The organism is Pseudescherichia vulneris NBRC 102420, assembly GCF_000759795.1.
Lineage (GTDB): Bacteria > Pseudomonadota > Gammaproteobacteria > Enterobacterales > Enterobacteriaceae > Pseudescherichia > Pseudescherichia vulneris.
Genome location: NZ_BBMZ01000011.1, coordinates 1 through 54,124 on the forward strand (window position 1 = coordinate 1; position 54,124 = coordinate 54,124).

General features: G+C 54.5%; 64 protein-coding genes and 3 tRNA genes. 13 read left to right on the forward strand and 54 right to left on the reverse strand.

Annotated elements, in window-relative coordinates:
- The 32 genes from EV102420_RS10240 to EV102420_RS10390 all read right to left on the reverse strand — a co-directional run.
- Positions 1-954: hypothetical protein (locus tag EV102420_RS10240; RefSeq protein ID WP_042391473.1), on the reverse strand; the 954-nt coding region annotated here is incomplete at its 3' end.
- Positions 954-4,760 carry a TipJ family phage tail tip protein gene (locus EV102420_RS10245; RefSeq protein WP_042391474.1) on the reverse strand — a complete coding sequence of 1,269 codons (3,807 nt, stop codon included), beginning with the start codon at positions 4,758-4,760 and terminating at the stop codon, positions 954-956. The genes EV102420_RS10240 and EV102420_RS10245, both read right to left, overlap by 1 nt.
- Positions 4,761-4,811: 51 nt before the next feature.
- Entirely contained in the window at positions 4,812-5,399 is a 588-nt protein-coding gene (locus tag EV102420_RS10250; protein WP_042391475.1) for a tail assembly protein, read from the reverse strand.
- Positions 5,399-6,109, reverse strand: a complete 711-nt coding sequence (locus EV102420_RS10255; RefSeq protein WP_042391476.1) for a C40 family peptidase — start codon at positions 6,107-6,109, stop codon at positions 5,399-5,401. Before EV102420_RS10255 ends, EV102420_RS10250 begins: the two co-directional genes overlap by 1 nt.
- Positions 6,110-6,111: 2 nt before the next feature.
- Entirely contained in the window at positions 6,112-6,870 is a 759-nt protein-coding gene (locus EV102420_RS10260) for a phage minor tail protein L (RefSeq protein ID WP_042391477.1), read from the reverse strand.
- Positions 6,867-7,205: a phage tail protein gene (locus tag EV102420_RS10265; RefSeq protein WP_042391478.1), complete on the reverse strand. Its 339-nt coding sequence runs from the start codon at positions 7,203-7,205 to the stop codon at positions 6,867-6,869. The genes EV102420_RS10260 and EV102420_RS10265 overlap by 4 nt, the downstream gene beginning before the upstream one ends.
- Before the next feature lie 2 nt (positions 7,206-7,207).
- Positions 7,208-9,664, reverse strand: coding sequence for a phage tail tape measure protein (locus EV102420_RS10270; RefSeq protein ID WP_255211676.1), 2,457 nt, complete (start codon positions 9,662-9,664; stop codon positions 7,208-7,210).
- Positions 9,665-9,701: 37 nt separating this feature from the next.
- Complete coding sequence (locus EV102420_RS10275) at positions 9,702-10,166, reverse strand: hypothetical protein (protein WP_042391479.1); 465 nt, start codon at positions 10,164-10,166, stop codon at positions 9,702-9,704.
- Between the two features lie 51 nt (positions 10,167-10,217).
- A complete protein-coding gene (locus EV102420_RS22655; RefSeq protein WP_502685195.1) occupies positions 10,218-10,382 on the reverse strand; it encodes a phage tail assembly protein T in 165 nt (54 codons plus the stop codon).
- Entirely contained in the window at positions 10,379-10,864 is a 486-nt protein-coding gene (locus EV102420_RS10285; protein WP_042391481.1) for a phage tail assembly chaperone family protein, TAC, read from the reverse strand. The genes EV102420_RS22655 and EV102420_RS10285 overlap by 4 nt, the downstream gene beginning before the upstream one ends.
- Before the next feature lie 3 nt (positions 10,865-10,867).
- Positions 10,868-11,365: a phage tail tube protein gene (locus EV102420_RS10290; protein ID WP_042391482.1), complete on the reverse strand. Its 498-nt coding sequence runs from the start codon at positions 11,363-11,365 to the stop codon at positions 10,868-10,870.
- A 47-nt stretch (positions 11,366-11,412) separates the two neighbouring features.
- Entirely contained in the window at positions 11,413-11,778 is a 366-nt protein-coding gene (gene gp17 / locus EV102420_RS10295; protein WP_042391484.1) for a tail completion protein gp17, read from the reverse strand.
- Positions 11,775-12,260, reverse strand: a complete 486-nt coding sequence (locus EV102420_RS10300) for an HK97-gp10 family putative phage morphogenesis protein (protein WP_042391485.1) — start codon at positions 12,258-12,260, stop codon at positions 11,775-11,777. Before EV102420_RS10300 ends, gp17 begins: the two co-directional genes overlap by 4 nt.
- A complete protein-coding gene (locus EV102420_RS10305; RefSeq protein ID WP_042391486.1) occupies positions 12,253-12,585 on the reverse strand; it encodes a phage head closure protein in 333 nt (110 codons plus the stop codon). The genes EV102420_RS10300 and EV102420_RS10305 overlap by 8 nt, the downstream gene beginning before the upstream one ends.
- A gap of 2 nt (positions 12,586-12,587) precedes the next feature.
- Positions 12,588-12,794: a hypothetical protein gene (locus EV102420_RS22055; protein ID WP_042391488.1), complete on the reverse strand. Its 207-nt coding sequence runs from the start codon at positions 12,792-12,794 to the stop codon at positions 12,588-12,590.
- 60 nt (positions 12,795-12,854) lie between these two features.
- Positions 12,855-13,160, reverse strand: coding sequence for a head-tail connector protein (locus tag EV102420_RS10315; RefSeq protein ID WP_042391489.1), 306 nt, complete (start codon positions 13,158-13,160; stop codon positions 12,855-12,857).
- Positions 13,129-13,362, reverse strand: coding sequence for a hypothetical protein (locus EV102420_RS10320; RefSeq protein WP_042391490.1), 234 nt, complete (start codon positions 13,360-13,362; stop codon positions 13,129-13,131). The genes EV102420_RS10315 and EV102420_RS10320 overlap by 32 nt, the downstream gene beginning before the upstream one ends.
- A gap of 36 nt (positions 13,363-13,398) precedes the next feature.
- On the reverse strand, positions 13,399-14,562 hold the full coding sequence (locus EV102420_RS10325) for a phage major capsid protein (protein WP_042391491.1): 1,164 nt from the start codon (positions 14,560-14,562) through the stop codon (positions 13,399-13,401).
- A gap of 11 nt (positions 14,563-14,573) precedes the next feature.
- Entirely contained in the window at positions 14,574-15,242 is a 669-nt protein-coding gene (locus EV102420_RS10330; RefSeq protein ID WP_042391492.1) for an HK97 family phage prohead protease, read from the reverse strand.
- Between the two features lie 17 nt (positions 15,243-15,259).
- Positions 15,260-16,531, reverse strand: a complete 1,272-nt coding sequence (locus EV102420_RS10335) for a phage portal protein (protein ID WP_042391493.1) — start codon at positions 16,529-16,531, stop codon at positions 15,260-15,262.
- A 1-nt stretch (position 16,532) separates the two neighbouring features.
- On the reverse strand, positions 16,533-18,065 hold the full coding sequence (locus tag EV102420_RS10340; protein ID WP_042391494.1) for a terminase large subunit: 1,533 nt from the start codon (positions 18,063-18,065) through the stop codon (positions 16,533-16,535).
- A 9-nt stretch (positions 18,066-18,074) separates the two neighbouring features.
- The gene (locus tag EV102420_RS10345; protein ID WP_042391495.1) at positions 18,075-18,509 is read right to left on the reverse strand and encodes a hypothetical protein; all 435 of its coding nucleotides are present in this window, start codon (positions 18,507-18,509) and stop codon (positions 18,075-18,077) included.
- A gap of 120 nt (positions 18,510-18,629) precedes the next feature.
- A complete protein-coding gene (locus tag EV102420_RS10350) occupies positions 18,630-18,839 on the reverse strand; it encodes a hypothetical protein (RefSeq protein ID WP_042391496.1) in 210 nt (69 codons plus the stop codon).
- Between the two features lie 12 nt (positions 18,840-18,851).
- Positions 18,852-19,142 carry an HNH endonuclease gene (locus tag EV102420_RS10355; protein WP_042391497.1) on the reverse strand — a complete coding sequence of 97 codons (291 nt, stop codon included), beginning with the start codon at positions 19,140-19,142 and terminating at the stop codon, positions 18,852-18,854.
- 11 nt (positions 19,143-19,153) lie between these two features.
- Entirely contained in the window at positions 19,154-19,921 is a 768-nt protein-coding gene (locus EV102420_RS10360) for a hypothetical protein (RefSeq protein ID WP_052512351.1), read from the reverse strand.
- A gap of 175 nt (positions 19,922-20,096) precedes the next feature.
- Positions 20,097-20,375: a hypothetical protein gene (locus EV102420_RS10365; protein WP_042391498.1), complete on the reverse strand. Its 279-nt coding sequence runs from the start codon at positions 20,373-20,375 to the stop codon at positions 20,097-20,099.
- Positions 20,376-20,553: 178 nt separating this feature from the next.
- Positions 20,554-20,766 carry a hypothetical protein gene (locus EV102420_RS22340; protein ID WP_131406010.1) on the reverse strand — a complete coding sequence of 71 codons (213 nt, stop codon included), beginning with the start codon at positions 20,764-20,766 and terminating at the stop codon, positions 20,554-20,556.
- Positions 20,767-20,778: 12 nt separating this feature from the next.
- Positions 20,779-21,234, reverse strand: coding sequence for a lysis protein (locus EV102420_RS22060; RefSeq protein WP_042391499.1), 456 nt, complete (start codon positions 21,232-21,234; stop codon positions 20,779-20,781).
- Positions 21,224-21,727: a lysozyme gene (locus EV102420_RS10375; protein ID WP_077776521.1), complete on the reverse strand. Its 504-nt coding sequence runs from the start codon at positions 21,725-21,727 to the stop codon at positions 21,224-21,226. Before EV102420_RS10375 ends, EV102420_RS22060 begins: the two co-directional genes overlap by 11 nt.
- Positions 21,727-21,969 carry a class II holin family protein gene (locus EV102420_RS10380; RefSeq protein ID WP_042391500.1) on the reverse strand — a complete coding sequence of 81 codons (243 nt, stop codon included), beginning with the start codon at positions 21,967-21,969 and terminating at the stop codon, positions 21,727-21,729. Before EV102420_RS10380 ends, EV102420_RS10375 begins: the two co-directional genes overlap by 1 nt.
- 142 nt (positions 21,970-22,111) lie before the next feature.
- Entirely contained in the window at positions 22,112-22,519 is a 408-nt protein-coding gene (locus tag EV102420_RS10385) for a type II toxin-antitoxin system HicB family antitoxin (RefSeq protein WP_042391501.1), read from the reverse strand.
- 50 nt (positions 22,520-22,569) lie between these two features.
- Entirely contained in the window at positions 22,570-22,746 is a 177-nt protein-coding gene (locus EV102420_RS10390) for a type II toxin-antitoxin system HicA family toxin (protein WP_042391502.1), read from the reverse strand.
- A gap of 281 nt (positions 22,747-23,027) precedes the next feature.
- On the opposite strand from EV102420_RS10390, the gene EV102420_RS10395 reads away from it, so the two are divergent.
- On the forward strand, positions 23,028-24,203 hold the full coding sequence (locus tag EV102420_RS10395; RefSeq protein ID WP_042391503.1) for a nucleoid-associated anti-phage protein: 1,176 nt from the start codon (positions 23,028-23,030) through the stop codon (positions 24,201-24,203).
- Positions 24,193-25,455 (forward strand): anti-phage protein, encoded by a 1,263-nt coding sequence (locus tag EV102420_RS10400; protein WP_052512352.1) that lies wholly within the window; start codon positions 24,193-24,195, stop codon positions 25,453-25,455. Before EV102420_RS10395 ends, EV102420_RS10400 begins: the two co-directional genes overlap by 11 nt.
- Before the next feature lie 20 nt (positions 25,456-25,475).
- Here EV102420_RS10400 and EV102420_RS10405 read toward each other — a convergent pair whose 3' ends face one another.
- From EV102420_RS10405 to EV102420_RS10455, 11 genes are all read right to left on the reverse strand, one after another.
- Positions 25,476-25,823 (reverse strand): antiterminator Q family protein, encoded by a 348-nt coding sequence (locus EV102420_RS10405; RefSeq protein ID WP_042391504.1) that lies wholly within the window; start codon positions 25,821-25,823, stop codon positions 25,476-25,478.
- A 16-nt stretch (positions 25,824-25,839) separates the two neighbouring features.
- A complete protein-coding gene (locus EV102420_RS10410; protein WP_042391505.1) occupies positions 25,840-26,829 on the reverse strand; it encodes a DUF968 domain-containing protein in 990 nt (329 codons plus the stop codon).
- The gene (locus tag EV102420_RS10415) at positions 26,826-27,515 is read right to left on the reverse strand and encodes a phage antirepressor KilAC domain-containing protein (RefSeq protein WP_042391507.1); all 690 of its coding nucleotides are present in this window, start codon (positions 27,513-27,515) and stop codon (positions 26,826-26,828) included. Before EV102420_RS10415 ends, EV102420_RS10410 begins: the two co-directional genes overlap by 4 nt.
- A 16-nt stretch (positions 27,516-27,531) precedes the next feature.
- Positions 27,532-27,918 (reverse strand): RusA family crossover junction endodeoxyribonuclease, encoded by a 387-nt coding sequence (locus tag EV102420_RS10420; RefSeq protein ID WP_042391508.1) that lies wholly within the window; start codon positions 27,916-27,918, stop codon positions 27,532-27,534.
- Complete coding sequence (locus EV102420_RS10425) at positions 27,915-28,157, reverse strand: LexA family protein (protein WP_072015234.1); 243 nt, start codon at positions 28,155-28,157, stop codon at positions 27,915-27,917. Before EV102420_RS10425 ends, EV102420_RS10420 begins: the two co-directional genes overlap by 4 nt.
- The gene (locus tag EV102420_RS10430) at positions 28,154-30,025 is read right to left on the reverse strand and encodes a DNA cytosine methyltransferase (RefSeq protein ID WP_042391510.1); all 1,872 of its coding nucleotides are present in this window, start codon (positions 30,023-30,025) and stop codon (positions 28,154-28,156) included. Before EV102420_RS10430 ends, EV102420_RS10425 begins: the two co-directional genes overlap by 4 nt.
- The gene (locus tag EV102420_RS10435) at positions 30,022-30,912 is read right to left on the reverse strand and encodes a phage N-6-adenine-methyltransferase (protein WP_042391511.1); all 891 of its coding nucleotides are present in this window, start codon (positions 30,910-30,912) and stop codon (positions 30,022-30,024) included. The genes EV102420_RS10430 and EV102420_RS10435 overlap by 4 nt, the downstream gene beginning before the upstream one ends.
- Positions 30,909-31,775 carry a conserved phage C-terminal domain-containing protein gene (locus EV102420_RS10440; protein WP_042391512.1) on the reverse strand — a complete coding sequence of 289 codons (867 nt, stop codon included), beginning with the start codon at positions 31,773-31,775 and terminating at the stop codon, positions 30,909-30,911. The genes EV102420_RS10435 and EV102420_RS10440 overlap by 4 nt, the downstream gene beginning before the upstream one ends.
- A complete protein-coding gene (locus EV102420_RS10445) occupies positions 31,765-31,944 on the reverse strand; it encodes a DUF4222 domain-containing protein (RefSeq protein WP_042391513.1) in 180 nt (59 codons plus the stop codon). The genes EV102420_RS10440 and EV102420_RS10445 overlap by 11 nt, the downstream gene beginning before the upstream one ends.
- A gap of 163 nt (positions 31,945-32,107) precedes the next feature.
- Positions 32,108-32,659 carry a YmfL family putative regulatory protein gene (locus EV102420_RS10450; RefSeq protein WP_042391514.1) on the reverse strand — a complete coding sequence of 184 codons (552 nt, stop codon included), beginning with the start codon at positions 32,657-32,659 and terminating at the stop codon, positions 32,108-32,110.
- Positions 32,660-32,687: 28 nt separating this feature from the next.
- Positions 32,688-32,885 (reverse strand): Cro/CI family transcriptional regulator, encoded by a 198-nt coding sequence (locus EV102420_RS10455; RefSeq protein WP_042391515.1) that lies wholly within the window; start codon positions 32,883-32,885, stop codon positions 32,688-32,690.
- A gap of 92 nt (positions 32,886-32,977) precedes the next feature.
- Here EV102420_RS10455 and EV102420_RS10460 point away from each other — a divergent pair, with 92 nt between their 5' ends.
- From EV102420_RS10460 to EV102420_RS10495, 8 genes are all read left to right on the forward strand, one after another.
- Positions 32,978-33,637 (forward strand): LexA family protein, encoded by a 660-nt coding sequence (locus EV102420_RS10460; RefSeq protein WP_172462263.1) that lies wholly within the window; start codon positions 32,978-32,980, stop codon positions 33,635-33,637.
- A gap of 985 nt (positions 33,638-34,622) precedes the next feature.
- On the forward strand, positions 34,623-35,090 hold the full coding sequence (locus EV102420_RS22730) for a hypothetical protein (protein WP_255211677.1): 468 nt from the start codon (positions 34,623-34,625) through the stop codon (positions 35,088-35,090).
- On the forward strand, positions 35,087-35,755 hold the full coding sequence (locus tag EV102420_RS10470) for an ASCH domain-containing protein (RefSeq protein ID WP_042391516.1): 669 nt from the start codon (positions 35,087-35,089) through the stop codon (positions 35,753-35,755). Before EV102420_RS22730 ends, EV102420_RS10470 begins: the two co-directional genes overlap by 4 nt.
- Positions 35,752-36,240, forward strand: coding sequence for a hypothetical protein (locus EV102420_RS10475; RefSeq protein WP_217996438.1), 489 nt, complete (start codon positions 35,752-35,754; stop codon positions 36,238-36,240). Before EV102420_RS10470 ends, EV102420_RS10475 begins: the two co-directional genes overlap by 4 nt.
- Before the next feature lie 2 nt (positions 36,241-36,242).
- Positions 36,243-36,605, forward strand: coding sequence for a hypothetical protein (locus tag EV102420_RS10480; RefSeq protein WP_042391517.1), 363 nt, complete (start codon positions 36,243-36,245; stop codon positions 36,603-36,605).
- 3 nt (positions 36,606-36,608) lie between these two features.
- Positions 36,609-37,466, forward strand: a complete 858-nt coding sequence (locus EV102420_RS22735; RefSeq protein WP_052512353.1) for a hypothetical protein — start codon at positions 36,609-36,611, stop codon at positions 37,464-37,466.
- 36 nt (positions 37,467-37,502) lie between these two features.
- Positions 37,503-37,730, forward strand: a complete 228-nt coding sequence (locus EV102420_RS10490) for a DUF4224 domain-containing protein (protein ID WP_042391518.1) — start codon at positions 37,503-37,505, stop codon at positions 37,728-37,730.
- 3 nt (positions 37,731-37,733) lie between these two features.
- On the forward strand, positions 37,734-38,723 hold the full coding sequence (locus EV102420_RS10495) for a tyrosine-type recombinase/integrase (protein ID WP_042391519.1): 990 nt from the start codon (positions 37,734-37,736) through the stop codon (positions 38,721-38,723).
- A gap of 93 nt (positions 38,724-38,816) precedes the next feature.
- Here EV102420_RS10495 and EV102420_RS10500 read toward each other — a convergent pair.
- A tRNA-Ser gene (locus EV102420_RS10500) sits at positions 38,817-38,906 on the reverse strand.
- A gap of 93 nt (positions 38,907-38,999) precedes the next feature.
- On the opposite strand from EV102420_RS10500, the gene mtfA reads away from it, so the two are divergent.
- Positions 39,000-39,797 (forward strand): DgsA anti-repressor MtfA, encoded by a 798-nt coding sequence (gene mtfA / locus EV102420_RS10505; RefSeq protein ID WP_042391520.1) that lies wholly within the window; start codon positions 39,000-39,002, stop codon positions 39,795-39,797.
- Between the two features lie 100 nt (positions 39,798-39,897).
- Positions 39,898-39,973 (forward strand) — tRNA-Asn (locus tag EV102420_RS10510).
- A 20-nt stretch (positions 39,974-39,993) separates the two neighbouring features.
- Here the strand turns inward: EV102420_RS10510 and EV102420_RS10515 are convergent.
- The 8 genes from EV102420_RS10515 to nac form a co-directional block, all read right to left on the reverse strand.
- The gene (locus EV102420_RS10515) at positions 39,994-41,142 is read right to left on the reverse strand and encodes a hypothetical protein (protein WP_042391521.1); all 1,149 of its coding nucleotides are present in this window, start codon (positions 41,140-41,142) and stop codon (positions 39,994-39,996) included.
- A complete protein-coding gene (locus tag EV102420_RS10520) occupies positions 41,129-41,368 on the reverse strand; it encodes a hypothetical protein (protein WP_042391522.1) in 240 nt (79 codons plus the stop codon). The genes EV102420_RS10515 and EV102420_RS10520 overlap by 14 nt, the downstream gene beginning before the upstream one ends.
- A gap of 11 nt (positions 41,369-41,379) precedes the next feature.
- Positions 41,380-42,402, reverse strand: a complete 1,023-nt coding sequence (locus EV102420_RS20890) for a fimbrial protein (RefSeq protein WP_052512354.1) — start codon at positions 42,400-42,402, stop codon at positions 41,380-41,382.
- Positions 42,403-42,438: 36 nt separating this feature from the next.
- Positions 42,439-43,125 carry a fimbrial biogenesis chaperone gene (locus EV102420_RS20895; RefSeq protein WP_052512355.1) on the reverse strand — a complete coding sequence of 229 codons (687 nt, stop codon included), beginning with the start codon at positions 43,123-43,125 and terminating at the stop codon, positions 42,439-42,441.
- A gap of 51 nt (positions 43,126-43,176) precedes the next feature.
- Entirely contained in the window at positions 43,177-45,834 is a 2,658-nt protein-coding gene (locus EV102420_RS10535) for an RCC1 domain-containing protein (protein WP_042391523.1), read from the reverse strand.
- A 32-nt stretch (positions 45,835-45,866) separates the two neighbouring features.
- Positions 45,867-46,445, reverse strand: coding sequence for a hypothetical protein (locus tag EV102420_RS10540; RefSeq protein WP_042391524.1), 579 nt, complete (start codon positions 46,443-46,445; stop codon positions 45,867-45,869).
- A gap of 247 nt (positions 46,446-46,692) precedes the next feature.
- Positions 46,693-47,643 carry an HTH-type transcriptional regulator Cbl gene (gene cbl / locus EV102420_RS10545; protein ID WP_042391525.1) on the reverse strand — a complete coding sequence of 317 codons (951 nt, stop codon included), beginning with the start codon at positions 47,641-47,643 and terminating at the stop codon, positions 46,693-46,695.
- A gap of 100 nt (positions 47,644-47,743) precedes the next feature.
- Complete coding sequence (gene nac / locus EV102420_RS10550) at positions 47,744-48,661, reverse strand: nitrogen assimilation transcriptional regulator NAC (protein WP_042391526.1); 918 nt, start codon at positions 48,659-48,661, stop codon at positions 47,744-47,746.
- A gap of 330 nt (positions 48,662-48,991) precedes the next feature.
- Here nac and EV102420_RS10555 point away from each other — a divergent pair.
- Positions 48,992-49,067, forward strand: a tRNA-Asn gene (locus EV102420_RS10555).
- Between the two features lie 38 nt (positions 49,068-49,105).
- Here the strand turns inward: EV102420_RS10555 and EV102420_RS22805 are convergent.
- Together EV102420_RS22805 and EV102420_RS10565 are read right to left on the reverse strand one after the other, a co-directional pair.
- Entirely contained in the window at positions 49,106-53,506 is a 4,401-nt protein-coding gene (locus EV102420_RS22805; RefSeq protein WP_042391527.1) for a SpvB/TcaC N-terminal domain-containing protein, read from the reverse strand.
- A 48-nt stretch (positions 53,507-53,554) separates the two neighbouring features.
- Positions 53,555-54,124: Tc toxin subunit A-related protein (locus EV102420_RS10565; RefSeq protein ID WP_042391528.1), on the reverse strand; the 570-nt coding region annotated here is incomplete at its 5' end.

A 54,124-nucleotide genomic window follows, 5' to 3' on the forward strand; every position in this document is an offset into this window, starting at 1 on the left:
CGCATAGGGGTAATACTGGTCGTAGATACTGCTGTCGATAAGGCCCACCCTGCCGCTGATAGCCCACGGCTTAAACGCAGATGCCTCGCTGGAAGAAATAATCCGGCTCGAATAGACCACCGCGGAGGACGCCTTCCAGACGCCACCAGAAATACCCGCGCTGGAACAGTTCATGTTCAGGTAGCCGCCGTATTGTGGGTTCGATGGATCCTGTGGAATATAAATCCCGGAGGTGATACCGGGAGTAACCGCCACTGGGGATCCCGACGTTGCATCCCCCTCCAAAAGTCGCATGTTCAAAGGCAGACAATTGCTGTGCCACACCATAGCTCCGTCCCGGTACAGGAAAAAGCCATGCGTAGGTATGTTAACGAGGTAGTTTGAGAAGATGTACATCCGGCAGCCCGTTTGCGTCATGCCGCCCGTCTGCACGAACGAGAATCCGTAATTACCCCCCGCATTGTACTGCTGGTAAAAGGACGTCGGCATCCGCGCATCGCCGTCGCGCGCCCGGATAAATGTCACGATTTTCTGACCCAGCGGGATTGATGAGGCGATATTCTGGCTACCCGGCGGAACATCAATCACGCTGACCAGGCAAAACGGGGTGAAGTCAGGCGCCAGTTTAATTGTCCGGTTACCGTTGCCGTCGTAGGAGTAGAGCGAGAATCCGTAATAATCCGACTCCCGCCCCGTATTGGGTGAGGCGAATACTACCAGTCGGATCGGCGTCGCCACATTCCATGAGACGACATTCCCGGAAACAGTTACCTGATACGGGTTATTAGTCGGCATCGCCTGGATCACCGACTCGATAAGTAGCGACGCCTGGTAGGTACATCCGGCGGGGTAGGATTTGCTACCCGAACCGGAAATATCCAGCACATCCATCACGTAGTTAACCGCCATCGAGTTTATGGCGTCAAACGAGGTTCCCTGGATAAATGTCTGCATTACAACCTCTGCCCCATAACTGCCGCCGGGCGTCCGTACTGGTCATACGAAACGAGCCGGTTATTGTCGAGCGTAAACCGGCCCTGGCCTGCGTTAGCGCCATTGATCTGTACAGCCCCTGTCCTGAAGTTGATAGACATACCCGTCTGCGCTGGCACGAAATTAACTGAATCGATCGTCTCAGCCAGTTTGGCGCGCGTAATGGTGGCGTCTCCAATGACGGTATCACGGATGATTACCTGCCCGTTCTGAATGACAAACGGCAGCGTCACCGTACTGCCAGCTGTAGTGGTAACGGCGAAGCGGTCAGCCAGGAAGACGATCTGTGACTGCATGCCACCTGGTGTGTTCTCTACGCCAATCCCCATCCCTGCTGCATAGTATTGTCCATTACTGGCAAGACCTACCTTGATGCTGTACATCGCGTTCAGCTTGCCGTTGACGTCAGCCAGCGCCTGGGCGTTTGTTGTCACTGACGAACTGACGCCACCGATCGTGGCCGTCAGCGAGGTGATCTGCGATGCCGTGGACTGCCGGTAATCAGCAAACGTCTGGTTGATGCTGTTGATCGAGGCGACAGCACTGTCCACCCGGGAGGACATCTGCAGCATGGACTGTGCAGTAGCTTCCCGGTCGCTGACCGCTACCGTATCAATGCGGTCAATCTGGGCGCTGTTGGCAGCATTCACCGCCGTCAGGGTCCGCCGGGCACTGACCTGCGCCAGCGTGTTCTCAATCAGGGCTACCGCCGTATTCTGCACACTGCCGCTGGCCTCCGATGTCTGGCCCGCCAGCTCATCGAACCGGGAGGCCGTGGCGCTGTCCAGCGTGGTGACCACCTGATCGAGTTCGGTGATCGCCGCGGTGTTTTGCGCCACCTGCTCAGTAGCTGCATCAGCTGCATCACTTGCCGCATCGGCTTTATCAGCGGCGGTTTTAGTTGCTGCCGTCAGTTGACTAACCGCCGTCGCCCGCGCTTCTTCCTCGGTGGCGATCGCCTCGCGCACCTCAGTGATGCCCGCTGCGTTTGCTGCCGTCGATGCATCCAGCCGGGTGACGTCGGTAACCCGCGCCTCGGTCTCTGTGGCAATCACCTGCCGCAGTTGCTCGAACTGCGCCGAGTTCTCACCGTTCTGGGCCGACTGCCGGAACGTCACTTCTGCGATGGCCAGAGCGTTTTTAATGACGCCCTCGGCAGTTTCCCGGTTTGCGCCGACGGCCGCCGCCAGCTGATCGGCATTTTCGGCTATTGAGGCAGCCATGTCCGCAACTGTCTGGCTTGTCTCGACAGCGTTCTTGATAAGGTCCTTGAAGAGTTCGGTGTCTTTGATCTGCTCCAGAATGGCGTCGGTGATGTCGCTGACATCGATACTCGCCTGCCCGCGCACCCAGTCGGTATAGCCCGACTCGTTACCGGTTTTGTCCACCAGCTGCGCGCGGTACCAGAAAATCTGCCCGGCCCGCAGGCCCATCTGCTGATACTTTCGCGCCGGGTACGGCACGTCGGCCAGCAGCATGGCGTCATCATCGGATCCAGTAACGCTGTACTGAATTTCCGTCTTCAGCGTGTCGCCGGTGTTCTCTGAAAACCCCCAGTTAAGCTCGATGCCAAACACCACGTTATCCGACGCGGTGAGGCCGACAGGTTTAGGCGGATTGCCCACTTTGCCGGTTAACGCCACCTCATCCGAAAAACTCCAGACACTTGATGCGTCCATCGCATTAACGGCGCGCACGCGCACCAGGTAGCGGCCAGCATAAATACCCGTCACCTCAAAGCCCTGAGTTGAGGTACGCGGCACACTGACCCAGTTGCCGGAGTCTTTTCGCCACTGGGCCTCATAAGCTATGGCGCCGGGAACGGAATCCCAGGCCACACGCATAGTGGTGACAGCAATCCCCTGGTTGACCTGCGAGTAACTGTCGATTGAGACATTATCCGGGGGCGCCTGCACACCTGGCGGAATGACGCTGATTGGACGCTCATCGAGGCGGGCACCATGATCCACAGCGAAGTAAAGATCGGGGTTGTACGTTGTGCCGGTGACCGCATAGGTGCCGTCGTTGTTGTCGGTGACGGCCGTTACGCGAAATAGCGCCATATACAGATCGTCAGCCTCGACCGCCCAGTTGCTTTCCGCTTCCGGCGTCTCGCTCCAGGGGGTGGTGACGGTAACCATGTCACCATTAACAGCCTGGACAGTGCGCGCCTGCGCAGATCCGGAAGGCAGGTTAACGAAAAGGCGATCCCCTGGCTTGACGTCGGCTGCACGGTCAAGCTTAACGGTGCGCCCGTTCACTGCACTGATGCGCCCGCCGATAATACGCCCGGCCAGTTCATTCGCGGCCACACCAATAACTTTCCCTACCGACGGTACATCCAGGCCGGTATCGAACGTCACTACCTCGCCCGCCCCATTCGTCAACAGGATCCAGCGCCCGTGGCGGTTTGCCTCTGACTGGCGATCACACCCGATAGCCGTCAGCTCAATCTGGCGGTAGTCGTAGCGCATTGCCAGCTCGTTGTCGTAAACGGGTTCAGGTGTATCTTTGTAATGATTTTTTGGATCTGACCAGTTGACCAGCGCCGTGGTGTAGCGCGTCGTCTCGCTGGGGTCGGAGAAGGTAAATTTGCCGTTGACCACGTTGGCATGATTGTAGATGTGCGAGGTGTCGTCCGGCATATCCGCCAGGACATACATGCGGTTGTCGCCCCAGTAGGTCATACCCCGGAACCGCGCCGCCAGGTCACGCAGCACCGTCCATGCGTCCGCCCGGTCCTGAATGTACACGTTGCAGCGGTGGCGTGGCTCCATGCCGCCTCTGCCATCCGGGATCAGCTGATCGCAATACTGCGCGATGCGGTACAGCTCCCAGCGGTCAAGCTGCTCAGAGCCAATACGCTGGCCGAGGCCAAAGCGCTCGCTCAGGACGATATCGTAGAAAATCCAGGCCGGGTTATCGGTCCAGGCCCATTTAAAAGTGCCCGTCCAGGTCCCGCTGTAGGTCCGGGTCTCCGGATCATAGGTATCGGGCACCCGGATGATCCGCCCTTTCGGGCTGCACACCACCTGCGGAATGCCGTTCGGGAACTGCCGGGCATCAAATTCAACGTACAGCAGCGCGGTATGCGGATAGCGAAGCTTGGCATCGATGATCTCGGTAACCGCCTGCACCTTCATCGTATCGACGACGTTGATGCTTGTGGCGTCCGGAGAGACGCGGCGCACGCGCAGCTGCCAGCCGGTGGTGGCCTTCGGCAGGTTTATACGGTGGCTTCGCTCGTAGAGAGTCGTCGCCTTGTCGTCCACAACACCGTTAATCACCGTCTCGTATGTGCCGCCATCAACAGACAGATCGATGGCGTATTCCACACGGGTACCAACCTTGTCGCCGTTATCCTTCTGCCAGAGCAGGGTCGCCCAGCCTACGCGGACCCGTACCGCTGACAACTGCGTGTTCGAAATTGCGCGGATGTACGGCACAGCGAACTTCAGCTCATAGCCAACAGTCAGCTCGTTTTCAACGCCGGGGAAGCCCTGAATGTAAGACTGGTCCTGCACACCGGATCGGAACTCCCAGACCACACCGGGGAAGTTTTCCGAGCCGTCAGTGTTCTGCAGCGGTGTATAAGAAGTTCCGTCACCGAAAAAAATTGTCTGCCCTGTCAGCCCGCCGGCAAACTCCCCTTCGCCCAGGGCGATCAGCATCTTGGCCCGGGCGATCGACTGGGCGCTGTCCGGAGACTCAACCGGAGTGTGCCCCTTTTTGCTGCCACTCTTGCGGCCTTTTATTTTCGTGGTCATATTTCGCCCATAAAAAAAGCCGCCATAAGGCGGCCCGGGATGAAAAGAGAATTACTGCTGGTCTTCGGTGTAGATGCCCGCCGAAATGATGGCCCCGCCAATTTCACGCTGCCCGTACAGCAGCGGTACCGGGTTACCGGCGGCAGTGGTATTCACCGGACCGCCGAACGCATAGGAGGGTTTATTGTCCGGATCCTCCCGCGAACGCAGCCCGGCCACCTGCGGAGAAAGCATCTGAACCACGCCGCCGACGGCCATAGATCCGGCAGCAGCATACAGCGCACCCTGCGTGGCAGCGGTCCAGCCGATCGGGTTCCACCAGGCAAAGGCGGCGATGGCGGCGGCGGCCACGATCTGGAACACGCCCGCGCGCTTACTGCCGCGAATGACAGGAATAATGCGCAGCTCATTACCGGCGCTGCACATCCCGAACTCGTCCTCCCCGATGTTGCGACGGTTGCGGAAGATAACGAAATCAAGGCCCAGCGCCCGCGCCTGCCGCATCCAGGCCTCAAAGCCGTCAATAGTCGCCGAGAGCGCCCGGAAAACCTCCTTCGACGTATCGAGCACGCGGTAATGGGTTCGCCCGAAGCGCTGCGCCATTGAGCCGCTCAGTTTGATCACGGTGCAGTTCTGCATTACATCAACTCCTGATGTCGGACAATTTTGATGGTCCGGTCGAGGTAATAGCCCCCGTACGGCACCCGCTGGCTCAGCTGTCCGTACATGTGATGCAACAGCATGTTGCCCTCCAGCAGCACACCGGCATGGTTTGCCACAGGCGACTGGACCTGCATGATGACCACATCGCCCGGGCGCGGCGGCCCGCTGAATTCACGGAAACCACATTCGTACCAGTTATCCATATACAGGTTTTCGCCCTGCTCCCACCAGTGGCGCTCCACGCTGTAATTGGGCAGCGTGATGCCATGTTCTGTGCGGAAGTAATCCATCAGCAGCGTCCAGCAGTCGGCGTGCCCCAGTACGAACTGGCGGCCAGTCAGCGGACGATCGCCGCGGGGCGTGATAGTGCGGATATCGCCCTCAGGCCATGAGGCGATCACCCAGGGCACCTCGGTGGCATCACACATCAGCATGTCAAGCTCGCTGGGCTGTGTGGTTGCTCCGTCGCCCGGATGGCTGTGAACCACGGCCACCACCGTGCCCTGGTCCTCCGCTGCGGCATAATCCTCGGGGGCGATCTCGAACTGCTCACCGGGGGCGGCGGCGCGGTTCTCGCAGGGAATGTATTTTTCTACCCGGCCCTTCTGGATAACCAGCCCGCAGCACTCTGAGGGGAAAGCTGATTCAGCGTGCGCCAGAATGGCACTGATCGTTTTACTGCGCATGGTTAACTCCTGAGAAGGGAAGCGCCTGGCATACCGCCAAAATCCAGCTCCTCGTTTTCGCCGAATCGCGGTTTACAGCCGGTCGAAAGCAGGCCGGAACAGACATCCAGCGCCGGGTCATCCACCTGATTACCGTCTTTATCGAACCAGCCGTTTTGCCCGGCGTAGGTGCAGCCGTTACCGGTTTTATACCAGCCCCGCATGCACCAGGTACACAGCGGCTGGATCTGGCGCGTCGGGATCTGTTGGCCGCGCAGGTCGGCGGGACTGGACAGCTCAAACTCCACCGTTTCGTCATCGCCGCCGGATTTACGATCCACATAAAAGACCTGCTTGCGCTCCTCCAGCGGGTCGGCATCCGGATTGCCCTGCGAAAAATTGCGGGCATCCAGATAGTGGGCAAAGGTTTCATGGATAGTGACCTTCGCCCGGGCCATGCCCTGGAACCGGCGACACAGCGCGCCGATGGTTCCCTTGATATTTGCCACGGTCAGTTTTGGCCTGGCGCTCTGGCCGTCGCTGCTGAAGGACAGCCCTTCCAGCTGGAAAGGCCAGGCGCTGTACTCCACTCCCTGCCACCATAGCGACTTCGGATCGAGAAGAGTTTCGTCTCCTCCTGCTGCGGCAAGCTCGGCCTCGGTGTGTGCGATCGTCTCGTTGTGAAATCGCAGGATGCCGGCGCCGAACGCCGAGCCGTCCACCTCCAGCAGTTTGACCTTTTCGCCGGGCTCCAGCTTCTGTACGTCAGATGAAATGCTCATGGATGAAATGCCTGTGTGAAGGTGGTGCTGAGGGTGTAGAGACCGGCACCGTGGGTAACAATATTGACGGATTCGGATCGGTAAAGACCTGCGGGTTCGAGAGGCGGCTTCCACTGAAAAGATTTCCAGCCCGCGTGCCGCTCAAGAAAGGCTTTTATCTCCAGAATATAGGTCTCCTTTCCGGTAAAGCTGACGGTCCATTGCGGCGTCCTGGGGTTGATACCGTCGCCCGACACCTGGGCATATCCGTCCCCGAACTGCGCCTTACGCGTCCGGAAACTGGTGTCACTTTGTGCGCCGACACGCGGGCACCAGGTAAAAGTTTCTACGGCCAAGGTTAAACTCCTTTGATTGCCCGCCAGAGAGGTGTGCCGGGGCGGCTGACTTCATCGTTGACCGTGCGCAGGATCGCATCCGTAAGCTGGCGGCCAGCGGCGCTGGCAATACCCTGGCTGGCCGGCTGCTGCGTCTGGGAGTTGAAATTGATATCGCCGATACTGACGGACAGGCCGCCGCCCTGCCCCTGACCGGAATCCAGTGCCCGGACACCCAGCGAGCCGTCGGCGGCACGCGTCAGCGGCATGATCGCCTCCGGCCCGGCTTCACCCATCAGGCCAGCGCCTTTAGCGAACGCGAACATGGTCGGGCTGTTGACGATGCTGTTGCTGAACTTGCTCAGATCGGCGGATTCGTACACTCCGCCTTTGGCATTTAGCTTTACGCCTGCCGCCGCGCTGGCATATGAACCTGAAGGCGTGCTGCCGCCCGCTGCCGCGCCAAAGCTGAAAAGCGAGCCGATACTGCTGACAGCGTTGGCGATTGCCATATTAACCAGCACGGTCTGGATCGACTTCAGGACGCTGACGCTCCAGTCCTTCCAGGAAGCCTCGTTATCGTTGAGCATATCGACAATATTGCTGGTAATGCCGGACATCGCGCTCTGCATTGCGCTGGCAGCCTGAGAGGAGTAGTTCGTGGCGTCATCAACCCAGTTAGCCAGGCCGTCGCGCGCACCGGTCACCCAGTCGGCGTCGAGCTGGTCTATCTGCTGGTAGTAGGATTCGTAGTTGCCGAGGCGCTCGGCCTGGGCCTTTTCGAGCTCACCTGTATAGCGGTCGTACTCGCCCTGGTTCTTGATTTCACCAGTCAGGTAACGAAGCTGCAGATCAGCGCGCTTTTCGTTAAATTCCCGCTCGACGGCCAGCCGCTCGCGCATACGATCCCGCGCCTTGTCACCCATGCCAGCACCTACGATATCGGCATTGAGGGTGGCGGCGCTGTTCGCGTTCTCGCGCTGCAGGTTCGCCACGTATTCGGCCACTTTAAGATTGTCTTCATTGGCCTTTTTAACAGCATTAAGCCGATCTACCTCTGTGGCCAGTTGCTCAAGGTGCTGGCGCTGCGTCGCGTTAAGCCCCTCCAGTTTGCCGTCAGCGATATCAAACTGCAGCTTCTGCTGCTCTGTAACCTCAGCTGATTTTTTACCCGTCGTGTCGATCAGGGCTATCTGGCGAAGGTAGCTTTGCTCTGTAGCTTTGAAGGCACCCTCAAGCTTTTTAGCTCCGGCGTCAACCGTTGGCTTGCCGTTTACCTCATTAACTCCAAGCGCAAATGAACCCGCTGGCGCCGTGGTAGCTTGAGTCGTGGGAGGGAGATTCACAGCATTTTTTTGTTCTGACAGCTTTTCACGCTGTTCGATTAATCCCTTTAGCTCTTGACTCAAGGTTTTTACGCTGTCATCCCCGCCTGTTAGCCAGCCAAAGAAAGACTCACCTTGGGAATAGAAACCGTCTCGCCCCGAAAGGTTTCCCTGAAGATATTCAATACGCTCATTTATCTGATCGATATTTGACATATCGACATTCCCGCCTAAGGCGGCCATTCTATTTCCCGACGCTACTGCAAGCTTACCAGCCTCAGATGCCGCCTTTGCCATCCATCCCGCCAGCCCAGCTATCTGGCTCACAAGAGAAGCCAGGCCTTGCAAAACAGAAGGATCGGTTAAGATGTTTTTTACATCGCTGAGAGACTTATTTAATTGAGACAAGTCTACTTTTGCGAGTCCACTAGCGATTTCAATTTTCAGCCCTTTAACTTGAGCATCTATATCTTGAAAAAGCTCGTTAACTTTCAACAGGTCATTAATAGACTTGGCGTCAGGAGCAACACCATAATCTTTAGCTTGTTGAATAAATGACTTTAATTTTTCATTATTATTATCAAAAAGCGGGAGTAGTTTTGATAAGTCATTACCAAGACTTTCAAGAATGGTTATCTTCCCGGCGTTAGTAGAGACTTTACTTAAAGCCTCACCAATAGCCAAAAGTTGTTTATCTGGAGTGGTTTTGGATAACTTATCTGCTGATAAACCCAACGCATTTAGCGCATCAACAGCCTCACCTGACTTATTAAGTACAGCATCACCAATTTTATCGCCAATATCTTTGAAAATATCAGCCATCTGGTCACCAGATACCCCGGCTTTTTCTGCTGCAAACTGCCACGCAAGAAGCTCTTGGGTCGAGACGCGCAGAGATTTTGCCCAGCGATCGGTTTCTGTGATTTGCTCAGAAGTGGACTTCAGCAAAACAATGCCAGCAGCGCTTGCGGTTACCGCCGCACCTGCCGCAGCGACCCCTACTGACGAAATAGCTGAACCGACAGCTTTAGCGTCTTCCTCTATTTGCTTGCGCCATTTCCCTGATGAGCGCTCGGCCTTATCCATTCCCGCAACAAAACCGCCCACCTTGGCTATTAGATCTATCGTGAGGGTGCCAAGAGATTTACTAGCCATTTTTTCTCCAAAAAAAACCCCGCTAAGCGGGGCTCATTTAGCTGTTCTCTTTTAGCCTAATTTCTAACTGCCTCCTAAAATCCTTTTGCAGTTCAACAGGCAAAGAAGTTAACCATTTATCAATAAGAGGTCTGTTCATCAGCATGATATCTGAAACACTACTCTTGCTATATTTCCCTAAAAGCATGAGTGTTACCCTATCAATGGCTAAAATATCAAGGCGTTCACCGCCATCAGCTTGGATAACAAAATATTTTGCATCAATGCGTTCTAGCTCAGTGAAATCTACTACAGGAACATTCCTCTTCCTTCTTAATGCTGAGACTATCAGGCCACCTAAGAACAAAAAACCTGCAATTATCACTAGATTCTGCCTTAGAGAAAGCAGCCCGAAATTAACAACATTCGTGCCATCTCCCACAGGGACAGTCACATCCATTAATAGGGCATATATACCAAGTAACACGCCAATTAAAGAAAGAAGCCAACCAAAATTTTTCATTACGAGATCTCCATCTATGAAGATCTAAATGTATCACAAATATTAACCTGATTAGCTCCAAGCCTTCATTGCATCTTCCAGAGAGAGGGGCGCTTCGGGTATATGTGGAGCAAAATCACTGATACGGAATGTCGGAGCATCCTTGCCTTTGTTGACGTTTGCCAGAACGGAGGAGATCAGCGCAGCGCCCCACTCCGTTCGCATAATCGGGTTCAGGCTGCCGTATTGTTCCCGGTATTTCGCCCAGAGCTGCGACTCTTTGAAGCTGATCGCTTCCCGCGCTTCGGCGATGGTTCTTCCGCCGATGCCGTTGAGGACGAGCTCGCACCAGAACTCGTCTTCGGCGCTGAGCTGGTACTCTTTCCCAGATCGTTAACCTCCTGGATGGCAACCAGCAGAGCGATAGTCAACTGACCATCCAGCGCGCCGCGTTCCGGATCCGCTTCGCCGGTAATGTCCGCCGGGGAAAACACCGGATGTCCAGCTTCGTCGCAGATTGAGGCAGCAATACGCCCGGCCACGCCATCCACCCGGCCATTTGCCGCCATAACGTCGGTCATCGCCGAGTGGTAGCCCATAGGGCGGATATAGACGGTTGCGGTGATCTCCTGCTCACCCTGCTTCCAGGTGATTTCTTTCTCTACCGGGCGGCCGGTGAATGCTCCGGCCTGTTTCAGTGCATCTAATGTCAGCTTCATGCTTTAGGCGCTCGCTTTTGGTACCCAGACGGCAGAGCCGGAACGCTGGATAGAGGCGGAAGTGGAAACAACCGTGTTGGCTGCAAAATCAAACGGGAAGTCGCTGACGTAACCCTTGAAAACAAACCAGGTGCGGCTGTCGGGCAGCGCCAGTCCGTCTACCGCACCGCTCGTGCCGCTGGCGGCTGCCGTCGGTCCGGCTTCACCATCAGACCAGCCAATTGCAAAGGTCAGGTCCTGATCGGCTTCATCATCGGAAATCGACAGGTTATAAAGCATGATATGGCTGGCATTTTTAGGATCAGCATTCAGCGTGAGGGATGCTGCGCCCGGGGTACGAAGCCCGCGTTTGTAAGTACGATCGTTCTTTTCAGCGAGGCAGGTATCCTCAATCTGGTCAGCAGGGTTACTGCCTGGTGAAAACGCTGTAATACATTCCACTTCACTCACTGCGCCATTGGCGAGCAGATAGAGCTGCGTGCCTTGAGTTAATACAGACATGGTTTATCTCCGGTCATAAAAAAACCGGCTCAGGGCCGGTGAGAGGGTTATCGCTTCACTATCCAGTCCACGTCGAACGAATAGCGGTAGCGTCTGGTTTCGGGGTCTTTTTCCTGCCCACCCCAGCGCGTGATATATGCGTGTGGCTCGATAGCGTCGCGTAGCGCGGCGGCAACAGCGATCACGTCGTCCACGGTGTCGGCATATGCATCAACCTGCAGGGTGAACGAATCGACATCGGGCCGTTGCGCGAGATAGTTCTCCGGTGAGCCGGTGACGTTCTGCCACACCACGTAGGGATAGACCACGTTGTCGTCCTGCTGGCCGAACGGATAGAGGCGCAGCGTGTCGCCGCCCAGCAGTGCAACCACCGACGGGCTGGCGGCGCAGACGCTAAAGATCGGCGCAATCATGGAGGCACTCCTTTTTTCGCCGCGCGCTTGATGGCACGGTCAATGGCCTTTTCGTATTCAGTAGCAAAGACGTTCACCACCTCACCGACACTGCTTTCAGCCGCAGGGCGCATAAACGGCTGCGCCCGCACATTCTCGGTACCGAACTCAATCAGTCGCCAGTGTGGCGTGGGCGCATTCTCACCAAGGTCAGGATCTTTTTTCAGGACGGCACCGTGAAGAACGCCGATCCGAAAACCCAGATTGCCGGTGGTTTTAAAAACCCGCCCGTTCCAGCGCATTGCCACGTTTGCGGCAATGCTGCGGCCAGTATGCGGATCATCGATTCGGCTGGCGTTCGCTTTCGCTTTTTCGACAATCACGTTACCGGCGCGCCTGAGAGCAGCCCGCCCGCCGCGACTGCGCAGATCGTCACTGACGGAGGATAGTTTCCCCAGCAACGCCTCAACACCGATTATGCTGAAATCAACGCCGTCAGCCATCGTTAACCCCCCGCGAGCATGGCAGCGTCAGGTATTCCCGGCCGCTTTTATCGTCTTCCAGCACGCCCTGAATATCGTAAACGCGGCCACGGTAAAGAATGCGGTGCTTATCCGTGACATCATCACGCCAGCGGATAGTGATCCGAGTGGTTACCTCGCTCTGTCCCGCCTGCGCGGCCACAAAATCGCGCGCAGACAAATCGGTAACGTTAGCCCACAGCTCAGCCACATCAGCCCAGCCATTAACGATCGCGCCAGTGGCCGGGCTCTGCGTTTTAACAGGCTTTTGCAGCGTGATTCGTTTATTAAGTTTCCCGGCCTGCATGGCTACCCCCTGGGCCTGGTGCTGAGGTAGGTGGGGTGCGGGGAATCAATCGTTGTGGTTTCTATGTCGCCAGCGAGATCCCGCAATATAAGCGAGGACAGTTCCTCATTTGATACCGCCAGGCGGGTTATCGCGGCGGTCTGTTCGTTCAGTGCCTTTGTCTGTGCTGCCAGTGCTGCCAGCAGCTGATTTACCTGTTGATCGTTCATAGGCGATTTTCATCCACTTTTTAAGCCATTCACGCCGGGCGGCGCATCCGGAGCAGGCCATCAGTGCCACCGCCGGTGCTGTAAAAGCAACGCCTCGACGCCAAGCGGCGTTTCCGCCAGATTCTGCGACGCGGCTTCACGGTTCGCATACCAGTGGCCAATCAGCAAAAGCATTGCCGCCCAGATGCCGGAAGTAAAAAGAACCTCTCGGGGAGGCTCTTTTTCTTCTGCTGGCGGCGTCAGTACCTCCACCAGCGCACCGTCACAGAAATGCTCAACATAATCAACGGCGGCCGATGCGTATGCGCCGATAAGCGTATCTTCGGCGTCGCTATCAACCCTGAGATGCGCCTTTATCTGCGCCATCTGCTCCGCGCTTATTTCCACCTTTACCCCCGGTTTTCGGTTTTTCGGGATCTGGCGTTTCTGCCTTTTCAGGCTCAACCTCTTCTGCCAGATGCAGTTTCACCAGCGCCTCGCCGATCTCCTTTTTCACGATGCGGGTTTCGCCCTGAGAAACGGTGCCGAGGTGGTAGTGCGAGAACATACGGAGAGCTTTAATTTTCATAGCGTTTACGCGGCCATTGCTGACCGCGCCCTTCTGTTATGCGCCGGTACCGACGGTAATATCACCGGTAACGATGGCCGCAGGACGATAGTGCGCCAGCGCCAGACGCTCTTCGCACAGGATGGTCAGCATGTTTTTAACGAAGTTATCGCGATCCTGATTACTAATCTCGATAGTGGCATCCATGCGATCCCACACCTGAGATGCCAGCCCAAACGCGCCAACGGTGAATTTCCCTGCCGTCTGCGCCGTGGTCGACACCACCGGCAGACCCCAGAGCACTTTGGAGGCAAACGCCTGCGGGCCGCCAAGAATGTAGTTGCCGTTAGCGTCTTTCAGCAGCGCGATGCGGTGCCAGTCCGCCGGGTTAAGAATGATGCCGTCGGCTTCGAACTCGCTCAGCGACACCTGATAGATGGCATGTGCCAGAACATCAGCACCGGTATCCCCGGTCGCGTTCAGTGCGGTTTCGTAGTCGTTCGCCACCACGTTCAGCCCCTGGAGGTTGTCGCCGGTGCCATCCCCGTTCAGCATCTGGTTCTCTTCCACCAGCGCCAGGCCATACATCATGCGGGAGTTGATGTAAGACTCGAGGGCAGGCGCATCGTCCATAATCTGGCGCGATGCCTGGATCCAGTGGGCGATAGTCTTCACGTTCGCCGTTTCTTTGGTGAAGGTGATGTTACTTTCAGGCTTGAGCGTACCTTCTGCCACTGGCGCGGCTGCGTTGGTAAACACGTTCTCACGAACGTATTCCAGCGCGTTGCTGGTAATGCGCCCCTGCGCCAGCAGATCACGTACGGTCAGGCGACGGAGACCCGGCATCAGGATGCCCGGCTGCTGCTGCGGCAGAACCAGAGCGCCGGCAGAGTTCGCTCCTGACCCGATCACCTTGTCGAAGCTGGTCACTTTCGCTTTGGTGCGGGAGCCATCCCAGCCCTTCATCAGGTCTTCGGACACGCGCTCTGCAAAGGACTTCTTGGCGGTCTGTTCAGGCGAGTTGCCAGCCAGTTTCTGCTCAAGATCGAACAGGCGGTTGCCGGTGCTTTTCAGTTCATCCTGGGCTTTAGCCAGGTCGGTCTGCAGCTGTTTGTTGATCTCACCATTTTGGTTGATGGACTTACGCTGCTCCTCGATGAGCTCCTTCACTTCTTTCTGGGAGTTCTCGATCGCTTTTTCCAGTACAGATAATTCAGACATGTGGTGCTCCGTTACTTGTTCCGCAGGTTAGCGGCAAAGGAAGTTATGCGCTGTGCAAGCGCGTCAATGTCGCCGCCGCCGAACTCGCTTCGGCCTGCGGTCTTCACGCGGGCGATAAACGCCTGCGCTTCAGCGCGCGTAAGACCGACTGAATCCCTCAGCCAGGCCTCCGCGTCACGAATGGTTTTGATGCCGTCGATACTTTTCATGGCGGTCACGCCCGCCAGCTCGTTAGCCGGGAATGTGCAGACGCTGATCTCCCGGAGATACGAGATGTTTTTGAAAATTAGGCCGGTAGTGCCGACGCTGTAATCGTCCGGTCCGACAGAAAACCCGACCGACATCCCCTCGACAGTGCCATGCTGCATGGCTGCCTTCAGGTCTTCGGCCAGACTTAGCCCGGGGGTGAGCTGCCCGCGCACAAACAGACCCTTCTCGTCCTCATGCATGGCATCCCACTTGCCGACCGGGATGGCGCGCGTCTGGTGGTTAAAGAACATCGCCACCTGGCGGCTCTGGTTAGCGACCACGCCAGCGAACGCGCCGGGTAAAATAATGTCGCCATCCGAGTCGGTGTTGTTGAATACCGAGGCGTAACCTTCAAACGTTCCCTTGCTGCCGTCACCGGTAAACTTAATTTCGGTCTGGTCGAACGCCAGCGTCTTGTGAATATCAGGCATCATGGCCCCCATAAAAATTAAGCCCCGTCAGTGCGGGGCTCTTTGTTTGTTCCGAGATCGGTAATGGGTACGTTCTGCGACTGGCGCGTTGCCACATCACCGCCAGGCAATGGCGGAAGGTTATCCAGTCGCCGCACCTCGTTAACGGTCCGGATCCCGGTATTGACCATCGTTTGCATGAATGCGGCGCGGCTCGCTGAATCACCGCGAAGCAGTCCATCCAGGTTATGCTCGGCGTGGAGCCTGCCCTGATCGGACTCTTTGACCAGCCAGCGCTCAATGCTGTATTCCCAGCGATCGAGATAGGGTTTCAGGGTGTACTGCAGAAAACCGAGGTTCTGCTGCTCAATGCCGCTGCCCCATGAAGTTGTTTTTTCAACATCACCGACCAGGTGCGGAGGAACACCGTAAAAGCGCGCCAGCTCTGCCACCTGAAACTTGCGCGCCTCAAGCATCTGCGCGTCCTGAGGCGAGATGCCAATAGGCTGGGTGGTAAATCCACTCTCCAGGATCCAGAGGCGTTTTCTCACCGGGCCACCGGCAATCTCCTTGAAGTTTTCCTCCAGCTGCCCGCGCTGCTCTTTAGTCAGCACCTTGCCGTCAGTCATCAGGATTTGCGGCGACTTCGCGCCGTTGGCGAAGAACTCCCGCTGGTTATCCTCCATAGCGATCGCCACGCCTGCAGATTTGGCGCTGAACGCCAGCGGCGACAACCCCACCAGCCCGTTAAAGCCGAAGCCTTTAAGGTGGAAAATCTCTTTAGGCTTAAAATCCACATACTCGCTGTCGCGCCGGTAGCGGTAGATGACATTTTTGCCATCGAGCCGGACATCCATGTTCGCGCTCAGCAGCGGCAGCATGCTGATGACATCACCCACGCTGTTTCGCTCCAGGTGCGCGTAGGCGTTGCCGTACGCGCAGAGCTGCATTGTCATCGCCTCGCGAAACTCAAGCGCGGTCATGAAGTTGTTGGGCCGGAAGCGGAGAAGCTTCGCCAGCGGGTTGGTGTTGTCGACTTTCTTACGCTGATCGTCGACGGTTTCAAAAACGTCCAGCGGTAAAGAGGCTGTGACGGTGGAGATGAGCCTGATGCAGGCCCATACGGTGCTGATCGACATGTTGCGCTCATCGCTCACCACCGATTCCCCGACAGTGCCGTGAGCTGATGTGCCCGCCATCTGCGAGCCGTTATCCGGTGTAACCAGTCGGCCACCGGTCAGAATAGAGGCCATGCGCGCCCAGAATGGCGAACGTGTCCGCAGGTCAATGCTGTAGTCGGTTTCTGCCATGCTAGATGCTCAAAAAGTTATAGATAAAGTCGTTAACGTCGCCCTGGTCTTCCACCTCATCGCTCGTCTGCGCGCCGACAGACATGGCCAGTGCAACCATGCCGTCGATACGCCCGCTGGATTTACCTTTTACAAACTTACGGTTTCCGGCGGGATCGGTAATAACCGTGGCGTTCTTGGCGCACATTTCGAGAATGGGGTGGTTGCCGTGCTTCAGTTGCGCGCCCAGCAGCCTGGCTTCCAGTTCCCTGAGCGCCGGGGACATCGAGACAAAGCCCTGGCCGAACTCAACGAACCGCTCGAGCTCTGCCTCAGTAAACCCGGCATCAATCAGATGCGGGCGAAGAAAACGCATGTTGTAGCGGTCGAACGCCAGCGCCCGGACGTTGCAGATATCGAACACGCGCCGCAACTCGCGGGCGATAAAGGCGTATTCAATGGCCTTGCCTGGCGTTGTGTTAAGAAAGCCCTGCTTCGCCCAGATGTCATACGGCACGCGATCATTGCGCGCCTTGTCTGCCAGCCCCTCTTCAGGCAACCAGAACTTACAGTGCACATCACCCTGTGTCGTGTTGAGCACCAGCGCGGTAAGGTCTGACACGCTGGAGAGGTCGAGCCCGCCCCACACGGTTTTACCAGTGAGATCGTCAGGCTCTTCCTTGTTCATGTGCCAGACGGTCTGGCTGACGAACGGGCTTTTAGCCTCCACGCGCCGGTTAAGCACCAGGTTCTCAAACTCTGCCTGGCGCGACGGGAGACGCTTCGCGCTGGCGGCCATATCCAGCACTTCTTTCTGGTTCATGAATACATCGAAGGCCGGGTTTGCCAGCCGGATGGCTTCAACCGAGAAAGGATCGATATCTTCCGGCGCGGTCTGGAGCCGGACCACCGTTCTCGGGTCAGCACCGGTCAGGCCGTCATCAATCAGCAGGCTGAGCAGATCACTTGCGTCAGGAGCCTGGGTACTGATGATCACCGAAATGGGGTTGTCCTGGGCGGCAGTCGCGGTCTCCAGCGCCTCATAGAGCGGGTCACGCGGTCCGCGTACCTGCCCAAGTTCATCGTGTGCAACAAATCGCGGCGAGAAACCGTAGGCCGTGGTTGCCTCAGCACTCAGTGCGCGATAGTAAGAGCCCAGTTCCGGGCAGTGAATCTCCTTGGCTGAATCCTTGATCGCGACATACTGCATGAGCACCGGGTTCATGCGGCACATCTTTGACGCCAGATTAAACAGGATGGCAGCCTGATCGCGGGACCGCGCCGCCGAATACAGCTGCGAGTTAGGTGCTGCCTCCGGTCCTACCAGGTAGAGCAGCATTAGCATGGCGGTTTCCACAGTTTTGGCGTTCTTACGCCCGCGGCTGATGATCGCCCGGCGTGTGCCATGCTTGTTGTCGAATATGGCCCTGAAATCGTCCTTCATGAACTCAGCCATTTTCAGGGGCTGGCCGACGAACTTACCTTCAGGGATGACGATATTTCTTTCGCACCAGAGGATATTCCTCTCGGCTCTTGTCAGATTTTTTTTAGCCATCAAAGAGCCTTAATCAATTTCCCAGGGCTTTTTCTCCCGAGCGAGATTGTTGTTAGCACGGCCAACCGTTTTAGGGTCGGCTGTAGCCTGGCGGGTGATCCGCAGGCGGGTCGCAAGAGAGGATGCCGATCGCACCTCCCGCTCGCGCATCGTAAGAAGTTTGTCGTAGCGCTTAAGACCGTCATCCCGGGCCAGCCACTCGAGCTCGAACTCTTCAATCTGGGTTGTGAGCAGCCGGGCCTGCACCACATGCCGACAGTACATCTCCAGCATGTCCCGGTGTGTTTCGGTGAATGAGCTGGCCGGGTTGTCATTGACCAGCCGGACCCAGACGTTAATCTCCGGATCGCTCAGGTGAATGGACGGCTGCAGCCTACTTTCAGCCAGTACCGGCAGCGAGGCAGCCGACGTCGCAGCCAGAGACTTTCTGCCTCGCTGTGCCATCGCTTTTTTCCTTTTTTTCTGGACGTTTTTAAAAATAAAACTGGGAGCGCGGTCTTTGTCGGCCAGGCGTCAGAGTTTTACCCTCCCCCTGCTCTCGCGACCATCAAACGAGAATGAATCTCATTTTTCGATAATCCGCAGGTTTTCGCGGGACAGGCTGGCGGACACGAGCCGATCGCCGACGCCGAGCGGCATGGTCAGGCTGACGGTTGGCAGTGACTTACCTGCCTCGTGGCTGAAGGTGATCGAGGTGAGATCGTTAAAGCTCACGCCATCAATGCTCAGTTCAATCAGCTTGCCATCGCGGTATTCAATCTTCAGGTCTTGCATTGCGTGCTCCTGTTACCAGATAACCCGGCCCTCGTCATCGAACTCGGTCACCGTTCCGCCGTTCTCCATGCGCTGCTTCACTGAGTCGTGGCAGCGTTTGCATAAACTTTGTAAATTTTCCGGATCGTGAAAGAGAGTTTCATCGCCTTTGTGCGGCTTGATGTGGTCCACAACAGCAGCCGACACCACCTGGTTACGCTTCAGATGAAACTCGCAGAGCGGCTGCTTCTGCAACTGGTGATAGCGCAGGCGGTACCATCGCTTCGTGTTGTAGAGGTTATGCCAGGGGGAGTTTGATGCCATACATTGAACCCTTAGGGACGATACAGCAGGCCGCCGGGCTTTACCGCGTTGCGTATGGCGTCGGTCACTACCTGATTAATGGTCTGTTGCAATGTGACCTGAGCAGAAGCCTGAGCATCCTGTGACGCCTGCAGCGCCTTAAACAAATCACTCTCACGCACAGCGTCAATGACAGCCTCGCGCATATCGTCAGAGAGGCGGGTCTTGAGTTCGACTGCTGTCGCGACTGCGTCTTTTAAATGCAGTGTGCCGCTCATATTAACCTCAAACTTTTCAGCATGAAGCTTTACCTGCTTTTTACCATTCTCAACAGCTACGCCAAAACCAGTAGCGCAAAGCCTGCCGTTCTCATCGTTACCTACGCGGATCGTGTAGTTCTGAGGTGTAACATAACCGCCAGACGGAGGCAGGTTTTGGCCCACCAGCCTTTTAAATGCCTGGCTTTCATTTATGCCCTCAAGGATATGATCAACAATATCCTGCACATCGGTCGATGTCGTAGCATCAATCCAGTCTCCGGCGCGCCATTCTCGCGCGGTACCATCTGCCCTAACAGGACGCAGGCGCACCTGCAGTCGCTCACCAGCTTTACGCCCAGAAATCAGGAGCCCAGTAACCGGCCAACTGATGACCTCTTTCACAAGGCGGTCATCTGCAAGGAGGTATTGCAGTTCAAGCTGAGAACCCCAGAAGCTCGAATCAGGCCATTTCCATTCGACGTTTACACCGAATGGCTTGGGTGTCGTTTTTACACAGGGAATGCTCAAACATTCAGTCATAGTGGTTTCCTTTTAGATGTGAGCCTGTCGCACGGGACAGCCGCCCGAGAGAAGCGGATCCCCAGGCTCACGGCTGAAAGACTCTCTTTGGTGCGCGTGCGAGGCGCATAAAAAAAGCCACCAGCGGATGCCAGTGGCTTGATGTGGTGGCAATAAAAAACCGTCCGAAGGCGGCTTATTTAAAATTTATCTTACGCTTCAGAAGATTGGCGATGTCGCCCTTAGCGAGCAAAACCATATCTGCCGTTGCTGTTATTAGCGTGTAAAAGCCCAGAGATTTAAGCTCCGAGTAGAGCTCGACACTGGTGCCTTGACTGATATTCTTGAAAAGCTCCTGGCTTATGCCATCGCCTTTTATCTCGATATATTCGACATCATCCTCTTCATCGTAGAACTTACTTGCTGACATCGCAGGAAAATTGCTGCCGATGATAGTTACAATTATCTCTTCCATATCCACCTCTTGATTGCAGTTCACTAACAACGTTAGATGACAAAATAATCTATTGCAATCAGTAATTTAACTGACGACCTCGTCAATCCAGTGTCGCGACGCTTCACAGCGTGGCTAACCGTGTTGTGCAGAGTGGAGAACATCATCAGGCGCTCTGCTCGAAAGCGCCTTGTGATGCTTAATCGCTGCTGCAACTTCCCGATCCGCTGTGATAGCTACTGCCGCTATCACAGGAAGAGGAAGAATCAGCCAAGCTCGGGCTAAGCGGACTGGCTGGGTTAAGGGGGTTAAACGGGTTGAGCAGGCCAGATGAAGAGCTGTTCTCGGCCTGACGGCGGCGGCGCTCATCTTCCTCCCGGCGGCGGCGTTCCCGGTCGGTGATGTAAGTCATATACCCTCTCTACTATTTAAGGCACTGCGTTTTAATGTAATCCTGCAGGTAACCGACCTGCTTCGTTACTGTGGCGATCCGCTCTCTGAGGGTGAAATAATCCCGTTGAGCGGACTCTGTAAGTCGGGGGCCGGTAGCATCGCCCAGGCCGCCGGTGCTGGCCTCTGCGGACGTGGGGCATTCTGCGTTGAGCCGCAGCCGCTTACGGCCAGCAGCAACATCACGCTCAAGCTGATCGATAGTTTCCTGGGCATCTGCCAGTTCTCCGGTGTATTTGGCATCCAGTGCGGCCACATCTCGCTGGCGCGTCTGCATATCATCTATGGTGTCGTTCGCCAGCTGCAAATTATGCTCAGCTGTATCGGCGCGCGATTTCTCCAACCCGTACTGGTGCTGGTAGTAAGCAGCAGTACCGCCCAGAAGCAGCATCAGGATCAGCGGCAAGACGAAATTCCAGTCAAATTTCATACTTGCTCTCCGCCAGGCACAAGCTACGCTCCATCTCGCGCCGGTTCTGGAGGCCCTTCCACTTCATGCCACCAGCGTAAACCCAGCGGCGCATCTCTTCGCACGCTCCGGCATGGTCGCCTTTGTTCAGCTTGCGCAGCAGCGTTGATTTCGAGAACGCGTCAGAGCCAACGTTAAAGACGAAGCTATAGAGAGCGGCTCGCTGGTACTCGTTCAGTGGTGCTTTGACCAGACTATCAACCGTCTTCTTGGCTGGCTGCAGGTCTTTCCACAGCAGGTTGTCACACTCGCGATCGGTGTAGGTCTTGCCTCTTAAGATATCCCGGCCCGTATGGCCATCGCAGACGGTCCATACCCCGGCAACATCCCGGTACGCTTCATACTTGCGCCCTTCTACGCCATCTTTGCCACCCAGAAATACCGTGGCGATCGCCAGCGCACCAGCACCAGCTACACCGATCAGTTTGTTACGTAACGACAATGAGATCGCCATTAATCCTCCGTAATATCAACCGGGCGTCTGGGCCAGGTCTTCAGCGCCTGGATCTGCGCCAACGTGGTCTTACGCTTGTAGTACCAGTTGATGCCGAACGTCAGGATTGCCACAACGATCCCGATAATCACCCCCAGAGCGCTCCACTCGTCGGGGCTTAACCGGGTTAGCAGTCCATTGGCTACCGTCCCGGCTGATGCGCCATAAGCTGCGCCAGTAGCCAATTTGCTCATATCAAACATGTCTCATACCTCCGGCAGTTGGGAGGCTGTGTGTAAGGGGAAGGGCCGTCAGGCACGCGGTTAATGGGAGATAGATGCTGATTGCCTGCGGCCAGATACGAAAAAGGCCCGCCGAAGCGAGCCTTAAGATGGTGAAGCGTTATTACGCGGCGTGCAGTTCCAGTGTCTTACCCAGCACCGCAAGCGCTTTCTGGATTGTGTCGATCTTGGTCGAGTGATGCAGGTTAAAGAGGCGCGTCACCTCCTGCTTTTTAATCCCCATGCGCGAAGCCAGCTCAACCTGGGTTAAGCCGGACGCAAGAAAGGCATTAAGCAGCAGCACCTTCGCCGCTACACTAGCGGGCACATCCACATAATCACCGGCCACCGCCCCCGGCGAGGGTACTGGCCGACCATCCTCGAAATAAAAATCGAAGGCAGTCACCAGCGCATCGCGCGCCATCGACAGCGCCTCTTCCCGGTCATCGCCCTGGGTCAGTGCCTCGGGGATATCCGGGAAGGACACAACATAGCCGCCAGTGTCCGGCTCAAGATTTACAGGGTATCGCATATCGTCTTGATGAAGCTTTTCCGAGAAACCAGCCCCAGAGGGCTGGTTTGTTATTTAAGGCCTAACTGCTTGAGTATCGCCTTTCGCAGTGTCTCTTTTAACTCAGAGCCGGGATGTCTGGGCATTACGCTTACCTTCCCGTTGTATCTTAGTTTCAGATGGTTGGTACCGTTTGAAACTTCGACCCCCTGAGATTCAAGCCACCGCCTGAACTCGTTTTGCTTCACCACTCCTCCATTCTGTTGAACATGCGATTATAGTAATCAATTATGCTTACACAGTCAACAATAATGCTTACTTCATGAAGCAAAAAACCCGCCTAAGCGAGGTTACAAATGCGCTTTAAGTTCGAGTCATAGAAACCAGTCTTAACAGATTACGATACTTTTTGCGTACGCATTAGCTTTATTGTAAAGTTTTCACCGTACGTATGTTTTCAATACTTCGCAGTCAAGATAGCGTTACAAGTTAAATTATAAAATTCTCAATAATTTCAAGGTGATACTTTATGGGCGGATTTGTTTGTCAGGAATGTGGCAATGTCATAGACGATATTGAGCAAAATTGCGAAATATGTGGCGCAAGCCCCAATGTTGCAAGAATCGGTAATCAAAATTTTATTGTTGTTAACGCGATCACAGCCCACCTTGAAAAAGAGAAAATTTTTGATTACACAATAGGCGAGCTATGGAACCTTACAACCCCAGTTGCCACCGAGTTTATTACCAGGATTGAGAAAAAATTTCGCAGAAAAAATAAATTTCACAACTATTTAATCAAAGATAGCCTTCCTAATTCAATTCCAACATTATTAACAAAATTTATTAAAGATAAAATTATCTTTGAGGATTTTTGCAAAACAGTAATGAACAAACTTAAACTAAACTCTAATAATGAGAATGTTGTTACAAAGCTTGTTGGTGGAACATTAGTGTTTGTCCACTACAAATCCCTTAGCGATGCAGATGATTTAGGAAAGTTACTCATAGTCATGGTTGATAAAAGGGGTGCATTTGATTTCGAAGAAGTAAGTCTACAGCCGAAAAGGCTTAACCCTGTAAACACCGATGCTCTTCGACAAGCTGCTATGTTTGACTTAACATTATTCGATGAGTGTTATCCAGATAATGATGGCCATTCCTACGTTGATTTTATCCAAGGCAAATCTCAGAGTGATGTTTTTAAGGATTCGTTAGGTTGCACTAAGGACGTTGATAACAAGCGTAGCATCAATGAAATATTCAGAGCAATAGAGACCTTTGTTTCGTTTAACTCACTGGGAAGAGCAGTAAGAGAAAATGCTGATGTTGAAGTTAGAGATTTCCTAGATACTAAGTCAAGAGATACTATTGATAAATCTGTTAGTGTGGATGAAATACAAAAAATCATTGACAAATGTTTACCAAAAAAATCAAAATTTTTAGGAACCTTTAAAGACTTCGTATATGAAAATGAGTTTAAAGTTGATGCGCAGTTTGAGCCTACCATATATTCTGCGACACAAGCACTTACTATAAAACTAACAGATGAAGACAAAAACTTCGAAATTAAAATCCTTCGTGGTGCAATAGGGGATGAAAAATCTAACAAACCAGTTATAATAGGAAGTAGAAATAATGAAGTGATTATACGATTATCACCCGAAGAGTTTCATAAACTAAGAAGATATGCAAATGAAAAATAAGGATAGTTTTGACAATATTGCAACCTTAATTGCATCTTCAGAGATCAAATCGAAAGATGGATTCGTTGTAATTAAATTAGCTTCCCCATGTAATAATAATGAAAAAACAAATCTACAATCTTCAATATCTCAAATTGGTTATCTAAAGCCTGATAACCTGTTTGAAGGTGACTCGGAAATCTGGCTGGACAAGCGAGCTAGCTGCTGGGACGAGGGGGATTGCCCTTTTTATAATAATTTAGAAAGTCTTTGGCAGCGTGTAAATAACTCAGAAAAACTGCCCGGCTATTTTTACATAGTTTCTGAAAAACTATCCCATTTAAATGTATCAAGTAATAAAACATTACTCACTTTCAATATTTACTTCACTTGGAAAAAAATACTTCAGGAACTATCAGATCATTTTGCCAATGATTTTTATGTTTTTTTCTTAATGAATGATAAAGGCGGGGACAAAATCGAAATAGAGTCAACATTACATTTTTTACAGCTGCCTTCATTTTCCGCGCCTACAAACGAGCTTAATATCGCCCTAAGCTTAGTGCAAAAAATTGATTTTGATGATCTTCATAAATCAGAACGCTGCTCAGTTATGCGTGCCACCCTCTACGAACTGACCAAATCAATGGAGAAAGATGCAAACAAACTTAAATTACTCATACAATTAACAACTGCATTTAACAAAAAATATAGCGAATTATACGAAATTTATACTAAGCGCTACTCTGTTAACAAACTATTGAACGAGCTTGATGAAAAGAGTTTAGAGTTTACATCCAAGATCAACGAATTTATTTCTTCAAGCCAAACGAAGGCGCTTACGATACCGGGAGCACTAATAGCGGTAGGTGCATTAGCTAAAGTCGATGCTCCACTTGAGGCAATAATCATTACATCTGGTTTATGGATGATAAAAAAAGTAAACACTTCATCCAATGATGTTTATAGAGAGGCTTTTACAGCATTGAATAATAGACTGGATAACGCCTTCAAAAAATACTTGAAATTCCATAATGAGCTTGAAGTCAAACAAAGCGCCAGTGTCATCCAAAAAGAGCTTGAAGTATTAATAAAGAATTCATGCGAAAGATTAAAGACCATTGACAAATTAGCATCTTTGATGTTTTGGGGTGGATTAATTTATCTTTTTATAAAGCTATCAAATAGCCATTTCCACCAACAGATAATGCATTTCTTTGATAAAGCTTTAACTGCATCACTCTCATATCTAGCTCCATATATTGCCCCATAATAATCATGGGGCATGAAAAGCTACTCAAGTATTATTGACAATACGCCATCAATAAATCCAAGAGCATTTTGCATTCTCTTTCTGATAGAGCCATCAGAGCACCGCTGTTTCTTAGCTATAGTTCGCAATGAAATACCCATGATAAAGTGAGCAATTATTAACTCATATTCGTCAGGTTTATATTTACGAAGACGCGTTACACACCCGTCAATCAAAATCCCTTCATCGTCATCACATTGGAGTCGTGATTTCTTACCGTGCGGCAGCAGTCCTTTAAACCCGGCAGCAATTGGTTGCCAGTCTACTCCACTATGGTCTGAAGCAGCCCAGGCACCCCATAAGTCCATTAATTCGTACATATCACGCATAACTCTCTCCACAAAATTACGCCACAACGCCGATCGCCAGCGCGCTGTCTAATGTTTTCAGCAGCAGCTCGGGCTGAGTGCCATATTTTTTCTCAAACGCCTTCATGTCAGCGTGCAACTCGTCGTGATGCACTCTGCACAGCGGTATCACAAACAGGTCATGCGCTTTGGTACCCATGCCGCCCTGGCCGTAACCGATCAGGTGATGGGGATCGTCAGCCTGCTGGCCGCAGCATGCGCACGGCTGCTGCTTAACCCAGCGGGTGTACTTCTCACACTCCCAGCGCGTCCGCTTAGGGCGCAGCATGAAAGATTGCGGTGACTCCGGGTCAACACGCAGCGCCAGCACCTGCTTTGCCTTCTCCTGCACGATCTCAGTAGCGGCTGGCATATGGTGAAGCTCGCTTTCCCGGTATACCGACTTGATAGGCTCGTCCTGCAGGCGCAGGGCATGGCGGGCCAGATTTTCGGGGATAGCTTCGGCGAGGCCGTTACGTGTCAGCCACCAGCACACCTCCGGGATCGTCAGCTGGTGGTCAGCACCAAACTGGAGATCACCCTGGATAAACCAGATAAGCCACTCGGCAACGTTTGCACGCGCCATGCCGCCGAGCGTTTTGTTGTGCTGGTCGCGCAGCAGGTTGTCGCAGTGCCAGCAAAGGCGGATAGACCCCGGTTCGTGGCGCATTGTCGTCAGGTTAGCGGAATGCCATTCGCTATGCGGCCACTGGCAGCCAGCATCACGCATGAGCCAGCCTTCCAGCGCCTGAATGCCACCAGCGCGGCTGATCACCCGCTCGTTTTCGAATACCGGTACCAGCAACGGATCTTCGGCCAGCGGCTGCACGGCGGGCGGGATTTCTCCGGTCGGCAGGCTGGCCAGTCGCTCCGGCTCGTTCTCCAGCAGAATGCGCCCTTGACTGAACATCGACATAAGCTGTGCTCCTGGACGGAACACTACCTGCCCCAGCTCGCGTACCACTACAGGATTGAGTAGTGCCCTCATGCTGCACGTCCTGCCGCCAGATGCGCCGCCCACAGGCCGCCGATCCACTTAACGCCTTTGGCGGTGAACCGTGCCTGGCTGAATGCATGGTTAGAAACCGCAGCCGTGCCGGTCTTAACCTCAAAACGCCCCGCATCGGTGTGCTGGCTATAAGGGGTAAGCCCGCCGTTCAAGCGGTACATAATTTTGCTGTCCAGCAGGAACGACCTGAACTCTGGCTCTTTGGCCTTCAGCAGCTTTGCTACCTGGCGAAACGACATCGAGCCGCTGGCGGTACAGTAGCGATCGACAAACTCAACCTTTGGCGCGGCGGCGGCCAGCTCGTCGGCCAGGCGCTGCTTTTGCTCAGCCAGATCGGCGGCCAGACGCAAAGCCTCCGGCAGTGATTTCGGCACGCTGACCTGCTGCCGGCTCTCCAGTTCTTGCCACCGGTCAACCAGCCGGGCAGTAAACTCTGGCGACAGCTGCGCCACTACCACGTAGCTGTCCCGCTTATTCACCATGAAAACGGAGACCGTCTGATTGAGGTGATTTTTAACATCCGCCATTGGCGGAAGTTGGATTACGCCCCGCTCGGCCAGGCGCTCAATAGACCGTTTCACGTCGTCGTGCCGTGACTCCACTAGGTCGGCAATGTCACGGCTGCTCATCATTAATTCAACGGGAATGGCTAAATTCTGTGTCATGCGTTTCTCCACTTATTCAGGCGGCTGCAACCGCCGGTTCGTATTTACTGATCGTGATCTCTACTCGGCCTTGCTTGGTCACCGGCCCCCACTCCACCAGCATCCGTTTAACCTGGCTGTCGTCCTCCCAAACGCCAGCGTGCGTAAGCGCGTCGAATAGCGCTTTGTTGTAGTTGTCGATATCCCGGCGGCGGGCATCCGGCGGGAACAAGGTGATCTCTACTGATGCCAGTTCACTGGACGGCTTGGGCAGGCGGCGAAGCTGCTCGACAATAGCAACACAGGCGGCGCTCTGATATTCACGGCCCTTGGCGCTGATAAGGTGGCGGCCAGCCAGCGGCCCCTTGTTCGGGGCGCGCCAGTAAGTGTTAACGCTCGGCGGGAACGGCAGCACCAGTTTCATTTCTCCTCCTGAGCCAGCTGTGAAGCCTGGTTAATGATGCTGATGCCGCGATGCGCGGCCGGGATCAGACTTATCGCCCCCTTACGGTGGAGGGCACGCAACTGCTGAGCAGCCGCGTTAGAAGACGCCACACCCATCAGGCGGGCCAGCTCCGTAATGGTCGGCGCGTAGCCGTGCTCGTTCTGGTATTTCACCAGCAGATCCAATACCTCCTGCTGGCGCACCGTTAACTGTTTCACGCTGCAACCTCCTGCATGGCGCTGCACATTTCTGGAAGATTTGCGCGGACCAGCGCTTCGGCGAACGGCGGTGGTACCGCGTTGCCGCATCTGGCAACCTGTTTGTCTTTGGCGTAGCGATTACCCATGTAGTCGCGGTCGATGATGTACCACTCCGGGAAGCCCTGGGCAGCATAGAGCTCGCGCGGCTGGAGCATGCGCATACCGATATCGACTATGCGGTAAACCACACCGCTGATCGTCACCAGGCCGTCGCAGCCCTCGCCGCAATACTCCCGCAGAAACGCCAGCGTCTGATCCGCACGCTGCTCGTTGTATGCCTCCACTGCCAGGGTGGTTTTTACCTCTCCTACATGCAAACCGCCTGCGGTTACTGTCGGCATCGGTTCATCTGTGCGCTGGCCGTCTTTGCAGGTGCCGCGCAACTTCACAAGGTGAGAGGTGACCAGACCATGATGATCCGTGGTGGTGACTGTGTGGGCCGGTTCATCCAGAGCCACACCTGCGCCCTGGTAGTTCCCGCCGAAGTGTTTAACCAGATTCGCCGCCACCAGCCCAAACTTGCCTCCGCCAGCGACCACGGTACCCATTGGCTTATGCAGGCCCGGTACACGCGGTTCCTGCCCCGGGCGCTCGCCATAACCCATCTGGATAAGCGTCGGGCACACCAGCTGCGATTTACCGCCGCCGCCCGCGGTGATCGTGGCGCTCGGTTCGTCCGCACGGTGCCCGATACTGGCACCGAACTGCCGGGTGATCAGCGGGGCCAGTACGGGCGCGATGACATTGGTCCGGTTCTGTGTGAGCAGAGTGAAAAACGGTTTGTTAATCGGGCGTGGCCTCATCTGGAATTCAGATCCGCCAGTGCCAGCAAACAGCGGAGCCATCACTGGGGTGGCGATCGCATAGCCATGCGTTTTGGTGATGGTCTGCAGCGGCTCCCCCAGAGACTGCCCGCGGAAACAGTCGTATTTCCCTCTCGTCGTGGTGTGGTTGCACTTCACGATAAACGGCGAGGCGCTATCAATCACGAAACGCTGGATGCCGCGGGCGATGCGCTTAAGCGTGTTCTCCGCCAGCGGCTTCTTGCGTTCGAAGATGGACTGCGCCGGGATAGACCAGTCGATGCACTCTGCTGCAGTCCGCCAGGGCTTAAGTTTACCGATCTGCACCGCTGGCGTTTTCGGATCACCGTGTGTCGGCTGCGGCCAGGTTACTGGCACACCATCGCAACGCATCACCATGAAGAATCTTTTGCGGATCGTTGGTGCGCCATAATCGCAGGCACGCAGTTCCCGGTAATCGACAGCGTAACCGAGCCCGGCCACCAGCTTCTGCGCCAGCTCACCGCCGGCAGGGATACCCAAAAACTCGCAGCATTCCGCCAGCGCCGGATGATCTGCCGGGACGCCGCCGGAGAGCATCCCGCAAAATGCCTCGAAGGTTTCGCCAGAGCGCGCCGGATCAGGACGCATCTCGGCAGCCAGTAGCGGGCCCCACGTGCGAAACTCTTCGACGTTCTCCAGCATCATCACGCGTGGCTGCACCGCCAGCGCCCAGCGAATGACGATCCACGCCAGACCTCTGATCTCCTTTTCTACTGGCTTAGAACCTTTAGCTTTTGAAAAATGACGGCAATCCGGTGAGAACCAGGCGAGACCTACGGGGCGGCCAGCGGTAGCTATAGTCGGATTCACATCAAAAACTGATTCGCAGTAGTGCAGCGTTTCAGGGTGATTCGTGGTGTGCATCGCTACCGCATTAGGATCGTGATTGATTGCAATATCCACGCTGCGCCCGATAGCCATTTCAATACCTGTACTCGCGCCGCCGCCACCAGCAAAATTATCTACGATGATCTCTTTCACGCTGCTTTCTCCATTGCTGATGCCAGTTGGCTTGCCGCCGTCAAAATTTCCGGTACCGGGATTTTTTCCAGCCACATGCGGTTAATATGGTATTTAAGCTTCCGTTGATTAATTTCCGTCAAAGTCAGAGCGTCAGGTAGCTGACCAAATATCGCACCTACCTCTGCTGGCCATGCCGCTGGCAGCTCCACCTGCACCTCTTCAACTGCCGGAATAATTTCCGGAATATTTTGTTGCTGGATTTGGGGTAGCAACCGCATCGCCTCCCGGCGGATCTGCGACAGGAAAGCATCGCCGCGCGCTTCAAGTTCGCTTCGGTTGATGTAGCTCATTGCAGGTCCGCGCCACGTCTTATCGAACACAACCACAGCACCAGCGAAGAATGCGCCGGTAGGTACCTGCTTTTCGTCTTTCGGGATGAACCAGTGCGGCAGCTCGAAACCGATACGCCCGCGGATAAAGGCAACATGATCGGCGTCTTCCGGCCACCACACTTCGCTGGTGGCTGCCTTAATCAGGAATACGTAACGCCCGCCCTTTTCCCGCATGGCGCTGGCGTGCTGCATGATGTAGCGCATGCCCGTAATGTATTCACCGTCGTGCTGCGATGCCCGGCTGTAGGGCGGGTTGCCGTAGGCAGCACCATGTAGTTCAGCCAGACGCTCGGACCAGTCCTGCGTAAGCGCGTTGTCCTCTGCGGTGTAGTACGCCTCGCACTTGCTGTTCTCGCCGTCCGTAAACAGATCCAGCACCAGCGGCCCGAACATAGCGTTAATACCCCAGAAAATGTTCTCCGGCGTGCGCCACTGATCGCCAACTTCTTTAAGCTCATGCGCCGGGCGTGCGCGCAGTTCAACCAGCGTCTGGCAGTATTGGTTAATGCTCATCCCCGGAACCCCGCTGGAATCTGTGAATAATCAACGTTGTCAAAGCTGGCGCGTGCTGCATCGCTGTTAACCCAATGCCCGTTACGGCGCTCAGGACGTCCGGCTTTTTCCCAGTTGGTAGCCGCCTGCAGGTAGGCCGGGAACTTGCTCGGCTGGAATAGCGTGGTCGGGCGCAGATACTCGGCCATTTTCAGGTCTTCGCCCCACTTAGCGGTGCTGTAGTCGACCACCAGCATCAGTTCTTCCAGAGTGAAATCTTCTCCCAGGCGGGCCCGGATATTCTCCAGTGAGGACTTGCAGACCTGGTACCGTGAGTTGGTTTTCTGGTTCAGGTGGGTTAATACCTGTTTGGCCTGGTCAGTGATCAAAACCTCATGGTCGGGTTGCCCAGCAACCTGAAAAAAGGTTTCAGGTTTTACTTGTGGATCTGGTTTTGAATTTACTGACGGATCCCCACCAGATTCTGACGGGTCAAAACCAGCGCCAGCACCGTTTTTTGATGCCTCAAATTTTGACGGGTCAGATTTTGATGCGTCAGATTTTGACGTGTCAGAATCTGACAGGTGAGCGAATGCCCCCGCCTGAAGTTTCGCCACGTTGAGCCGGTAGACATTCGACGCGTTGCGGTTCCCCTGGCGGCGCTGCGTGCGGGTCAGCCAGCCATCTTTTTCCAGCTTAGCGATCGCCGTTCTGACTGTGCTCGGGCCTGCACCCAACTGGCGGGCAATGGTTTCAATGCTCGGCCAGCAAACACCCTCGTCATTGCTGAAGTCAGCCAGCCGCGCCATGATGGCCACGGAGGATAATTTCATGCCGGAAGCCGCGCAGGCATCCCAGACGTAGGCGGTTAATTTAGTGCTCATGATCGCCCTCTACTTCCCTGAAATCGCGTTTGAAAATTTGGAGCGGGCTTGAGCACTCGTGTGGGTAGCCAGTCCGCAGATAGATAACGCGCTGCGATTCTGGTTCCCAGCGGATGACGCGAACGGGGATCCCCCGGCGGTCTTTGAACCAGCGGCTGATTTCGCGCATAACGCCTTAGCTCTCCGGTAGTAAACACCCACGATTCCAGTGGCGCGGCTGTGGTTACATGCCACCCAGCGGTTTGCTATTCTGCGCTCATACCGAAACAGCGGAAGGCCCGGCACCGGGATCATCCGAAGTTGCGGTAAGCGGTTATTTACCGTTACACTGTTCATGCGTTAGTTTCTCCACTGTTACGACACGCCACGACGCCCGGAGCTGCACACTCGCGGGCGTTACTCTTTTCTGGCGCACAGAAAACGCGATACAGCAGCGTTAAATGCTCCTGCCACTTAGCCATCACCTGATAGCTGTTCTCTTCGATTTGCTCGCGTTCGGCCTGGTCAATGACGCCATCAGCTGTTGCCTTGCGAACAAACTGGGAGTGCTCGCTGATCCACTCAATGGTTTCCATCAGGCGCTGATTGATGTCGGCGTTGTCCACATCCTCGATATCCACCAGCGGAACGTTGACGCTGTTCGACTGGCGCGATACCGCGTCGGCGATGTGCTTGGTGCCGCTGGCTTGCTGGAGAACCATCGCCCAGCCCATTGGGAAGATCTGATCGCCGCCGGTGCGCAGGCGGTTAAACAGAGCGTCCTCGGTCACACCCAGCCATTCAGCTGCTTCGGCGTAGCCACCCGGCAGGCTTGAGATGGTTTTCTTGATTGCAGCCACTAACCAGACAGGCTGCTTTTCGACTTGCCAGTGTTTGTTATCCACGGTTAACTCCTTAATGCTGTGGTTACTTTTAAGCTGCCGTTTCGCTAGGCTTTTGGTAGAGAGAGGCATCGTACTTAAGCTTCCCCTTCGTAATTCGCTCAATCACGTAAGCCTGCTTTTCGGGGATTACATCTCCCCAGCGACACACAGCGGGGTGAGAAATTCCCAGAGCGCTAGCGGTTTTAGATACCCCGCCGAAGTGCTCAATTACTTCAGATTTGCGCATAGTTCCTCCTAGTTACCTGATGCAGTAAAGGTAACAAAAGGTACATTAAATAGCAAACAACAGTTACAAGGAAAGTATGTAACATTGGTTACATGAAAACAGAGATGAAAGACCGAATCAGATCCCGCCGAGTCCAGCTCGACATAACACAGCAGACGCTAGCCAAGAAGCTCGGCGTCAGTCGCGTGTCTGTAACAAAATGGGAGAATGGAACTACCAAGCCAGATGGAGAGAATTTGCATAATTTGGCTTTGGCACTTCAAACTGCGCCGGAGTGGATTCTCTATGGCCAGGGTGGTGAGGTTGCAGACGATACGAAGGTTATTCCATTTCTGAAACCACCTACCGCTGTCCCAATCATCTCTGCTGTGCAGGCAGGTTTATGGACTGACACCTACGCATGCTCAAGGCTTACTGACGTGATTACATGGACCCAGACTACTGCAAATGTTTCGGATGAGGCTTTCGGCCTCGTTGTTCGCGGCGAATCAATGACCAACCCAAACGGGTTACCCTCCATACCAGAGGGATCTATTGTTATTGTCGAGCCCCATTACGGCCAGCTAGATGACGTCTATGGCAAAATCGTCGTTGCGGTCCTTGATGGTTCATCCGAAGCTACGGTAAAAAAACTAGTTTGGGATAGCCCGTACGCCTATTTGATGCCTCTAAACCCAGCTTTTAAACCTATTCAAATTGATGGAAATTGCCGGATAGTAGGTAAGGTTGTTCAAATAACACAAAATATTTAAACGCTTATCCTTGAGCCGGACTTAGTTCCGGCATTTTTTTACCCGCCAAGGTAACAAAAAGTACATTCCTCGCTTGACCACCAAGGTAACTAAAGGTACATTTAATTCATCAACAGCGAACAGGCAGGACGCCCACGCAGTAGCCGCCCCAGGCGTATGAAGGTGGGGATGATTCGCTGACAACGTACCCCCTGAAGTAGCAGTGCCATTCGGAGTAACGCGGCGGCGTCCGAAATGGTGATCCCGCCGAGTTGGTGAAACCGCGCCCTGTGCGGTCACTCCAACCACCCAGGCTGGGAGGTCTGGGCGGTGCATGGCACATGTGCCGTAGCGGTCCGGGAGGCTCCTTGAAGTTCCATCCCTCAACGGGTAGCCGGAATGTGCAAGCCAGCTGTTCAGGCACGACAGGCGATTCACCATCGCGGCGGTACGGTGTGACGCCCGGGAAGAGACCGGGGCACAACGATGAGAGCACTATCTGTGAATAAGCGCATCGAACCGCAGCGCGGACGTGACGCCCAACCGATAGCTGTTAGAAGCATCATTTAGTGCTCTCTTCGTTGTGGTGAATGCCCAGGCTGATGGGCGCAGAGCGGGATGCGCTTTGAGGGTGAACCGACCATTAAGTGCGTAGACAAAGCAAGCCGGAGATCAGTACCGGCCACCACAACCCAAGACCTGTAATAGCTGCATTGCTGTCTTTGGCGGCATCCGATCCTTACCCGTGAGGATGCCGCACTTTTTTACGCAACACACGAGAGCATCACCGGGCGACGGGCTCATAACCCAATCCACCCGGGCGGCAGGTAACCGCAGGTGCTCTCCTGTGTTGTGTGGAGAAACTAACCCGGCGGTATCGCCGCCTGCTTCATTAAGTGCCTGTGCAGGGCGCTTATTAAAGCGAAACCCATTTTATTTATCGCCTTCGGGCGAGGGGTTCGTGCAACCAAAATTCAGGCGCGGTGCAGCGCGTAGGGAGAAAACAGTGAAAGAACAATTAGCAGCAATGACCATTATCGAGCTGGTTACAACGGCACACAGTTATGCCACAAGCATTCAGCAGATCGATACCTATTCAGCAATCGTAACTGAGCTGGCCTCCCGCCTGGAGGCGTTAAATATTGCCTACATTCGCGCGATGAACATTGTCCGTAGCGCGGCAGATGACCGGGCCCAGCAGCAGCCAGCAGCTGCAGTCACCGAAGCCTTGCAGCGCGAACAACTGACGCAGGCGCACAAAGAAGGCGCTTACTTCGTGGCAAACAGAATGCTAGCAGCGTGGGAGGCTGGTTTCATTGAGGATACAGCAAAGAACGCCGCCGATATTGCTCGCATGATCCTCACGTCTACAGAGTTCATGGCTGACGCCCCAGAGGGTGATTTTGACCGGTCATTCGCAGATGGTGTGTTGGAAGATATCGCTGCCCAGCTGCGCAACGGGGAGGCTGTATGAAAGAGCGTGGCATGATTTTCAATGGCGAAATGGTGCGAGCCATCCTCGACGGCAGGAAGACGCAGACGCGACGGATCATAAAGGACTGCTCTGTCGGAAGAGATCCAATTTCAAAATTCATTCAGATCGGGAAGAAATTTATCGGCTGTTACCCCGAAGATGTGCCTGAACTAATCAGGGAATGCTGCCCGTTCGGTGCCGTTGGCGATCGCATCTGGGTGCGGGAGACCTGGGCTGACGTAAATCATGATGGCTGTCCCGCTGTGGCCTACAGAGCTGACGGTGAAGTCCGAGACCTTCATGAAGATGATGGCGATGAGGATGATCCACGCCTTGAAAAATACTGGTTTGCAGCCTGGTATCCAGACCTTATTAGCGGAACCGAAGGCAAATGGACGCCCAGCATCCACATGCCGCGCTGGGCGTCACGTATCACGCTGGAGATTACCGACGTGCGCGTTGAGCGTCTGAACGGCATCAGCGATGAAAATGCTCGCGCAGAGGGATGTGCTGGAGGGCATGATTCAATACCCGACTATCACTACAGCGCTACACCCCACGAGCATTTTCGACATGTATGGACGTCCATCTATGGCGAGGAAGGTTGGTCGTTAGCCTGGGTATGGGTGATCGAGTTTAAGCGGGTGGAGGCGGAGGCTGTATGAGCGACAAATACGCAGCGTTGCGTAAAGAGGTATTAGATCCCGCGATTGGCAGCAAAGACCATCTGCGGAAGCTGGCCCTTCAGCTACTGGACGAACTGGCAGAGCGTGATGCTGATAAGCGGCGGATCGCTGAGCTGGAGGCGGGAAACCTTTCACGATCAGCAGTCGACGTGCTGGCTGAACGCCGACGCCAGGTTACCGCCGAGGGCTGGACGCCAGAGCATGACGACACCCACGAGAGTGGGGAGTTAGCAGGTGCAGCAGCTTGCTATGCCCGACACGTAAACGGTAGACAGTGGGTCTACCGCACCCGACCAGAAAGTTACACATCAGAGGCCGCGCCGAACGAATGGCCGTGGGATGAGGTGTGGTGGAAACCTAAGTCACCACGTAGCGACCTTGTTCGCGCAGGGGCGCTAATTCTGGCAGAGATTGAACGTCTAGACCGTGCGGCTGGCATCAGCCTGAAGATTGAGGGGGAGTGAGTGTGGAGCGTGAATATTTCGTTTTGAGCGTTAACCACACGGATCGAAGCAACCCATATATCGTTCTTTGGGCTGCTGATGATTCTGGTTACCGCGGGCGCGTTGAAAGCGCCGGTCGTTACTCAGAAAGCCAGGTCATGGCGCAACTTGGCTATTACAACAATGGCTACGATACAGTAGCGGTTCCCTGCGATGTCGCTGAGCCTCTAAGCCATTCCGTTAAGCCTGGCTTCTTCGATACAGATGAAGGGCGCTGGCTTCGCAATAACCGCGCTACATGGAACGCATTGCTGGATCACCTGATCGCAAAACCAAAGCGCAAACCTCAGCCAGAATATCGCGGTGCGCCGCGCCGGAAGGACTAACCCATGACACTGAGCAAAGAACTCAAGAAAGTGTTCCGAAAGGTCACCAATTCTCACATAGATGAAAACGGAAACGTGGATTGCGTGTTAGCTCCCACAGACGTCATTGCTCTCTGCCAGGCCTGTGAACTGCTGGAGCGCCGGGAGCGGGATAAGCAGGAGATTACCGGTTGGCGCGCTTTGCAAAACGATAACCGAGATTTGCGTGAGCCGTTATATCTGGATGGGGTTAACGAACCTGTCGGATGGAACAGTGATTATGCGCCAGTTTATTCACGCGCCGCGCCGCCAGCGCCGGTAGTGCCTGAGGAATGCCCGGCAACGATTCGCGACATGTTAGTGTCCCATTGTGATGATCTCTTTGACGACGCCGACGCACAGCAGATATGGAATGCCTGCCGCGCTGCCATGCATGGTTCAACTATCTCAAATTCTGCTGATATTGCGATAGATGAGGCGCCTCAGTCGTTCGGTAATTCCGAACAACTGCCTGAACATGTGGCCGATGTTGTTACCTGGCGTAAAGAAGGACAAGAGCGCATCTGTGATATCCGCTGGCGGCGTTTTGATGTAGCGCCAGGCCCCCTTTTCACCCAGCCTCTACCGCCCGGTGTACCGGATGGTTACTGCATCATGCCGTTGAAGCTGACAGCAGCGAACGGCGCAAAGGCGGCGCTGTCCGGAGAGTTTCACGTTAACCATCACATTGTTTGTGAAGAGTGTGCAGGTGAAGGGTGTGAAAGCTGTAACGAGGAAGGAGGCTGGGAGGGCGAGATCCCCATTGGTTGGGATACCATCAAACGTATTCATGAGGCGGCCGTAGAAACATGCGCGCTGCCAAAAAGCGATAATATAGGTTAACGCCCGGGTGCAGCCGGGTTAAGTGGAGAATGACCCATGAGCGATCGTTTCCTGACTGATGAAGAATTAGCAGAGGCCACGGGCTCGCCCCAGAAGTCCCTGCAAAAAGAGGTTTTAACCTGCAATGGGATCTACTTTATTGAGCGCCGGGATGGTTCGATTAAAACTACCTGGTACCACATAAATCATCCTATTCAGCGCCTCGCTCCACCATCAGGTTATCAGCCTGTTCCAGGCATGAACTTTGACGCTATAGAGAGATAACGTATGGGTCGCAAACGCGCACCCGGTAACGAGTGGATGCCGAAGGGTGTATTTTTTCGCCCTTCTGGCTACTACTGGAAGCCCGGCGGTACTACGGAAAAATTAGCTGCTGCTAACGCCACAAAGGCTGAGGTATGGGTCGCTTATGAAAAGGTGGTAGAGGGAAGGAAAAATCGCATCACTTTCTCGCAGCTCTGGCGGAAGTTTTTAGCCAGCGCGGATTTTGCCGACCTTGCCCCTCGAACGCAAAAAGACTATCTCGCGCATGAAAAAAACATCCTTCCGGTGTTCGGTGATGCGGAAGCGAAACTGATCAAGCCTGAGCATATTCGCCGTTACATGGATGCCCGCGGTAAAAAAAGCCGTGTTCAGGCTAACCATGAGCATAGTTCTATGTCCCGTGTATTTCGCTGGAGCTATCAGCGTGGTTATGTGCCAGGTAATCCCTGTGTTGGCGTGGATAAATTTCCAAAACCTCAGCGCGATCGCTATATCACCGACGAGGAGTATCTGGCTATCTATGACCATGCTAGCCCTGCTGTTCGCGCCGCTATGGAAATAGCCTACCTTTGCGCAGCAAGGGTATCAGATGTTCTTAAAATGAACTGGAATCAGATAATGGATCATGGAATTTTTATCCAACAAGGTAAGACTGGTATTAAGCAGATCAAAGCATGGAATGACCGGCTAAGGGCTGCCATAGAGATATGTAAGCCATGGGGAGATGAAGGGCCGGTAATCAGGACGATGTACGGCGAGAGGTATTCGTATAAAGGTTTTAATGAAGCCTGGAGAAAGGCGCGGTCTGGCGCAAGTGAAAAACTGGGGCGGGCGCTCGATTGCACCTTCCATGATCTGAAAGCAAAAGGCATTTCAGACTACGAAGGATCCAGCAGAGAGAAGCAGGTTTACAGTGGCCACAAGACCGAGTCACAGGTGTTGGTTTACGACAGAAAGGTGAAGGTGAGTCCGACATTGAATCGAAAAATGTGAGCTTTGAAGCCCGCTTTTTTCTCAACGGATTTTCTCACATTTTCTCATTGGGATCTGGATCGTTGAAAGCGGTACGGGTAAGTGCTTGAATAGTGGCGGAGAGAGGGGGATTTGAACCCCCGGTAGAGTTGCCCCTACTCCGGTTTTCGAGACCGGTCCGTTCAGCCGCTCCGGCATCTCTCCGTTTTGATGACTGACATCATGCCAGGATATTGCGCATTTTAACAGTCCTCATCCAGTCAATTAAGTTCAAGTGACGAGTTTGCGAGCAAAACGATGATTAAGTGGCCCTGGAAAGCAAATGAAGCATCACGGATGATCCATTATCCCTGGCAGGAGGCGCTTGCCATGCCGATTCTGGCAAACCTGACGCTGGAGGAGCAGCAGCGTCTTGCCCAGCTTGCCGAGCGCTTTTTACAGCAGAAGCGCCTGGCCCCGCTACAGGGTTTCGATCTTGATGCGCTTAAGAGCTGCCGTATTGCCCTGCTCTTTTGCCTGCCGGTGCTTGAGCTGGGTCTCGAGTGGCTCGACGGGTTTCATGAAGTGTTGATCTACCCTGCCCCCTTTGTTGTCGATGACGAGTGGGAAGATGATATTGGCCTGGTGCATAATCAGCGGGTGGTGCACTCTGGACAGAGCTGGCAGCAGGGGCCGATCGTGCTTAACTGGCTGGACATTCAGGACTCTTTCGATGCCTCAGGGTATAACCTGATTATTCATGAAGTTGCGCATAAGCTTGATACCCGCAACGGCGATCGGGCCAGCGGCGTACCCATGATCACCCTGCGTGAAGTGGCTGGCTGGGAGCACGATCTCCACGCCGCCATGAACAATATCCAGGATGAGATCGATCTGGTGGGCGAAAGCACAGCCAGCATCGACGCCTATGCCGCAACCGACCCCGCCGAGTGCTTCGCCGTACTCTCCGAGTACTTTTTTAGCGCGCCTGAACTGTTCGCGCCGCGCTTCCCTTCGCTTTGGCAGCGTTTCTGCCAGTTCTACCGTCAGGATCCGCTGGCTCGTCTACGCGCGAATACACCCGCATTAGCGTCAGGTCGGTATCGCGTTCAGTAAAAACACAGCTTGTCTTTTAATTAAGCAGTTGAATCAGTATCTTAATTTTAGTGTTGACACAAAAATACGGGGCCAGTAATATGCGCCCCGTTCACACGATTCCTCTGTAGTTCAGTCGGTAGAACGGCGGACTGTTAATCCGTATGTCACTGGTTCGAGTCCAGTCAGAGGAGCCACTCTCTCAGCGATTGCTGTTCTAATCAGGCCAGGCCTGGTCCTTTATTACATCTCCAATATGTCCTGCTAAAAAATTCGCTAGCGTATCCCCATACAGTTCGGGTAAATACTCTCCCAGCTCCGCTGTCGTCACGGGCTGATTCGAGGCCTTATCCAGATAGCAGACTGCGTTTGCGGGATTACCTACCCAGTTATCAGCAGGATCCCGGTAGCGAACAATCAGCGAACCGCTGGGGTCACCCAGTAGGTAACCTGTATAATTTCCCCAAATCATCACCGGCGGGCGCGTCGCCACGGTTTGCTGTTCGATAACCTGCTGCTGCACGTAATCATCCGGCCCAAAGAAGACATAGGCGTATCCCTCGTCGTCAATGAAATCGTTGAGCATACGGCTACTGACGCTCCAAAAATCCAGCGTCTGAGGCAGACCATAGACAGGGTGAGCGCTGACCGTCAGTTCACGGCATTGATAATGACCAAACACAGTATCCGGCGTGGCGTTATGAATAAAGGTTTGTGGCACCTTGATTCTGAGGATCAAGATCTCTTGCCCTTCATCTTTGTTGGCATACAGATAGCCTTTACTGCACCCGTCTTCAGCGACCTCATCCGGTAAGATACTGAGGGAGGCAACCTTGTCAGGACGATAGAGATCGATTTTTCCGCTAACACCATACTCATTAGAAAAAACGCTGGGGTTGCCAGCTATATAAGGGTTGGCTGTGTCCGGTATCGCTGTCATCTCGCTATCGATAACTTCAATCGGCAGCGTCGGCGTGTTCAACGAACTATAGTAGAGCGTAGCGCTCATATAGCCTACCTGCTGAAACTCGCCGGAAACGGTAATCGACATCGCTTCTTCCAGTGCGGTAGTTTGCCCAATAAAGACGGTAAAGCACTGTTCATGCTGATCGTAGCCCGGCGAAGGTTGACCATTCATATAGTTCTGCTGGTATGAAAAGGTTGTATCAACCGAATAGGCAGTGTCGTTGACCAATACCGTAGGCGGCGTGAGCGGTATTTGCCAGCCTTCAAGGCTGCCGTCGCCCCATGGCGCATAGAAGCGTATTAAGATTTGCCATGGATAGGTCCCCGCAGGCGCAATCAAAGTGGTTTGATAAGAGGGCATCGTTTCGCTTAGCGCAACGGTGCTTTTAACGGGTTGCATGATCCTCTCCTTTTTTTATGTTTGTTTCCTTCGTGCTTTCCTTATTCGTTGAGAGCGTGCTCTTTTCGTTATTTACCGTGGCTTTCGCACCGTTGTAGGCTGGAATAATCTCGCCGGTAAACGAAAGGGTGGCATCTGCGGCGTGGACGCTACAGGCCAATGCGGATGCGATTAATACAGAACCTAAAATTAAAACCTGCGGCAGTGTGCGATTAGTGTTCATCATTTTTTCTCCTTTTATTGATATGACAGCGTGACCGTAGCTGATGTATTAGCATTGCCCGGGAATAACGCGTTCTGCGTCTGATAATAGCGGGCTTCAAACTGTAAATTTTCTGTGCCACCGGTTGTTGCTCCGACGAATACATCTTTGCCAAAGTTGACCGGCACGTTAGCGCTATTATTAAGGCTGGCCCAGTAGAGCTGTACACCTACCCCGGATGCATTCTCTTCACCTGCAGGGATCTGAATAACAGACTGCGCTCCTGAGGTATCCTGAGTTGCGTCCACGCGTGCGGTTATCTGCGCATCGCTTTCGCAGGTTAAAGGAATGGAGAACGTCGTGAATGGCGTGGTTGAACCTACTCCGCTAAATTCGGTGGGAGAGTGTTTACCTAACGTCACGGGGACCGAGGCAGTATCTACCGTACATCCTGGCACATGAGGCGGGGTCGCATTGATCGTACCGGAGAGGTAGACAGAATAAGTTGTTGAAGATTGTGATCCGGATACAACGACATGATTAGCCTGGCCTGACAGCGTGCCACTTTCAATATCATCGGAAATTTTCACTAATTTGAACATCGGGCCAAAAGTGTAGTTTTCAATTGGGACAGTCAAAAAGTGCAGAGTAAACTCCCAAATTTGCTGCTGTGTATTGCCATTTGTAATCCAGGCAGAATAATTATTACTAATGCCGCCCATCTGGATCCCTACCCCGGGAATATTGGTTTTAAACGTGGTGCGGCTGTTATAGACACCATCCGAGACAAGATCTGAGTAGAGTGTGACATAGGATTTCCCATCGCCTTCACATTGGGCTATTACATATTGGTCATAACTATGATCGCCAGTGATATCGCCGCCGACGGGCAAATCGGCAGGCACTGTTATATTACCCAAATCTATTGTTATTGATGTATCGTAACGTGAACTACATGTTACACCGGCCTCTGAAAAACTAGCCCAGCCGAGGGTCAGTAAAAACAGGCAATAGGGAATGACGTTTCTTCTAGTAAAATGTCGCTTTAAATGTTGCATATAATTTCTCCAGCATTAAGTAAAAATGATGTATATTTAACAGCCCGTGGTTATTTTTTTTAACCTGGATGGGGTACGAAATCCCGAGTCGGCTATAGACTGCCAGCTGGCCCTATTTTTTTGTCCGGCTGTAGGCTGTGGCATTAATAGTTCTCCATAAGGAGCAATCATTTGAGCGCGTGTCACCTCCTGGTTATCAATTTTAAATGAGTAAAAAGTGACATAATAAGGAGTCGGATTTTTAATCGTTATCTGTTTTGCACAACGGCTAACGCTGATTTGTTTATAGGCATCAGCGGCTCCGGCAATCAGCGATTGTGGACGATAAAACACCTTAATTCTGTTTATTACAGTAATCGCTACCGGTTTTGAAGATGTCGATTTTTCTAACGGCACTCCTTTGATGCTAAGCCAATAGAGGCTCTCCTCATTATTCTTTCCGTTGTCATGAATATGTATATTGATAACCCCCTTAGCGGCGGGTTTTATGATCGTTGCACTGGGCTTGATAATAAGTGCACCCTGATCCGACTTTACCCATGATTCAATCGCAACGGAATGAGTAGCGTCGTTATTTTTTATAACTAACGCTACGCTGGGTTCTCCTTCCGGATACACCATGCGTGTCTGTTGCAGCTGTATCGCTGCACTGGCCAGTGAACAGATAGATAGTAGACAAAGTCCTATAAGCGATTTTATATTCAACCAGCCATGCAGCGACATATAGTTTCCTCCTTGAGGATTTAATTTAATCATGCGTAAATATGGATTTTATTACGCCGAGAAATACGATGTGTCGCCCTGTAACGCCGCAGGAATAGCGCTCACTGCGCCGCCATAGGCTGAATTACCCCAGGCAACAAGCGAGCTATCATCTTTAATTGCAACGAACACCGATCCACCTGAATAGACGCCCTTCACGCCGGACGTCAGCGAAGAGGTAACGACGGATGTATCTCCCCCGGCTGCACTGTCTCCCCAGGCATGAACGGCACCATTTTTTCTCAGCACGGCGAACGCCGTTGCCGTAGCGCTTACGGCGACGATGTCGGTAAGCTGGGCGATATCTGCTGGCAATGTACCACCGGCTGAACTCTGCCCCCACGCATAGACGCTGCCGTTGCTGCGTAAGGCGCAGAAGGCGTACTCGGTCCCCTGCACATGCACAACGTCATATAATGCTGGTGCAGATGAGATGGCAGACTCACCCCATGCCACCACGGATCCGCTCGTTTGTACCGCACAGAAACCGCTATAACAGCCGTATACCCGGGCGATATTATTCAGAGCAGCAATATTACTGGGCACTTCGCCACCGTAGGCGTTCTGGCCCCAAGCCACGACCGTACCGTTGCTGCGGCGGGCGCAAAATGCGGATGCGCTGGCGCTGATTTCTACAATGTCCTCCAGAGCAGCAATCTCCTGCGGTACGCTTCCGCCGTAGTTTGCTCCTCCCCAGCCAAAGACCTGCCCGCGTGAGTTAAGCACCACACAGGCGTAGTCGTTGCACTGAATTTGTACGACGTCACTCATTCCGGTGACCGTTGACGGAATGTCGAGCTGTCCATAGGTGTTATCACCCCATACGGCGATATAAGGCGATTGTGTATTGCGGGCTACGAACATTCCCGATGACGCCACCACTAAATCCCAGCCGCTGCGGTTAGCAAGAGCGGACGGTACGCTTCCCCCCTTGCTGGTATCCCCCCAGGCAAAAAGGTTACCGCTCTGGTTGATTGCCGCAAAGGCATGATGCGTTGCACTCAACGCGGTCACGCTGCTGTTAAATCCAGAGGTCGGTGAGTTACCACCTGATGCTGCCTGCCCCCATCCACTCACGACGCCGCTGTCATTTCTACCTGCTGCGGCCTGGGTGTTACCCAATACATTACTTTCGTTAAGGGTCACTGATGCACCGGAGGCGGTAACGGTGAGTTTTTTCTGCGGCTGCGTATCCATAAACCAGGAGGTACTGACAGAAGCGCTTTCGCCCTCATATTGCCAAAGTGCGCTCATTACGTTTTCACCGTCTAACGCAACGAGGCAGCGTGCTTCAGAGTAGAGCCAGTTAGCGCCATAGCTGGAGCGGGCACCCATCACGTTGAGCGATGCCTGCGCCGCATCCGTTAGCGTCACCAGCCAGCGGCCATCGGCCTGCAATACCGGTGTGCCAAAAATCCAGTCCTGTGGCAGCGTGCTGCCCGGCGTCAGTACCGGCGTGCTGCCGTTATAGCTGGCGGTCAGCGTCCCCTGCCCAGCGGCCACAAACTGTCCGTTTGCATTTAGCGAGCCATAGCTTACCTGGATAGTTTGCACCGCCCCGCTGGCCGGAACGATCGCCAGAACCCCTTCGCGTGTCGTGTCGGCAAAGGTGCTGAAGCTAACCGGATAAGGCAACGTCATGATTAGCGCACTGTCTTTGCTGCCGGTAGTTTGAAGTTGAATATCAATCTGAACGTCGCTGTTATCTAAGGAGAGCAGCTGCGCTGGCAGGGTGCCTGCGCCAAATACGCTGCTAAAATCTGGCGTATCGTTTATCAGGCGTAGCATTTGATAATGGTTAAAGCTATAGGCGCTATCGATGGAATTGAAGGCAGAAAACAGCAGCGACGGCATATCGTTAAGCTTAACTGAAGACCAGATCCACCCCGCGCCGGTATTCATCGAGAGGAGCTGATGAGGCGAGAGCGACTGGGCGCTACCTACGTAATTAATTTGACTGTATAAAATACCGCTGTCCTCTGCAGGACCGCTGCCCAATGCCACCAGCCAGCTGCCATCGGGCTGTAATACCGGTGTGCCAAAGGTCCAGCCTGAAGGAAAACCGGTCACATCACTGAGATACACCTGCTGACCATCCCAGTTAAGCATCAGCGAGCCACTTCCAGTCCACGTGACCTGGCCGGTTACGGTGCTGAAAATGCCATACAGGGCAGTAACAAAGGTGCTGCTCCCCTGCGTAGTGCCTACAAAGCCCAGTGCGCCTGGCTGAGCAGGCAGAGACAACGTGGTAAGCTGGGAGGCACTCTCTGGTAGACGCCAGGTTGCTGCCAGCGCATCCGGCTGATCGGGAGTAGCAGAGGCATCCAGGGCCAGCTTGACCAGCGTGGCCAAATCGCTATCGACGCCCATAAAACCCAACGTATATTGCGGAGAAGGGTAGGCATTTTGCAAAAAGTTAATCGTATGGGTAGCCATCTCTTCAACGTGATTGAAATAGCACTTTGTACTCAGGCTGGTTTCAACGCTGCTGCTAATCCAGGCGTGAAGATTATCCGTTCCCAAAATTGAAACAGACTTTTCTCGCCAGTCGCTGTCTGAGGTTGCAATAATACCCATTAATCCATGGGTAACTTGAATCGGCACGCCAGCCTCATTCGGTTCTGAATAAAATACCAGGGTACTGGTATCCGCTTTGATATTCTCTTTCATAATATTCTCGCAAATAATAAATAACGGCGCGTTTAGCGCAGGATCGATACAGGGGGAAAAGCGACAAAGGCGCAGCTGGTAATCACGGTTGATCCTGACGCCTCGGGTAAGCTCAGCGTTACCGTCACGCTCTCTGACGTGGTATCTGTAAGATCGATACTGGTCGTGCCGTCATTGTAGAGCTCCATGGTCGCCGCCTGGGGAAGTGCGGTACCAACAAAGCGCGCGGTAGCAGAGTTAGCAATTTGAAAGCGCGCATAGCTGACGCCAGCGGTAAGATCGGCCTTGAGATAGAGGCTGTTTCGCATCACACCGTTTGCGGTAGCGCCTGTTGCAATGGCATAGCTGGTTAGCGCGACGGCACCAGGCATGTAGCGGTTAAAGGTCATGCTACCGTATGCACTTTCTGCTGGTGCATTGCTAATGTAAGCGTTCACGGAAACCAGCCCCACCTCAAGGCTAAATACCTGCAGCTCCAGGGAGCCATTAGTGTCCAGATTACCGCTCCAGGTTCTAAAGCCGTTGATATTAAAAATCCCGGCACCGTCCAGTGAAACCGTGACCGGCGAGCCTGCAGGTCCCGATAGCATCACCGTATTAAAAGGTTTCATGGGTGCACTGGTATTCGCCCACGCGGGAGCACCGGTGGTACAGTTCATATATAGCGACGCAGCCGCCGACAGGTTTGAAGAGAGGGGTTGAGAGTTAGAGGTTTTATTCATTTTTTCGCCCTGGTGGTGTAATAGGGCGAATATAACGACAGGAGTATTTTTAAGTGCGTAATTAAGAAAAATTGCTAATCAATATTTAGTCAATGTAATAATAACCAACGGGGTTGGTTATTAAAATTATATATAATTAAATTTGATAATCGATGGCAATCTCCTCAGCCTCCATTACTTGCCGTTTGATATCCTCCACCGACAAACCTGCGTTACACAGTTCAATAAAGCGCCAGACATAGTTCCGCTGCAGCTGTCCGCGCTTCAGTCCCAGCCAGACGGTATTGGCATCAAACAGGTGGCGCGTATCCAGACGAACAAGCGTTCCGACCTCCTGTTCACTGCCGGACTGTTCAGCAACGATACCGACGCCCAAGCCCAGTTCAACGTAGGTTTTGATCACGTCCGAATCCTGCGCGCTGAGCACCACGTCAGGGATCAACCCCTTGCGACCAAAGGCTTCATCGATACGCGATCGCCCCGTAATACCCTGTCGGTAGGTGATCAGCGGCCAGCGGCTTATCTCCTCTAGCGTAAGGGGGGAAGCATTAGCAAGCGGGTGATCGTTGGGGATCAGCAGACTGTGATGCCAGCGGAACCAGGGGAAGGCCACCAGCGCCGGATCGTTACTCAGACGTTCACTGGCGATACCGATATCCGCCCCGCCATTGTTGAGCAGAGATTCGATCTCCTGCGGCGTCCCCTGAATAAGTTCGAGCCGCACCTCGGGAAAGAGCGCGCGGAAAGATTTGATCACCGGCGGCAGGCTATAGCGTGCCTGGGTGTGAGTAGTGGCAACGGTTAAGACGCCGGAAGTGTCGTTGGTAAAGAGATCGGCGAGCCGGCGAACGTTGCTCGCCTCATTAAGGATCCGTTCGGCAATCACCAGCAGCGCTTTGCCTGGCTCGGTCATGCCCAGCAGGCGTTTACCCCGGCGGATGAAGATCTCTATGCCCAGCTCCTCCTCCAGCTCGCGGATATGACGGCTGACGCCGGACTGCGACGTATAGAGCATGTTAGCCACTTCTGTCAGGTTGTAATCCCGACGTGCCGCTTCACGAATTATTTTTAGTTGCTGGAAATTCATCCCATCCTCCAGAGCCATCAGACATGTCGCTATTGTTAAAGTCTGAGGCCCGGCAGGACAAATAATAAAAACCAGCAACTTATGCTTTTTAGGAATAACTCTAGCCGACGAGCAGCAATTCCCGATTCTCAAGCGTCGGTCGGCTGACCAGCGACATCAGAATATCTTTCACCGCCTGCGCCTGCGGCGACAGCGAGCCGTGAGCAGAGGTATTCAGGGAGAGCGGAAGACTCATGGAAGGCGCAGTAATGCGTGCCATCCAGCCGTTCGCCGCACTGCACAGGGATCGTGCGGCGGATTCAGGCAGCACCGTAACGCCCATTCCGCTGGCAATCGCGGCGGTTAAGGTGGTGATAGATTCAATCTCGCCGATAATTTTTGCCGTCAGGCGACGCAGGGAGAACGCCTCGTCAACTCGCAGGCGCACCGCGCTGTAGTCACGGGGCAGGAACAGGTTCATCTCCGCTACGGCGGTGAGATCGACGCTTTGCCCTGGGCAATCTCGGGTTCCCACGAGATAGAGATCCTCTTTCAGCAGCGGCTGGCTGGCGATACCCGCAGACGGCGCACGCTCATACAGCACGGCCATATCAAGCTGGCCACCGAGCAGCTTGTCGTTAAGATCGCTGCCGCTATTTTCATGCAGGTAGACCATCACGTCCGGCAGCTCGTTGCGTACGGCCTGCAGCAGCGGCATGGTGATGGACGAGGCCGCCGTGCCCGGTGCAAGGCCAATGGCCACCTGTCCGCGCAGGGTTTGACCGACGTTATTCACTGCCAGCTGGGCCTGTTCGCACTGGCGCAAAATAGTGCGGGCGTGAGTGTAGAGGATCTTCCCGGCTTCGGTCGGCGTGACACCGCGCTTGGTGCGGATTAACAGCTGCTGATCCATCTCACCTTCCAGCGTAGCGACCTGCTGGCTCAGCGCGGGCTGGGCGATATGCAAGACCTCAGCGGCCTGGGTCAGGCTACCGATATCGACGATTTTTACGAAATACTTCAGCCGTCTTAAGTTCATTTTGCCTCCGGAACTCAACGCATAGGTGAGTGCTTGTCAGTGTCTTGTCGGAGGAGTTGCAAGATGCTTGCCAGTTTTAAAAAGTGGTTTTAATTCTGCCTAACAGGCTGGATTATAAGCGTTTCTGATTACCTGCCTGATGCTCTACCTAGTTAACGCCTTTTTTGCCTGCCCCATAAGGGGTAGAAATGCACCAGCGTGGTGCGCAATCATCACTTTTGCTGATGAATAGGCCAGATTGCTGCAAATGTCAGCAAACGAGCACGAGAAGCGCATCCAGGCTTTGACAAGCGGATCCGCCGCCGCTACTATTCGCCTCGTTCACACGATTCCTCTGTAGTTCAGTCGGTAGAACGGCGGACTGTTAATCCGTATGTCACTGGTTCGAGTCCAGTCAGAGGAGCCAAATTTAAAAAAGCCCGCTTTTCAGCGGGCTTTTTGCTTTTATGCGTTTATATCCTCCGGTAACCCTGCGGTGTCGTTCTCATCCTCCGCCACCGTAAACCACGAATACCACGTATTACGCCGCAGATAGCCTTTTGCTGTAACCGTGCGGATATTGCGCCCTAGCGCATCGTAGTACAGGGTATCGCTGTAACCCTGGGTTCGCATGGAGGCATCGGTGACATACAACCAGCTGTCGAGAAAATAGGGCTGATAGCTGCGTACCACCTGCCCCTTATTGTCATACTCCACCCGGCCAGATATCGCCCAGCGTGGCGCGGCATCGACCTCTGCGGTATCCACCTCGCCATCCTCATCACGATGCCAGGCTTTCCCGTCCGGCACCAGCGCGCACTGCTGGAGAGCACGGCCAAAGCCATCGCTGTAGCCCACGACGATGGCCGTCTGCTGGAGCAGCTTCGCGGCATCGTCTGGATCGGGCGTATCGGGATAGTTATCCGCCGTCAGCACTGCGCTATGCACCGGTACCCGGTCGCTCTCTGCCAGCAGCTTCGCCAGCGGATCGTCGGCACTCTCCTGTGCCCACCGGCGGCCCGCTGGACGGATATGTCCGTCAAAGGTGATGAACCGGTTATCCAGAAGTGACGACCAGCCCCCTGCTGCTGCTGCGTTCGCCTCGCTCTCGGTGACCGTTCCCATCCAGCTGAACATATCGTTCACGCTGATAGTGGCCAGCTGCTGGAGATAACCTGGCGCCGTCGCTGCATCGATTGCCACCTGCACGCTCAGGGTAGGATCGACGGCATAATCAGACACCATGCCGAACCCGACCTTCTGGCCGCCGTTCTCGGTGCCGTAGACGCTGCCGCCTCTGGCCTGGCCCAGCGCATTCAGCTGTACCTCCTGAATGTTGGCGTTGATATCGGTCGTCTGCCAGGGCATCAGGAACCGGTAGTCATAGGCGGCCGAGGTGCTGTTGCGGCTGTCGCTCTGCTCTATTACGCAAAGAGCGTAGTCGTCATAGCGATAGCTGACTGCGGTGACGAGCTTCGTTGACTGGCTGCTGCGCGGCAGATAAAACGGCAGATAGTCACCGTTCTCATCGGTGAAATAGGTAAAGCTATGTTCCGTTCCCCAGAGCGGATTGGCCGCATCGTCGGACATAGAGACGTAGCCAAGCTTGTCCCAGGCATAGTCTGCGGGGATCTCCACGCCGTCATAGGCTTTGAGGGCGATACTGTCCAGCACGGCAGTCTGCTGGTGATCCACTAGCGCCAGCAGGTTCGGCGGTGTGGTGAGATAGATCACCTCGCTCTGCCCGCTCAGATAGCGCGTCTGGGTATCTGACAGTAATCCATTCGGATCGCTCAGCGTTTCATAGCTAATGCCCCCTACCGGCACGCTGTCGAATACCAGCTGGTTGCCGCGGCGGGTATCCGGCAGCCCCAGCCGCCAGCCCTGCGGATCGGTAAGATGGATAACGGTCGTCAGGCTCTCCGTCAGCCGCAGCTTCTGCTGCTGCTCGTCGTAAGTATTATCCCAGGCGTCGGCTGGCATATTGTTGGGATAAGGAGAGAGCGGATGCTGCGCCCGGCGGGGATAGGCTACGCTCACCTGCTGCAGCGGCGTGCTGTAGTCGTCCCGTACCAGGGTGACCTGCTGGACAACGACAGGATCGTCCGCCCTCTGCTCGTAGCCACTGGCAACCAGCTCCAGACCCATCGGCAGCACAATCGGCACATCCCCAGCCTGCACCAGACGGACCTGCATCCGCTGCCAGGTACAGGAGTACGGGGCTGAGCTCTCTCCCTGCGCCCAGATTTCGCTGCGCAGTACCGACCCTTTTAGCGCGCGAAAGAGCCACCAGCGGGTGTTGTCATCCGGCGCATCAAGGACGTGCTCTTGTCCATCCTGATAGTCTGTGAGCAAGGTCGGATTGAGCACCACCGCCTCGCTGTCTCCCTGCCACGGCTCGCCGTAGAGGCTGGTTTCATCTTTCTCCCGGCCACAGTGATACCAGGTTTTGCTCAGCAGGGTGGCCGCAAGCGGCGTGTTATCCCCCACCGGCAGGGCATCGCTGTTGGTATCTTCCGTTTCGACGTAGCCAAAGCCGCGGAACTCACGCTCTCGTCCGTCGTACACGCCCTGATAATAGCGGCAGCTCTGGCTGAGCTGATTACCTGTGATCTCGTCCAGGGTGATCGTTTTCACCAGCAGCTGCATGGCGAAAGGCAGCGCGGGCACCGCCTGTGGGTTCTCTGCTTTTTCGTCCAGCCATGACTGGGCTGAACTGCGATAGCAAAGGGTATGGCTGGCACCGAGATTGTTATCTATCCCGTTCAGCAGATAAGGCTTGGCGCTATTAAAGGCATAGCGCCAGTGGGTTGGCGTCATATAGGGAACAGAGAGCACCAGCTCTGCCATCCCGTTACCCTGTACGTCGGCCACGGTGACCTGGCAGAGGCGATCGTAGAAGACGTTTTCCGGCAGCAGGATCGGCTCCCCTGTGACAAAACCGTTCCCGCCCTGGTTGCGCCAGATCTGCACCCGGTCGTGCTGCATATAGATAATATCCGGCGCGCCCGAGCCGTCGATATCCGCCAGCAGCACATCCTCTGGATTAAAGGTGTCTTCATCCAGACCATCAATGGCGGGCAGCGGCAGGCTCACCGGTGCGCCAAACTGACCGTGACCCAGGTTAGGCCAGCAGGTCACCTCGTTATAGCGGATGCGGCAGAGATGCGACTGGCCGGAGCCGAGCATGTCGGCAAACACCACCAGCTCCCGCGCATTGCGACCGGGGATGGGCAGCGTAACATCCTCTCCCTGCGCAACGTCGAGGCCGATGCTGAAGCTCTCCCCCTCGTTGGCATAAAAGCGTACCGATCGTGGCCCGATCAGTGCCAGGTCGGCCAGACCGCTGCCGACCAGAGAAGCAAACTGCGCCTGCGGATGGAAAAACTCCGTGGGCAGTGCGCTAAACGGGGTAAAGCCGCTCCAGGTCTTATCTGGTTTCTGAGTAAAGAAGCCCGCCATGCCCGGTTGGGCGACAATCCAGTCCAGCTGGCCGTCACCGTTGATATCCATCAGCCGGGCTGCGCCGTTTTGCATTGCCGGCACGCTGGGGAGTACCTGCCAGTCGGCATAATCGACGCTGTCGCCCCCCTCCTCGCCGCGCTGCGGTGCGCTGTAGCGCCACTCGTTACCGGTGCGGCACAGCACCCCCGGTACGCCTTCGCCGTAGAGATCCACCAGCGCGTAGGGCCAGCTCTCCAGGCCCGGCAGCGCAGGCATCTGCTGCCAGTCGGCACTGCTTTTTGCCTCGGGCTGGCTGAACTGTAGCTCCAGCGGCGGCAGCGACTGCACGTAGCCGTCCGCTTCGTAGGCCAGCGTCCGGGCGCTCACCAGCTGGGTCAGCACCGGGTTTTCGTTATATTCCAGCAGCAGACGGGAGACCAGCTTATCCGCTTCGCCCAGCTCGCTCGGGAAGTGGTGGAACATCAGCACCTGGCGACACAGACGATGGACGCGGATCTCAAACCCATAGTCGTAGCGAGAGTACGGATCCTGGCGAGCAGGCCATGCGGCAGAGGCGGTCAACGCGGGCGGCGTCTGCGGATCGATCCCGCGCTCGCCGTAGTCAAATACCAGGGTGAACAGCCACTCGGCAGCGGGCGTATCACTGCTCCACAGGTAGAGATCCGTTGCAGGCGCTTTGTTACCATACTGCACCTGGCTAAGGTAGCGCATCGCACTGGTGCTGCGGTCGCTGGCCGCCACGCCGTCGCCGTTTTCCGCCAGGTATGAATAATAGATATGCTCGCCGGTAGGGCTAACCGACTCCTCCAGTAGCCACTGCGCGGTATGCGCGGCGTTCTGCGGATCGCTGATGCGTGCCGCTGCGGTTTTACCCAGCAGATGCAGCGTGCCGTCGCTGCCGTGGAGCAGCCAGAAGGCATCATCGTTGTTATCGCCGTGCCAGTACTCCAGGCGACTGAACGATCCCTCGATACGCGGCTGGTAGCGAGTCACCGAATAGGTTTGCGAAAATTTGACGTCGCCATAGTCTGAACAGGTAGTCGGATTGGGTTCGCCAGCGGTGCTGGTGGTCTTCACCAGTACCTCGCCGTCCGGCCCCAGAAACGTATCGTTTTCGTCATACTGCGGCACGCCGTGGCTGGTGCGGCGGGTAATACGCAGGGTTTCGCAGAACCAGCCCACGCCAAATACGCTGTTGCCGCCGCCGCTGCTGTAGCTGAGCGACAGGCCAGGGGCAAAACCCCGACCGCCGGTGATGGGCAGCGGCAGCGCCATGCTGGCCAGTCCCGTCGGGCCTGCCTGACCCAACGATTCGCCCATCCCCGTCAGCGCCCCGCCGCCTTTGGGTAACGACGGTGGCGTGACGGAAACCGCTGCAGAAAAACCATTTTGTTGTTGCATAAAAATCTCCTGAAACGGGCCGCCCGCAGACGGCCCGGATTATTTTTGTTACAGCGTTCCGCTAACCGCCTGCTCAAAGGTGCTGCCGCCGTACAGCGCGGTGTAATGCACCTGGATAATGACGTCGTTCAGAGATTGCAGCAGGGCCTGCTGCTCAGCTGATTTCACGTTCGGGAATTTCAGCTGCCAGTCAGATACTGCCCCCGTCCCTTCAAACGGCAGGTAGCGTTCGTCACCAAAGTTCAGGACGAACATTCCGCTGTCGTTCAACCCGGACGAGACGGCGATCTGCTGGCTGGCCCGCAGGTTAGTGATGATGTTGCTGGCGCTGCCCGTGGTGCTGTCGTTGAGGTAGTTCACGCCGTTGATATCCGCCTTCAGCAGCGTGCGGCTACCGGACTGGGTCAGCGTCATCCGCACATCCTGATACGGTCCCACCAGCGCAGGCAGCGAGACGGTTACGTACTTGATCTGCCGCAGGTAGTGGCCCGGATAGTCGTTATCAAACAGCGACTCGCTGAGGGAGAACTGCGTGACACCGTCCGTCACCAGGCTGGTGAAGGCCTCGCTATCCAGCTGTTTCAGGGAGACTGTTTTGGTCAGCTCCAGACGGCGCGC

Coding starts and splice junctions, on each gene's coding strand:
- EV102420_RS10315 (WP_042391489.1), bottom strand. CDS start 13,160: ATGGCGCAGATAAAGGCGCATCTCAGGGTTGATAGCGACGCCGAAGAT.
- EV102420_RS10275 (WP_042391479.1), bottom strand. CDS start 10,166: ATGAAAAATTTTGGTTGGCTTCTTTCTTTAATTGGCGTGTTACTTGGT.
- EV102420_RS10350 (WP_042391496.1), bottom strand. CDS start 18,839: ATGCAAGACCTGAAGATTGAATACCGCGATGGCAAGCTGATTGAACTG.
- EV102420_RS20895 (WP_052512355.1), bottom strand. CDS start 43,125: ATGTCGCTGCATGGCTGGTTGAATATAAAATCGCTTATAGGACTTTGT.
- EV102420_RS10420 (WP_042391508.1), bottom strand. CDS start 27,918: ATGAAACTGGTGCTGCCGTTCCCGCCGAGCGTTAACACTTACTGGCGC.
- EV102420_RS10410 (WP_042391505.1), bottom strand. CDS start 26,829: ATGAGGGCACTACTCAATCCTGTAGTGGTACGCGAGCTGGGGCAGGTA.
- EV102420_RS22055 (WP_042391488.1), bottom strand. CDS start 12,794: ATGAACGATCAACAGGTAAATCAGCTGCTGGCAGCACTGGCAGCACAG.
- EV102420_RS10455 (WP_042391515.1), bottom strand. CDS start 32,885: ATGCGCAAATCTGAAGTAATTGAGCACTTCGGCGGGGTATCTAAAACC.
- EV102420_RS10300 (WP_042391485.1), bottom strand. CDS start 12,260: ATGGCTGACGGCGTTGATTTCAGCATAATCGGTGTTGAGGCGTTGCTG.
- EV102420_RS22060 (WP_042391499.1), bottom strand. CDS start 21,234: ATGAAATTTGACTGGAATTTCGTCTTGCCGCTGATCCTGATGCTGCTT.
- EV102420_RS10405 (WP_042391504.1), bottom strand. CDS start 25,823: ATGCGTGATATGTACGAATTAATGGACTTATGGGGTGCCTGGGCTGCT.
- EV102420_RS10495 (WP_042391519.1), top strand. CDS start 37,734: ATGGGTCGCAAACGCGCACCCGGTAACGAGTGGATGCCGAAGGGTGTA.
- EV102420_RS10360 (WP_052512351.1), bottom strand. CDS start 19,921: ATGACTGAATGTTTGAGCATTCCCTGTGTAAAAACGACACCCAAGCCA.
- EV102420_RS22805 (WP_042391527.1), bottom strand. CDS start 53,506: ATGCAACAACAAAATGGTTTTTCTGCAGCGGTTTCCGTCACGCCACCG.
- EV102420_RS10540 (WP_042391524.1), bottom strand. CDS start 46,445: ATGAAACCTTTTAATACGGTGATGCTATCGGGACCTGCAGGCTCGCCG.
- EV102420_RS10285 (WP_042391481.1), bottom strand. CDS start 10,864: ATGAAGCTGACATTAGATGCACTGAAACAGGCCGGAGCATTCACCGGC.
- EV102420_RS20890 (WP_052512354.1), bottom strand. CDS start 42,402: ATGCAACATTTAAAGCGACATTTTACTAGAAGAAACGTCATTCCCTAT.
- EV102420_RS10380 (WP_042391500.1), bottom strand. CDS start 21,969: ATGTTTGATATGAGCAAATTGGCTACTGGCGCAGCTTATGGCGCATCA.
- EV102420_RS10305 (WP_042391486.1), bottom strand. CDS start 12,585: ATGCAGGCCGGGAAACTTAATAAACGAATCACGCTGCAAAAGCCTGTT.
- EV102420_RS10515 (WP_042391521.1), bottom strand. CDS start 41,142: ATGCAACCCGTTAAAAGCACCGTTGCGCTAAGCGAAACGATGCCCTCT.
- EV102420_RS10395 (WP_042391503.1), top strand. CDS start 23,028: ATGGGCGGATTTGTTTGTCAGGAATGTGGCAATGTCATAGACGATATT.
- EV102420_RS10535 (WP_042391523.1), bottom strand. CDS start 45,834: ATGAAAGAGAATATCAAAGCGGATACCAGTACCCTGGTATTTTATTCA.
- EV102420_RS10250 (WP_042391475.1), bottom strand. CDS start 5,399: ATGCAGAACTGCACCGTGATCAAACTGAGCGGCTCAATGGCGCAGCGC.
- EV102420_RS10460 (WP_172462263.1), top strand. CDS start 32,978: ATGAAAACAGAGATGAAAGACCGAATCAGATCCCGCCGAGTCCAGCTC.
- EV102420_RS10440 (WP_042391512.1), bottom strand. CDS start 31,775: ATGAGCACTAAATTAACCGCCTACGTCTGGGATGCCTGCGCGGCTTCC.
- nac (WP_042391526.1), bottom strand. CDS start 48,661: ATGAACTTAAGACGGCTGAAGTATTTCGTAAAAATCGTCGATATCGGT.
- EV102420_RS10355 (WP_042391497.1), bottom strand. CDS start 19,142: ATGGCATCAAACTCCCCCTGGCATAACCTCTACAACACGAAGCGATGG.
- gp17 (WP_042391484.1), bottom strand. CDS start 11,778: ATGATTGCGCCGATCTTTAGCGTCTGCGCCGCCAGCCCGTCGGTGGTT.
- EV102420_RS22340 (WP_131406010.1), bottom strand. CDS start 20,766: ATGACTTACATCACCGACCGGGAACGCCGCCGCCGGGAGGAAGATGAG.
- EV102420_RS10245 (WP_042391474.1), bottom strand. CDS start 4,760: ATGACCACGAAAATAAAAGGCCGCAAGAGTGGCAGCAAAAAGGGGCAC.
- EV102420_RS22735 (WP_052512353.1), top strand. CDS start 36,609: ATGACACTGAGCAAAGAACTCAAGAAAGTGTTCCGAAAGGTCACCAAT.
- EV102420_RS10335 (WP_042391493.1), bottom strand. CDS start 16,531: ATGGCAGAAACCGACTACAGCATTGACCTGCGGACACGTTCGCCATTC.
- cbl (WP_042391525.1), bottom strand. CDS start 47,643: ATGAATTTCCAGCAACTAAAAATAATTCGTGAAGCGGCACGTCGGGAT.
- EV102420_RS10445 (WP_042391513.1), bottom strand. CDS start 31,944: ATGCGCGAAATCAGCCGCTGGTTCAAAGACCGCCGGGGGATCCCCGTT.
- EV102420_RS10325 (WP_042391491.1), bottom strand. CDS start 14,562: ATGTCTGAATTATCTGTACTGGAAAAAGCGATCGAGAACTCCCAGAAA.
- EV102420_RS10345 (WP_042391495.1), bottom strand. CDS start 18,509: ATGGCACAGCGAGGCAGAAAGTCTCTGGCTGCGACGTCGGCTGCCTCG.
- EV102420_RS10330 (WP_042391492.1), bottom strand. CDS start 15,242: ATGCCTGATATTCACAAGACGCTGGCGTTCGACCAGACCGAAATTAAG.
- EV102420_RS10470 (WP_042391516.1), top strand. CDS start 35,087: ATGAAAGAGCGTGGCATGATTTTCAATGGCGAAATGGTGCGAGCCATC.
- EV102420_RS10260 (WP_042391477.1), bottom strand. CDS start 6,870: ATGAGCATTTCATCTGACGTACAGAAGCTGGAGCCCGGCGAAAAGGTC.
- EV102420_RS10375 (WP_077776521.1), bottom strand. CDS start 21,727: ATGGCGATCTCATTGTCGTTACGTAACAAACTGATCGGTGTAGCTGGT.
- EV102420_RS10270 (WP_255211676.1), bottom strand. CDS start 9,664: ATGGCTAGTAAATCTCTTGGCACCCTCACGATAGATCTAATAGCCAAG.
- EV102420_RS10415 (WP_042391507.1), bottom strand. CDS start 27,515: ATGACACAGAATTTAGCCATTCCCGTTGAATTAATGATGAGCAGCCGT.
- EV102420_RS10365 (WP_042391498.1), bottom strand. CDS start 20,375: ATGGAAGAGATAATTGTAACTATCATCGGCAGCAATTTTCCTGCGATG.
- EV102420_RS10475 (WP_217996438.1), top strand. CDS start 35,752: ATGAGCGACAAATACGCAGCGTTGCGTAAAGAGGTATTAGATCCCGCG.
- EV102420_RS10400 (WP_052512352.1), top strand. CDS start 24,193: ATGAAAAATAAGGATAGTTTTGACAATATTGCAACCTTAATTGCATCT.
- EV102420_RS10385 (WP_042391501.1), bottom strand. CDS start 22,519: ATGCGATACCCTGTAAATCTTGAGCCGGACACTGGCGGCTATGTTGTG.
- EV102420_RS10255 (WP_042391476.1), bottom strand. CDS start 6,109: ATGCGCAGTAAAACGATCAGTGCCATTCTGGCGCACGCTGAATCAGCT.
- EV102420_RS10320 (WP_042391490.1), bottom strand. CDS start 13,362: ATGAAAATTAAAGCTCTCCGTATGTTCTCGCACTACCACCTCGGCACC.
- EV102420_RS10435 (WP_042391511.1), bottom strand. CDS start 30,912: ATGAGCATTAACCAATACTGCCAGACGCTGGTTGAACTGCGCGCACGC.
- EV102420_RS10490 (WP_042391518.1), top strand. CDS start 37,503: ATGAGCGATCGTTTCCTGACTGATGAAGAATTAGCAGAGGCCACGGGC.
- EV102420_RS10340 (WP_042391494.1), bottom strand. CDS start 18,065: ATGGCTAAAAAAAATCTGACAAGAGCCGAGAGGAATATCCTCTGGTGC.
- EV102420_RS10520 (WP_042391522.1), bottom strand. CDS start 41,368: ATGATGAACACTAATCGCACACTGCCGCAGGTTTTAATTTTAGGTTCT.
- mtfA (WP_042391520.1), top strand. CDS start 39,000: ATGATTAAGTGGCCCTGGAAAGCAAATGAAGCATCACGGATGATCCAT.
- EV102420_RS10290 (WP_042391482.1), bottom strand. CDS start 11,365: ATGTCTGTATTAACTCAAGGCACGCAGCTCTATCTGCTCGCCAATGGC.